At 69.2% G+C, this 57671-nt stretch carries 50 protein-coding genes and 3 tRNA genes (1 of these 53 running past the window's edge); 29 read left to right on the top strand and 24 right to left on the bottom strand.

What is annotated here, in order from left to right:
- The 14 genes from glf to BHQ18_RS25145 all read left to right on the top strand — a co-directional run.
- A protein-coding gene (gene glf, locus BHQ18_RS25210; protein ID WP_069416387.1) for a UDP-galactopyranose mutase crosses the window boundary here: on the top strand, positions 1-1135 show its 3' portion. The gene continues 104 nt to the left of window position 1, outside the view; 1135 of the gene's 1239 nt are visible here — the last part of the coding sequence; the start codon falls outside the window, past its left edge; its stop codon occupies positions 1133-1135.
- The gene (locus BHQ18_RS25205; protein ID WP_069416386.1) at positions 1132-3084 is read left to right on the top strand and encodes a glycosyltransferase; all 1953 of its coding nucleotides are present in this window, start codon (positions 1132-1134) and stop codon (positions 3082-3084) included. Before glf ends, BHQ18_RS25205 begins: the two co-directional genes overlap by 4 nt.
- Positions 3077-3601, top strand: a complete 525-nt coding sequence (locus tag BHQ18_RS25200) for a phosphatase PAP2 family protein (protein WP_069416385.1) — start codon at positions 3077-3079, stop codon at positions 3599-3601. The genes BHQ18_RS25205 and BHQ18_RS25200 overlap by 8 nt, the downstream gene beginning before the upstream one ends.
- A gap of 38 nt (positions 3602-3639) precedes the next feature.
- Positions 3640-4551, top strand: coding sequence for a decaprenyl-phosphate phosphoribosyltransferase (locus BHQ18_RS25195; RefSeq protein WP_069416384.1), 912 nt, complete (start codon positions 3640-3642; stop codon positions 4549-4551).
- A complete protein-coding gene (zomB, locus tag BHQ18_RS25190) occupies positions 4529-6589 on the top strand; it encodes a terminal beta-(1->2)-arabinofuranosyltransferase (protein ID WP_069416383.1) in 2061 nt (686 codons plus the stop codon). The genes BHQ18_RS25195 and zomB overlap by 23 nt, the downstream gene beginning before the upstream one ends.
- A 67-nt stretch (positions 6590-6656) precedes the next feature.
- Positions 6657-7661 (top strand): alpha/beta hydrolase, encoded by a 1005-nt coding sequence (locus BHQ18_RS25185; protein WP_234794310.1) that lies wholly within the window; start codon positions 6657-6659, stop codon positions 7659-7661.
- A gap of 120 nt (positions 7662-7781) precedes the next feature.
- Positions 7782-8819 carry an esterase family protein gene (locus BHQ18_RS25180; protein ID WP_069416382.1) on the top strand — a complete coding sequence of 346 codons (1038 nt, stop codon included), beginning with the start codon at positions 7782-7784 and terminating at the stop codon, positions 8817-8819.
- A 188-nt stretch (positions 8820-9007) separates the two neighbouring features.
- Positions 9008-9895: an alpha/beta hydrolase-fold protein gene (locus BHQ18_RS25175; protein ID WP_069416381.1), complete on the top strand. Its 888-nt coding sequence runs from the start codon at positions 9008-9010 to the stop codon at positions 9893-9895.
- Between the two features lie 56 nt (positions 9896-9951).
- Entirely contained in the window at positions 9952-10437 is a 486-nt protein-coding gene (locus BHQ18_RS25170) for a DUF732 domain-containing protein (protein WP_069416380.1), read from the top strand.
- A gap of 18 nt (positions 10438-10455) precedes the next feature.
- A complete protein-coding gene (culp6, locus tag BHQ18_RS25165; protein WP_069416379.1) occupies positions 10456-11463 on the top strand; it encodes a carboxylesterase Culp6 in 1008 nt (335 codons plus the stop codon).
- 169 nt (positions 11464-11632) lie between these two features.
- Positions 11633-13522 (top strand): long-chain-fatty-acid--AMP ligase FadD32, encoded by a 1890-nt coding sequence (gene fadD32 / locus BHQ18_RS25160; RefSeq protein WP_069416378.1) that lies wholly within the window; start codon positions 11633-11635, stop codon positions 13520-13522.
- 12 nt (positions 13523-13534) lie between these two features.
- Positions 13535-19030 carry a polyketide synthase Pks13 gene (gene pks13, locus BHQ18_RS25155; RefSeq protein ID WP_131815740.1) on the top strand — a complete coding sequence of 1832 codons (5496 nt, stop codon included), beginning with the start codon at positions 13535-13537 and terminating at the stop codon, positions 19028-19030.
- Between the two features lie 20 nt (positions 19031-19050).
- Positions 19051-20601 (top strand): acyl-CoA carboxylase subunit beta, encoded by a 1551-nt coding sequence (locus BHQ18_RS25150; RefSeq protein WP_109789408.1) that lies wholly within the window; start codon positions 19051-19053, stop codon positions 20599-20601.
- 64 nt (positions 20602-20665) lie between these two features.
- A complete protein-coding gene (locus tag BHQ18_RS25145) occupies positions 20666-21964 on the top strand; it encodes a serine/threonine-protein kinase (protein ID WP_069416375.1) in 1299 nt (432 codons plus the stop codon).
- Here BHQ18_RS25145 and BHQ18_RS25140 read toward each other — a convergent pair.
- The 9 genes from BHQ18_RS25140 to pdxR form a co-directional block, all read right to left on the bottom strand.
- The gene (locus BHQ18_RS25140; protein ID WP_234794312.1) at positions 21961-23103 is read right to left on the bottom strand and encodes a transporter substrate-binding domain-containing protein; all 1143 of its coding nucleotides are present in this window, start codon (positions 23101-23103) and stop codon (positions 21961-21963) included. The genes BHQ18_RS25145 and BHQ18_RS25140 overlap by 4 nt on opposite strands.
- Before the next feature lie 85 nt (positions 23104-23188).
- Positions 23189-26395: an arabinosyltransferase domain-containing protein gene (locus tag BHQ18_RS25135; RefSeq protein WP_069416402.1), complete on the bottom strand. Its 3207-nt coding sequence runs from the start codon at positions 26393-26395 to the stop codon at positions 23189-23191.
- Entirely contained in the window at positions 26392-29670 is a 3279-nt protein-coding gene (locus BHQ18_RS25130; protein WP_069416374.1) for an arabinosyltransferase domain-containing protein, read from the bottom strand. Before BHQ18_RS25130 ends, BHQ18_RS25135 begins: the two co-directional genes overlap by 4 nt.
- Positions 29671-29748: 78 nt before the next feature.
- Entirely contained in the window at positions 29749-32979 is a 3231-nt protein-coding gene (locus BHQ18_RS25125) for an arabinosyltransferase domain-containing protein (RefSeq protein ID WP_069416373.1), read from the bottom strand.
- An 11-nt stretch (positions 32980-32990) separates the two neighbouring features.
- On the bottom strand, positions 32991-34859 hold the full coding sequence (locus BHQ18_RS25120; protein WP_069416372.1) for a galactan 5-O-arabinofuranosyltransferase: 1869 nt from the start codon (positions 34857-34859) through the stop codon (positions 32991-32993).
- Positions 34859-35641, bottom strand: a complete 783-nt coding sequence (locus tag BHQ18_RS25115; protein ID WP_069416371.1) for a decaprenylphospho-beta-D-erythro-pentofuranosid-2-ulose 2-reductase — start codon at positions 35639-35641, stop codon at positions 34859-34861. The genes BHQ18_RS25120 and BHQ18_RS25115 overlap by 1 nt, the downstream gene beginning before the upstream one ends.
- Positions 35642-37042: a decaprenylphosphoryl-beta-D-ribose oxidase gene (locus BHQ18_RS25110; protein WP_069416370.1), complete on the bottom strand. Its 1401-nt coding sequence runs from the start codon at positions 37040-37042 to the stop codon at positions 35642-35644.
- 39 nt (positions 37043-37081) lie between these two features.
- The gene (locus BHQ18_RS25105) at positions 37082-37477 is read right to left on the bottom strand and encodes a GtrA family protein (protein ID WP_069416369.1); all 396 of its coding nucleotides are present in this window, start codon (positions 37475-37477) and stop codon (positions 37082-37084) included.
- 43 nt (positions 37478-37520) lie between these two features.
- Positions 37521-38933 carry a MocR-like pyridoxine biosynthesis transcription factor PdxR gene (gene pdxR, locus BHQ18_RS25100; protein ID WP_069416368.1) on the bottom strand — a complete coding sequence of 471 codons (1413 nt, stop codon included), beginning with the start codon at positions 38931-38933 and terminating at the stop codon, positions 37521-37523.
- 49 nt (positions 38934-38982) lie between these two features.
- On the opposite strand from pdxR, the gene BHQ18_RS25095 reads away from it, so the two are divergent.
- From BHQ18_RS25095 to BHQ18_RS25085, 3 genes are read left to right on the top strand one after another with little or no spacing between them, the layout of a single operon-like run.
- Positions 38983-39450, top strand: a complete 468-nt coding sequence (locus BHQ18_RS25095) for a carboxymuconolactone decarboxylase family protein (protein ID WP_069416367.1) — start codon at positions 38983-38985, stop codon at positions 39448-39450.
- Positions 39447-39656 (top strand): hypothetical protein, encoded by a 210-nt coding sequence (locus tag BHQ18_RS30965; RefSeq protein ID WP_069416366.1) that lies wholly within the window; start codon positions 39447-39449, stop codon positions 39654-39656. The genes BHQ18_RS25095 and BHQ18_RS30965 overlap by 4 nt, the downstream gene beginning before the upstream one ends.
- A gap of 38 nt (positions 39657-39694) precedes the next feature.
- Entirely contained in the window at positions 39695-40426 is a 732-nt protein-coding gene (locus BHQ18_RS25085; RefSeq protein ID WP_069416365.1) for a phosphotransferase family protein, read from the top strand.
- Here the strand turns inward: BHQ18_RS25085 and BHQ18_RS25080 are convergent.
- The 5 genes from BHQ18_RS25080 to BHQ18_RS25060 form a co-directional block, all read right to left on the bottom strand.
- Positions 40423-40743 carry a TFIIB-type zinc ribbon-containing protein gene (locus BHQ18_RS25080; protein ID WP_069416364.1) on the bottom strand — a complete coding sequence of 107 codons (321 nt, stop codon included), beginning with the start codon at positions 40741-40743 and terminating at the stop codon, positions 40423-40425. The two genes, BHQ18_RS25085 and BHQ18_RS25080, sit on opposite strands and share 4 nt — an antisense overlap.
- A gap of 103 nt (positions 40744-40846) precedes the next feature.
- A complete protein-coding gene (gene wzm, locus BHQ18_RS25075) occupies positions 40847-41677 on the bottom strand; it encodes a galactan export ABC transporter permease subunit Wzm/RfbD (protein WP_069416363.1) in 831 nt (276 codons plus the stop codon).
- Entirely contained in the window at positions 41674-42597 is a 924-nt protein-coding gene (gene glfT1, locus BHQ18_RS25070) for a galactofuranosyltransferase GlfT1 (RefSeq protein WP_069416401.1), read from the bottom strand. Before glfT1 ends, wzm begins: the two co-directional genes overlap by 4 nt.
- A gap of 20 nt (positions 42598-42617) precedes the next feature.
- A complete protein-coding gene (gene wzt, locus BHQ18_RS25065; RefSeq protein WP_069416362.1) occupies positions 42618-43409 on the bottom strand; it encodes a galactan export ABC transporter ATP-binding subunit Wzt/RfbE in 792 nt (263 codons plus the stop codon).
- A 10-nt stretch (positions 43410-43419) separates the two neighbouring features.
- Positions 43420-43926: a bacterial proteasome activator family protein gene (locus BHQ18_RS25060; protein WP_069416361.1), complete on the bottom strand. Its 507-nt coding sequence runs from the start codon at positions 43924-43926 to the stop codon at positions 43420-43422.
- Positions 43927-44209: 283 nt separating this feature from the next.
- Here BHQ18_RS25060 and BHQ18_RS25055 point away from each other — a divergent pair, with 283 nt between their 5' ends.
- A complete protein-coding gene (locus BHQ18_RS25055) occupies positions 44210-45406 on the top strand; it encodes a cysteine desulfurase-like protein (RefSeq protein ID WP_069416360.1) in 1197 nt (398 codons plus the stop codon).
- Positions 45407-45412: 6 nt separating this feature from the next.
- Here the strand turns inward: BHQ18_RS25055 and BHQ18_RS25050 are convergent, their stop codons facing one another.
- Positions 45413-46387, bottom strand: coding sequence for an NAD(P)H-quinone oxidoreductase (locus tag BHQ18_RS25050; protein WP_069416359.1), 975 nt, complete (start codon positions 46385-46387; stop codon positions 45413-45415).
- Between the two features lie 78 nt (positions 46388-46465).
- On the opposite strand from BHQ18_RS25050, the gene BHQ18_RS25045 reads away from it, so the two are divergent.
- From BHQ18_RS25045 to BHQ18_RS25035, 3 genes are all read left to right on the top strand, one after another.
- Positions 46466-46978, top strand: coding sequence for a MarR family winged helix-turn-helix transcriptional regulator (locus BHQ18_RS25045; protein WP_069416358.1), 513 nt, complete (start codon positions 46466-46468; stop codon positions 46976-46978).
- A gap of 31 nt (positions 46979-47009) precedes the next feature.
- A tRNA-Ser gene (locus BHQ18_RS25040) sits at positions 47010-47096 on the top strand.
- 73 nt (positions 47097-47169) lie between these two features.
- Complete coding sequence (locus BHQ18_RS25035; RefSeq protein ID WP_069416357.1) at positions 47170-47586, top strand: hypothetical protein; 417 nt, start codon at positions 47170-47172, stop codon at positions 47584-47586.
- Here the strand turns inward: BHQ18_RS25035 and BHQ18_RS25030 are convergent.
- The 4 genes from BHQ18_RS25030 to BHQ18_RS25015 all read right to left on the bottom strand — a co-directional run bounded on the left by BHQ18_RS25030 (position 47577) and on the right by BHQ18_RS25015 (position 50616).
- A complete protein-coding gene (locus BHQ18_RS25030) occupies positions 47577-48077 on the bottom strand; it encodes an isoprenylcysteine carboxyl methyltransferase family protein (protein WP_069416356.1) in 501 nt (166 codons plus the stop codon). The two genes, BHQ18_RS25035 and BHQ18_RS25030, sit on opposite strands and share 10 nt — an antisense overlap.
- Before the next feature lie 9 nt (positions 48078-48086).
- The gene (locus BHQ18_RS25025; RefSeq protein WP_205866190.1) at positions 48087-49193 is read right to left on the bottom strand and encodes a type III polyketide synthase; all 1107 of its coding nucleotides are present in this window, start codon (positions 49191-49193) and stop codon (positions 48087-48089) included.
- A 148-nt stretch (positions 49194-49341) separates the two neighbouring features.
- Positions 49342-50157, bottom strand: coding sequence for a crotonase/enoyl-CoA hydratase family protein (locus tag BHQ18_RS25020; protein ID WP_069416355.1), 816 nt, complete (start codon positions 50155-50157; stop codon positions 49342-49344).
- An 18-nt stretch (positions 50158-50175) separates the two neighbouring features.
- Positions 50176-50616, bottom strand: coding sequence for a hypothetical protein (locus BHQ18_RS25015; RefSeq protein ID WP_069416354.1), 441 nt, complete (start codon positions 50614-50616; stop codon positions 50176-50178).
- 40 nt (positions 50617-50656) lie between these two features.
- On the opposite strand from BHQ18_RS25015, the gene BHQ18_RS25010 reads away from it, so the two are divergent.
- Positions 50657-51238 (top strand): TIGR03086 family metal-binding protein, encoded by a 582-nt coding sequence (locus tag BHQ18_RS25010; RefSeq protein ID WP_069416353.1) that lies wholly within the window; start codon positions 50657-50659, stop codon positions 51236-51238.
- Here BHQ18_RS25010 and BHQ18_RS25005 read toward each other — a convergent pair.
- The gene (locus tag BHQ18_RS25005; protein ID WP_069416352.1) at positions 51235-51705 is read right to left on the bottom strand and encodes a DUF4334 domain-containing protein; all 471 of its coding nucleotides are present in this window, start codon (positions 51703-51705) and stop codon (positions 51235-51237) included. The two genes, BHQ18_RS25010 and BHQ18_RS25005, sit on opposite strands and share 4 nt — an antisense overlap.
- The gene (gene hisC, locus BHQ18_RS25000) at positions 51702-52757 is read right to left on the bottom strand and encodes a histidinol-phosphate transaminase (protein WP_069416351.1); all 1056 of its coding nucleotides are present in this window, start codon (positions 52755-52757) and stop codon (positions 51702-51704) included. Before hisC ends, BHQ18_RS25005 begins: the two co-directional genes overlap by 4 nt.
- Before the next feature lie 84 nt (positions 52758-52841).
- Between hisC and BHQ18_RS24995 the strand changes: the two genes are divergently transcribed.
- Both BHQ18_RS24995 and BHQ18_RS24990 read left to right on the top strand, forming a co-directional pair.
- A tRNA-Ser gene (locus tag BHQ18_RS24995) sits at positions 52842-52930 on the top strand.
- A 38-nt stretch (positions 52931-52968) separates the two neighbouring features.
- Positions 52969-53041 (top strand) — tRNA-Arg (locus BHQ18_RS24990).
- Between the two features lie 280 nt (positions 53042-53321).
- On the opposite strand, the gene BHQ18_RS30335 is transcribed toward BHQ18_RS24990, so the two are convergent.
- On the bottom strand, positions 53322-53852 hold the full coding sequence (locus BHQ18_RS30335; protein ID WP_131815739.1) for a DUF732 domain-containing protein: 531 nt from the start codon (positions 53850-53852) through the stop codon (positions 53322-53324).
- On the opposite strand from BHQ18_RS30335, the gene BHQ18_RS24975 reads away from it, so the two are divergent.
- The 3 genes from BHQ18_RS24975 to BHQ18_RS24965 are packed head-to-tail and all read left to right on the top strand — an operon-like array spanning position 53845 to position 55056.
- Positions 53845-54132, top strand: coding sequence for a hypothetical protein (locus BHQ18_RS24975; RefSeq protein ID WP_069416399.1), 288 nt, complete (start codon positions 53845-53847; stop codon positions 54130-54132). The genes BHQ18_RS30335 and BHQ18_RS24975 overlap by 8 nt on opposite strands.
- Positions 54133-54146: 14 nt before the next feature.
- Positions 54147-54650 carry a metallophosphoesterase family protein gene (locus tag BHQ18_RS24970; RefSeq protein WP_069416348.1) on the top strand — a complete coding sequence of 168 codons (504 nt, stop codon included), beginning with the start codon at positions 54147-54149 and terminating at the stop codon, positions 54648-54650.
- Complete coding sequence (locus BHQ18_RS24965; protein WP_069416347.1) at positions 54643-55056, top strand: MmcQ/YjbR family DNA-binding protein; 414 nt, start codon at positions 54643-54645, stop codon at positions 55054-55056. The genes BHQ18_RS24970 and BHQ18_RS24965 overlap by 8 nt, the downstream gene beginning before the upstream one ends.
- On the opposite strand, the gene BHQ18_RS24960 is transcribed toward BHQ18_RS24965, so the two are convergent.
- Positions 55053-55349, bottom strand: coding sequence for a winged helix-turn-helix transcriptional regulator (locus BHQ18_RS24960; RefSeq protein WP_109789406.1), 297 nt, complete (start codon positions 55347-55349; stop codon positions 55053-55055). The genes BHQ18_RS24965 and BHQ18_RS24960 overlap by 4 nt on opposite strands.
- 131 nt (positions 55350-55480) lie before the next feature.
- On the opposite strand from BHQ18_RS24960, the gene BHQ18_RS24955 reads away from it, so the two are divergent.
- Positions 55481-56338, top strand: coding sequence for an NAD(P)-dependent oxidoreductase (locus BHQ18_RS24955; protein ID WP_084294359.1), 858 nt, complete (start codon positions 55481-55483; stop codon positions 56336-56338).
- 52 nt (positions 56339-56390) lie between these two features.
- Positions 56391-56600, top strand: a complete 210-nt coding sequence (locus BHQ18_RS29700) for an NAD(P)-binding domain-containing protein (protein ID WP_308204749.1) — start codon at positions 56391-56393, stop codon at positions 56598-56600.
- 180 nt (positions 56601-56780) lie between these two features.
- On the opposite strand, the gene istB is transcribed toward BHQ18_RS29700, so the two are convergent.
- Complete coding sequence (gene istB / locus BHQ18_RS24950; protein WP_069416344.1) at positions 56781-57584, bottom strand: IS21-like element helper ATPase IstB; 804 nt, start codon at positions 57582-57584, stop codon at positions 56781-56783.
- Positions 57585-57671 lie beyond the last annotated feature (87 nt).

Raw genomic sequence — 57671 nt, 5'->3', positions numbered from 1 at the left:
GGCCACGCAGCTCGACAAGCGTGTCCTGGTCGTCGAACGCCGTCCGCACATCGGCGGCAACGCGTACTCCGAGCCCGAACCCGAGACCGGCATCGAGGTGCACAAATACGGGGCGCACCTGTTCCATACGTCCAATCAGCGGGTGTGGGACTACGTGCGACAGTTCACCGAGTTCACCGGCTACCAGCACCGCGTCTTCGCGATGCACGCCGGACAGGCCTACCAGTTCCCGATGGGTCTGGGCCTGGTGTCGCAGTTCTTCGGCAAGTACTTCACCCCCGACGAGGCCCGACAGCTGATCAAGGAGCAGGCCGCCGAGATCAAGACCGAGGACGCGCAGAACCTCGAGGAGAAGGCCATCTCGCTGATCGGGCGTCCGCTCTACGAGGCGTTCGTCAAGGGGTACACGGCCAAACAGTGGCAGACCGACCCCAAGGACCTGCCCGCCGCCAACATCGCCCGGCTGCCGGTGCGGTACACGTTCGACAACCGCTATTTCAACGACACCTACGAGGGCCTGCCGGTCGACGGGTACACCCGCTGGCTGGAGAACATGGCCGCCGATGAGCGCATCGAGGTCCGGCTGGACACCGACTGGTTCGAGGTGCGCGACGGGCTGCGCGCGGAGAGCCCGGCCGCGCCGGTGGTCTACACCGGCCCGCTGGACCGCTACTTCGACTACGCCGAGGGTCGACTCGGTTGGCGCACACTCGATTTCGAGATGGAGGTGCTCGACACCGGCGATTTCCAGGGCACCCCGGTGATGAACTACAACGATCTCGACGTCCCCTACACCCGGATCCACGAGTTCCGCCACTTCCACCCGGAACGCAAGTACCCGACCGACAAGACGGTCATCATGCGCGAGTTCTCCCGGTTCGCCGACGCCGACGACGAGCCCTACTACCCGATCAACACCGAGGCCGACCGGGCGCTGGTGGCCGCCTACCGCGCCCGGGCCAAAGTTGAAACAGCCTCGGCCGCAGTGCTCTTCGGTGGACGCCTGGGCACCTACCAGTACCTGGACATGCACATGGCCATCGCCAGCGCGTTGAGCATGTACGACAACACGCTCGCGCCGCACCTGCGCGACGGTGCGCCGCTGGCCGACCCCCCAGAAAGCAGTACCGCATGAGCGACATCCCGTCCGGCGCGCTCGACGCCGCGGAATCCAAGGCGGTCAGCCTGCTGGCGCGCATCATCCTGCCGCGCCCCGGCGAACCGCATGACGTCCGCAAGCTCTACATCGAGGAAGCCGACACCAACGCCAGGCGCGCGCACGCGCCCAGCCGAACCGAACTCGAGATCGGCGCCGAATCCGAGGTGTCGTTCGCGACGTACTTCAACGCCTTCCCCGCCAGCTACTGGCGGCGCTGGTCCACGCTGGACACCGTGGTGCTGCGGGTCGAGCTGACCGGCAGCGCGCGGGTGGACGTCTACCGCTCCAAGGCCACCGGCGCGCGGATCACCGTCGGCGGTGCACCCGTGGTCAGCGAACGCGAGGGGGAGCCCGCGTCGGTCGAGTTCGAACTCGACCTGACCCCGTTCGAGGACGGCGGCTGGATCTGGTTCGACATCGCCACCGACGCCAAATCGACGCTGCACCATGCCGGTTGGTACGCCCCGGTGCCCGCACCGGGCCGGGCCAACGTCACGGTCGGCATCCCGACGTTCAACCGGCCCGCCGACTGTGTCAGCGCACTGGCCGCGCTGACGTCGGATCCGTTGGTGGACCAGGTGATCGGCGCGGTGATCGTCTCCGACCAGGGCACCAGGAAAGCCAAGGACCACCCCGGTTTCGACGAGGCCGCCGCGGCGCTGGGCAACCGGCTGTCCATCCACAACCAACCCAACCTCGGCGGGTCCGGCGGCTACAGCCGGGTGATGTACGAGGCGCTGAAAAACACCGACTGTGAACAGATCCTGTTCATGGACGACGACATCCGCATCGAGCCCGACTCGATCCTGCGGGCGCTGGCGATGAACCGGTTCGCCAAGAAGCCGACCCTGGTCGGCGGTCAGATGCTCAACCTGCAGGAGCCGTCGCACCTGCACGTGATGGGCGAGATGGTCGACTCCGAGAACTTCATGTGGACCAATGCGGTCAACACCGAATACGACCACAACTTCGCGAAGTACAAGCTCAGCGACGAGGAGCAGGAACGCAGCCGGCTGCTGCACCGCCGCATCGACGTCGACTACAACGGCTGGTGGATGTGCATGATCCCGCGGCAGGTCGCCGAGGAGCTCGGCCAGCCGCTGCCGCTGTTCATCAAGTGGGACGACGCCGATTACGGGCTGCGCGCCGGTGAGCACGGCTACCCCACCGTCACGCTGCCCGGCGCTGCGATCTGGCACATGGCCTGGAGCGACAAGGACGACGCGATCGACTGGCAGGCGTACTTCCACCTGCGCAACCGGCTGGTCGTCGCCGCGCTGCACTGGGACGGCAACGTCCGCGGCCTGATCGCCAGCCACTTCAAGGCGACGATGAAACACCTTCTGTGCCTTGAATACTCGACGGTCGCCATCCAGAACCGGGCGATGGACGATTTCCTGGCCGGACCCGAGCACCTGTTCTCGATCCTGGAGTCGGCGCTGCCGGAGGTGCGGGCCATGCGCCAGGAGTACTCCGACGCGGTGGTGCTGCCCAGTGCGACCGTGCTACCGGAACCGTCGGACAAGCGCTGGCGCAAGAAGGTCAAGATCCCCACCAACGCACCCGCAATCTCGTGGCGCCTGGCCCGCGGGGTGCTCCACCAACTCAAGGCGCACGACCCCGAGCACCATCGCCGCCCGCAGATCAACGTCGCCACCCAGGACGCCCGCTGGTTCTCGCTGTGCCGGGTCGACGGGGTCACGGTGACCACCGCCGACGGCCGCGGGGTGGTCTACCGCCAGCGCGACCGCGAGCAGATGTTCGAGCTGCTGCGCGAATCGCTCAAACGCCAAGCGCTGCTGGCGCGCAAGTTCAACCGGATGCGCAAGGTCTACCGCGAGGCGCTGCCGATGCTGACCAGCACGCAGCGGTGGGAGTCGGTGCTCAACTCCACCGACACCGTGGAGTCGGCACGCCATGGCTGAACAGCCGCGCGGCGAAGAGGCCGCGTTGGTCGCCGTGCAGTCCGCCCTCGCCGGCCGGCCCGGCGTGGTGGCGGCCGCGCGGGCGATGTCGCACTTCGGTGAGCACAGCCTGGGCTGGGTGGCGGTCTCGATGCTGGGCGCGGTGCTCGCGCCGCGACGCCGGCGCGCCTGGCTGGCCGCCGGGGCCGGGGCGTTCTGCGCGCACGCCGCCGCGGTGCTGATCAAACGTGTTGTCCGGCGCGAACGTCCGCACCATCCGGCGATCGCGGTCAACGTCGGCACACCGAGCCGGTTGAGTTTCCCCTCCGCGCACGCGACGTCCACCACGGCCGCTGCGGTGCTGATGGCCAGGGCGACCGGCCTGCCGCTGCCCGCCGTGCTGGTGCCGCCGATGGCGTTGTCGCGCCTGGTGCTCGGCGTGCACTACCCGAGTGACGTCCTCACCGGTGTCGCGGTCGGCGCCGCGGTGGCCAAGGCCGTCGGTACCGTCGCCGACCGCACCGGAGGGGACCGATGAGCATCTCCAGTGACAGCAGCGCAGGAAGCGTACGGCCAATGAGCGAACCGGCACCGGTCAAGGGACCGCCGAAGAACGTCGTCAGCGGGTTGGTCAAGGCGATCCGCCCGCGGCAGTGGGTCAAGAACCTGCTCGTGCTCGCCGCGCCGATCGCGGCGCTCGGCGGCGACGTGGACTACGACTACGGCGAGGTCGGGGTCAAGATCCTGATCGCGTTCGTGTCCTTCTCGCTGGCGGCGTCGTCGATCTATCTGGTCAACGACGCCCGCGACGTCGAGGCCGACCGCGCGCACCCGACCAAACGGTTCCGGCCGATCGCCGCGGGCGTGGTGCCCGAGTGGCTGGCCTACATCGCGTCGTCGGTGCTCGTCGTTGCGGCACTGGGCATCTCGATGCTGGCCTCGACGAACCTGACCATCGTGATCGCGGTCTACATCGCGATGCAGCTGGCGTACTGCTTCGGGCTCAAACACCAGGCCGTGCTCGACATCTGCATCGTGTCCTCGGCGTACCTGATCCGCGCCATCGCGGGCGGCGCGGCCGCGGGAATCCCGCTGTCGCAGTGGTTCCTGCTCGTGATGACGTTCGGGTCTCTGTTCATGGTGGCTGGTAAGCGCTACGCCGAACTGCAGCTCGCCGAGCGCACCGGCGCCAAGATCCGCAAGTCGCTGGAGAGCTACACCGCGTCCTATCTGCGGTTCGTCTGGACGCTGTCGGCGACCGCGATGGTGCTGTGCTACGGGTTGTGGGCCTTCGAGCGCGACGGCGCGACGGCGTCCTGGTACGCGGTCTCGATCGTCCCGATCACCATCGCGATCCTGCGCTACGCGGTCGACGTCGACGGCGGACTGGCCGGTGAGCCCGAAGAGATCGCGTTGAAGGACCGGGTTCTGCAGCTGCTGCTGCTGGCGTGGATCGGGACCATCGGTGCCGCCGTCTTCCTCAGCTGACACGGCGGTCCGGTCCACCGCGTGGACCGGTGAGCTCAACCGTCGCCTGGCCCGATGGCCGGCGTTCCGCTACGACACCACGGTCCGGCTGAGCCTGTGGGCCAGCGTGATCGTGGTCGCGGCGCTGTTCGGGTGGGGCGCCTGGCAGCGGCGCTGGATCGCCGACGACGGCCTGATCGTGCTGCGCACGATCCGAAACCTGTTGGCGGGCAACGGACCGGTGTTCAACGCCGGCGAGCGGGTGGAGGCCAACACTTCCACCGTGTGGACATACCTGGTGTACCTGGGTGCGCTGGTCGGGGGATCCGTGCGCCTGGAGTACGTGGTGCTCACGCTGGCTCTGGTGCTCAGCGTGCTGGGCGTGGTGTTCGCGATGCTGGGCACCGGCCGGCTCTATGCGCCGAGCCTGCGCGGGCGCCGCGCGCTGATGCTGCCCGCCGGTGCGCTGGTCTACATCGCCGTGCCGCCGGCCCGCGACTTCGCCACCTCCGGGCTCGAAAACGGTTTGGTGCTGGCCTATCTCGGGCTGCTGTGGTGGATGATGGTGTGCTGGGCGCAGCAACCGCGCGCCTACCAGCCGGCCGATCCGCGCGGCGGTGCGCCGACGATCCGCAGGCAACCCGCCGGGCCGCAGACCGCACCGCGACGGCGACCCGGCGCCTTCGACATCGCGCTGGCGTTCCTGGCCGGCCTCAGCGTGCTGGTGCGCCCGGAACTGGCCCTGCTCGGCGGTCTGGCGCTGGTGATGATGCTCGTCGCGGCGCGCGACTGGCGCAGCCGCGCGGTGCTGCTGGTCGCGGGCGGACTGCTGCCGGTGGCGTACCAGATATTCCGGATGGGCTACTACGGCTTGATCTTTCCGGCCACCGCCGTCGCCAAGGACGCCTCCGGCGCGAAGTGGTCACAGGGGTTCGTGTACCTGGCCAACTTCAACCAGCCCTACCTGCTGTGGGCGCCGGCGATCCTGCTGGCCGGGCTCGGCGCGGTGGTGTGGGTGACCCGCGGGCGCAGCGGGTCCGGCGGTGCCGCCGCATCCGGTCGCAGACGGTTGGTGCGGATGGTGCAGAGCCCGGCCGCGGTGGTGATCTTCTTCCTGATCAGCGGATTGCTGCAGGGGGTGTACTGGATCCGGCAGGGCGGCGACTTCATGCACGGCCGGGTGCTGCTGACCCCGCTGTTCTGCATGCTGCTGCCGGTGTCGGTGATCCCGGTGGTGCTGCCCGATACCACCCGAATGGCCCGCGGCGCAGGCTATCTGTTCGTCGGCGCCACCGGCCTGCTGTGGCTGGCCGTCGCGGGTTGGGCGCTGTGGGCGGCCAACTCGGGCGGGATGGGCAAGGACGCCACCCGGGTGACCTACAGCGGCATCGTCGACGAGCGACGCTTCTACGCGCAGGCCACCGGGCATGCGCATCCGCTGACCGCCGCCGACTACCTGGACTATCCGCGGATGCGCGCGGTTCTCGAGGCGTTGGAGAACACCCCCGACGGTGCGCTGCTGTTGCCGTCGGGCAACTACGACCAGTGGGACGTGGTGCCCGCGCTCCCGCCGCCGCCGGACGCACCGGAGGACTACAAGGGCCCGCACACAGTGTTTTTCACCAACCTCGGCATGCTGGGCATGAACGTCGGGCTCGATGTGCGGGTGATCGACCAGATCGGGCTGGCCAATCCGCTGGCCGCGCACACCGCCCGGCTCGAGGACGGCCGCATCGGCCACGACAAGAACCTGTTCCCGGACTGGGCTATCGCCGAGGGACCGTTCCTCAAGGAGCCGCCGTTCATCCCCGGCTACATCGACGAGGAGTGGATCCGGCAGGCGCAGGCCGCGCTGGAATGTCCGGCCACCGACGCGATGCTCAACGCGGTGCGCGGGCCGATGGGGCCGCGGCGGTTCCTGTCGAACCTGGTGCACGCCTACGAGTTCACCCAGTACCGCATCGACCGGGTGCCGCTCTACGAGCTGGCCCGCTGCGGGCTCGAAGTTCCCGAGCCCAAGGAGGCGCCGTATACCGGGATGCCGGCGACCGGCCCGTAACGCGGGGGCAGCCTCGCACCGATAGATCAGTCGCGGGCCGCTGTCCGCGCTGATGTCCGACTCGACGATGAATGGATCACCTGTGCGAACCTGGCTTCGCCGCGCGCTGGCGGCGGTCGCCGCGGCGGTGCTGCTGCCGGGACTGGGCGTGATGCTCGGCGCCCCGCAGGCCGGCGCGTTCTCCCGCGAGGGGCTGCCGGTGGAGTACCTCGACGTGTACTCCCCGTCGATGGGCCGCAGCATCCGGGTGCAGTACCAGCCCGGTGGTCAACCTGCCTCCCAGAATCAAACCAAAGCGGTCTATTTACTCGACGGTCTGCGCGCCCGCGACGACTACAACGGCTGGGACATCGAGACCGCGGCGTTCGAGTGGTTCTTCGACTCGGGGGTGGCCACCGTGATGCCGGTGGGCGGACAGTCCAGCTTCTACGCCGACTGGTACTCGCCGTCGAGTTTCAACAGCCAGCGCTACACCTATAAATGGGAGACGTTCCTGACCGAGGAACTGCCCGCCTGGCTGTCCACCGAAAAGCAGGTGTCGCGCACCGGAAACGCCGTGGTCGGAGTGTCGATGTCGGGCAGCGCCGCGCTGGCGCTGGCCGCGCACCATCCGGCGCAGTTCGGCTACGCGGCCTCGCTCTCGGGCTATCTGAACCCGTCGGCGCCCTACATGCAGGGCGCGATCCGGGTCGCGATGCTCGACGCCGGCGGCTACAACGTCGACAACATGTGGGGTCCACCGTGGGATCCCGCATGGAAACGCAACGATCCGATCCGCCAGGTCGACAGGTTGGTGGCCAACGGCACCCGGCTGTGGATCTACTGCGCTCCGGGCGGTGCCACACCGCTCGACGTGAACGCCGACCCCAACCTGGCGCTGGCCGCCAGCAGCCTGGAAACCCTGGCGTTGAAGAGCAACAAGGACTTCCAGTCGGCCTATCTCGCGGCCGGTGGAAACAACGCCACGTTCGACTTCCCGCCCGCGGGAAATCACGCGTGGCCGTACTGGGGTGCGCAGTTGCAAGCCCTGAAACCGGACCTGATCGCATCGCTCCAAGGCGGAGCGGCGTGACCAGGAACGACACACTTCGAATGGGAAGATCACAACAAGGTGTGGTTGACTGCACGGGTTACGCGGCTTGCCCGAGGGGCTGTTCCGCGTGCGGCATACGACAGATGGGATAGAAGAAGCATGAAGTTCGTTGGCAAGATCCGGGGTGCCTGGATCCGCCGGCTCGCAGGCGCGGCGATGGTCGCCGCCGTGCTGCCCGGCTTGATCAGCGCCATCGGAGGCTCGGCGACTGCGGGGGCTTTCTCTCGTCCGGGTCTGCCGGTCGAGTACCTCATGGTGCCGTCCGCCGGGATGGGCCGTGACATCAAAGTTCAGTTCCAGAACGGCGGCCCGAACGCACCGGGCGTCTATCTGCTCGACGGTCTTCGTGCACGCGACGACTTCAACGGCTGGGACATCGAGACCGCTGCGTTCGAGTGGTACCTGGACTCCGGGCTGGCAGTGATCATGCCGGTCGGCGGTCAGTCCAGCTTCTACTCCGACTGGTACGAGCCGGCCTGCGGTAAGGCCGGTTGCTCCACCTACAAGTGGGAGACGTTCCTGACCCAGGAGCTGCCCGCCTATCTGGCCGCCAACAAGGGCGTGAACCCGAACCGCAACGCCGCGGTCGGTCTGTCGATGGCCGGTTCGGCCGCGATGACCCTGGCGATCTACTACCCGCAGCAGTTCCAGTACGCGGCGTCGCTGTCGGGCTTCCTGAACCTGTCCGAGGGCTGGTGGCCGATGCTGGTCGGGCTGTCCATGGGTGACGCCGGCGGCTACAAGTCCGAGGCCATGTGGGGTCCGTCGAGCGACCCGGCGTGGAAGCGCAACGACCCGATGGTCAACATCGACCGCCTGGTCGCCAACGGCACCCGCATCTGGGTGTTCTGCGGCAACGGCAAGCCCGCCGAGATCAACGGCCGGGTCGCAGGTGACAACTTCAACGCGAAGTTCCTCGAGAGCTTCACGCTGCGCACCAACGAGACGTTCCAGGAGCAGTACCTCGCCGCGGGTGGCAAGAACGGCGTGTTCAACTTCCCGCAGGGTGGTACGCACGACTGGCCGTACTGGGGTCAGCAGCTGCAGCAGATGAAGCCGGACATCCAGCGCGTGCTGGGTGCCACGCCGCAGCCGTCGACGCCGATCGCCACGGAGGCGGCCGCGACCGGTAACTGACCGGTCCGTCACCAGACACATCGCTGAACGGCGGTGACCCTTCGGGGTCACCGCCGTCAGTGTTTCTGTGGACGTTTCCGGGGGCCTTTCGGATACCGGCCCGGACCCTTTCGTGCTCCCGGGGCCGACGTGTGTGATTGACTACCTCGCGCGGGGATAAGGCAAGCCGAACGTGAGGTGGGCAGTCGATGCGTGGGTTCTTTCGGGCGATCTTGACGATGGCGCTGGCCGCCGGCTTGTGGACCGCGGGCACGGTGACGGCGGCGACGGCGCACGCCGACGTCGAGATGCTGATGGTGCCGTCGGCGGCGATGGGCCGCGACATCCCGGTGGCCTTCCAGGGCGGCGGTCCGCACGCCGTGGTCCTGCTCGACGCGTTCAACGCGGCACCCGACGTCAGCAACTGGGTCACCGCGGGCAACGCGATGAACACACTTGCCGGCAAGGGCATCTCGGTGGCGGCGCCGGCCGGCGGGGCGTGGAGCATGTACACCAACTGGGAGGCCGACGGCAGCAAGCAGTGGGAGACGTTCCTGGCCGATGAGCTGCCCAACTGGCTGGCCGCCAACAAGGGCCTGGCCCCGACCGGGCACGGGATCGTCGGCGCCGCCCAGGGCGGTTACGGCGCGATGGCGATGGCCACCTTCCACCCCGACCGGTACCGCTTCGCCGGCTCACTGTCGGGATTCCTGGCCCCCGAGCGCACCGGTGTCGACGGAGCCATCACCGCGGGTCTGGCGCAGTTCGGCGGCGTCGACACCCGCAACATGTGGGGCCTGCCACAGCTGGGCCGCTGGAAGTGGCATTCGCCCAATGTCCACGTGCAATTGCTGGCCGACAACAACACCCGGCTGTGGGTGTGGAGCGCACCGGTCGGCGGCTGCACCGACCCGGCCGCGATGATCGGCTACTGCGACATCGCCCAGGGCACCAACCGGGAGTTCTACCAGCACTACCGCGGCGTCGGCGGGCACAACGGGCACTTCGACTTCCCGACCAGCGGCACCCACGACTGGGGTTCGTGGAGCGGGCAACTCGCCGCGATGGCCGACGAACTCGCCACCACCATCAAGTAGCCGGCGAGCACGCCTCGCTACCGGGGGTCGGCGACGGCAGCCGGTACCTTGGAGGCGTGCAACGCTCGGTACGAACCACACCCCCGGGGTCGCTGCGGGGACTGCTGGTGGGTTCGCTGGTCACCGGGTCCGCCGCGTTGCTGACCGCGTGCTCGGGCGCCGACATGATGTCCACCATCGGACTGCCGACATCGCAGGCCGCGCCCGCGCACGGCGAGTCCAGCGCCGCCGCGCCCGGCCCGCCGCCGGCCGGGCCCCGGTCCAATGCGCTCGTCGTCACCGACCGCCAGCGCAGCTTCCTCGACGGGCTCGCCGAGGCGGGGGTGCGGCCGTCGAGTGACCTGCTGGCCCTGTCGATCGGGTCGTACGTCTGCCAGGCGCAGGCCGCCCAGCACACCGACCAGGAACTCTGGGACTCGGTGTACCCGATGGTGCGCGGCGACGCCGACGACCGGATGTCCGGTCTGACGCCGCCGGCCGCCGTGGACGTCGACGCCGAGACGTCCGACTACATTCGCATCGCAACCGACCGACTCTGCTAGCAGGAGCCGCATCCACCCATGGCAACAACCAATCGGCGGAAACGCCACCGCATCCTCGCGCTCGTGGCCGCCGGGGCGATGGCACTCGTCGTGGTGCTGCTCGTCGTCGTCGTGGTCGTCATCCTGCGCAAACCCGACGGGCCGTCGACCGCCGTGCCGCCGTCGGCGGTGCCGCCCACCGACATCAGCCCGGGTAAGAAGCCGCGCCCGGAGTTCCAGGACGCCAGTTGCCCGGACGTGCAGCTGATCTCGGTGCCGGGCACCTGGGAGTCCGCACCGCAGATGGACCCGTTCAACCCCACCCAGTTCCCCATCGCGCTGCTGCTCAACGTCACCAACCCGGTGCGCGCGGAGTTCGGCCAGGACCGCCTCGAGGTCTTCACCGTTCCCTACACCGCGCAGTTCCACAATCCGTTCGCCCAGGACGGCCAGATGACCTACAACGACAGCCGCGCCGAAGGCACCCGCGCGACGGTGCAGGCGATGACCGACATGAACAACCGCTGCCCGCTGACCAGTTACGTGCTGGTCGGCTTCTCGCAGGGCGCGGTGATCGCCGGCGACATCGCCAGCGACATCGGCAACGGGCGCGGCCCGGTCGACGAGGACCTGGTGCTGGGCGTGACGCTGATCGCCGACGGCCGCAGGCAGGAGGGGGTCGGCAACGACATCGGCCCCAACCCGCCCGGGCAGGGCGCCGAGATCACGCTGCGCGACGTCCCGATGCTCGACGGCATGGGGTTGGCGATGACCGGGCCGCGGCCGGGCGGTTTCGGGGCGCTCGACGAGCGCGTCAACGAGATCTGCGCACCCGGCGACCTGATCTGCTCGGCGCCGCCGCAGGCGTTCAACATCATGAACCTGCCGAAGACCATCGACATCCTGATCGGCGGTGCCGGACAACCGATCCACGCGATGTACGCCACCCCGCAGTTCTGGAATGTCGACGGGGCTTCGGCGACGCAGTGGACGCTGGGCTGGGCGCGTGAGGTGATCGATAACGCGCCGCAGCCGAAACATGGCTGACCCGTAACCATCCAGATTTGGACTGCGTTCGGCGGTCACTTAACATTAAGAAATAACTAAGAGCAGTGGGTGAAGGCCGACCGGTAGGATCGTCGGGTTCGGGGGGAGCGCGTCGGGGATCATGTTCGAGTCGGCATCGAGAAGCGAGTGCCGTTGACAGGAGAGTGCGATGGGGTTCCATAACCCGTTCATCAAGGACGGTCTGATCAAGTTCCCGGACAACGGAAGCCTGGTCAAACACGTCGAACGATGGGCGAAGGTGCGTGGAGACAAGCTCGCCTACCGCTTCATCGACTTCTCCACCGAGCGCGACGGGGTGGCCCGCGATCTGCGCTGGGCCGACTTCGGCGCCCGCAACCGCGCGGTCGGCGCGCGCCTGCAGCAGGTCACCCAGCCCGGCGACCGGGTCGCGATCCTCTGCCCGCAGAACCTCGAGTACCTCGTCGCGTTCTTCGGCACCCTGTACTCCGGGCGCATCGCGGTGCCGCTGTTCGACCCGAACGAGCCCGGCCACGTCGGCCGCCTGCACGCGGTCCTCGACGACTGCGAGCCGTCGGCGATCCTGACCACCACCGCCGCGGCCGAGGGTGTGCGCAAGTTCTTCCGCACCCGCCCGGCCAACCAGCGTCCGCGCGTGATCGCCGTCGACGCCGTTCCCGACGAGGTCGGCGCCACCTGGGAGCAGGTCGACGTCGACGTCGAGACCATCGCCTATTTGCAGTACACCTCGGGCTCGACGCGCATCCCGACCGGTGTGCAGATCACCCACCTGAACCTGGCCACCAACGTCGTGCAGGTGATCGAGGCGCTCGACGGTGAAGAGGGCGACCGCGGTGTGTCGTGGCTGCCGTTCTTCCACGACATGGGCCTGATCACCGTGCTGCTGTCGCCGATGCTCGGCCACTACATCACCTTCATGACCCCGGCGGCGTTCGTCCGCCGCCCCGGTCGGTGGATCCGTGAACTCGCGCGCAAGGAAGGCGACACCGGCGGCACCATCTCGGTGGCCCCGAACTTCGCGTTCGACCACGCCGCCGCCCGCGGTGTGCCCAAGGACGGCGAGCCGCCGATGGACCTGTCCAACGTCAAGTGCATCCTCAACGGCAGCGAGCCGATCTCGGCGGCCACCGTGCGCCGCTTCAACGAGGCGTTCGGCCCGTTCGGGTTCAAGCCGCAGGCGATCAAGCCGTCCTACGGGCTGGCCGAGGCGACGCTGTTCGTGTCGACCACCCCGATGGACGCCGAACCGCGGATCACCTCGGTGGACCGCGACGAGCTCAACGCCGGCCGCTTCGTGCCGGTGCCCGACGATTCGCCGAAGGCGGTGCCGCAGGCCGGCGCCGGCAAGATCGGTGTCGCCGAGTGGGCGGTGATCGTCGACCACGACACCGCCACCGAACTGCCCGACGGCCAGATCGGCGAGATCTGGATCAGCGGCCAGAACATGGGCACCGGCTACTGGGGTAAAGAGGAAGCCACCCGCGAGACGTTCCAGAACATCCTCAAGTCGCGGACCAACCCGTCGCACGCCGAAGGCGCGGCCGACGACGCGACCTGGGTGCGCACCGGTGACCTCGGCGCCTACCACGACGGCGAGCTCTACATCACCGGCCGCACCAAGGACCTGGTCATCATCGACGGCCGCAACCACTACCCGCAGGACCTGGAGTACTCCGCGCAGGAGGCCACCAAGGCGCTGCGCACCGGCTTCGTCGCCGCGTTCTCGGTGCCGGCCAACCAGCTGCCCGACGACGTCTTCGAAAACGCCCACTCCGGTCTCAAGCGCGACCCGTCGGACACCTCCGAGCAGCTGGTGATCGTCGGCGAGCGCGCGCCCGGCGCCCACAAGCTCGACATGGGCCCGATCGCCGACGACATCCGCGCCGCGATCGCGGTGCGCCACGGCGTCACCGTGCGCGACGTGTTGTTGACCCCCGCCGGCGCGATCCCGCGGACCTCCAGCGGCAAGATCGGTAGGCGCGCCTGCCGTTCGGCCTACCTCGACGGCAGTCTGCGCAGCGGGAAGATCGCGAACGCGTTCCCCGACGAGACAGACTAGAACTCCCTGGATATGGCTGATACACAAGACGATTCGCAGCACCCCGAGCTCCCGTCCGGCGACGAGATAGAACTCGCACCCGAGAAACCCGCGCCCAAGGTCGACATGTCGGTCGCGGAGATGCGCGAGTGGTTGCGCAACTGGATCGCCAACGCCACCGGTCAGTCACCCGACGCCATCAACGAGTCCACCGCAATGGTCGAACTCGGGCTGTCGTCGCGTGACGCGGTCGCGATGGCCAGCGATATCGAGGACCTCACCGGTGTGACGCTGACCGCCACCGTCGCGTTCCGGCACCCCACCATCGAGTCGCTGGCGACCGTGATCATCGAGGGCGAGCCCGAACTCGAACTCGGGGAGGCCGACGAAGACGAGGCGTGGGCCCGCGACGTGGACGAGGACACCGCCAACATCGCGATCGTCGGTATCGCCACCCGTTTCCCCGGCGACATGAACACCGCCGACGAGACCTGGCAGGCGCTGCTGGAGGGCCGCGACGCGATCACCGACCTGCCCGAGGGCCGGTGGGAGGAGTTCCTCGCCGAACCCCGCATCGCCGAACGGGTCGCCAAGGCGCACACCCGCGGCGGCTACCTGACCGACATCAAGGGATTCGACTCCGAGTTCTTCGCGCTGTCGAAGATGGAAGCCGACAACATCGACCCGCAGCAGCGGATGGCGCTCGAATTGACCTGGGAGGCACTCGAACACGCGCACATCCCGGCGTCGAGCCTGCGCGGCGAGAGGGTCGGCGTCTACATCGGCGCCTCCAACAACGACTACCAGTTCCTGGCCGTGTCGGACCCGACGGTGGCGCACCCGTACGCGATCACCGGCACCAGCAGTTCGATCATCGCGAACCGGGTGTCCTACTTCTACGACTTCCGCGGCCCGTCCATGGCGATCGACACCGCGTGCTCGAGCTCGCTGGTCGCCGCGCATCAGGGCGTGGCGGCGCTGCGCGCCGGCGAGGCCGACGTCGCGGTGGTCGGCGGGGTCAACGCGATGATCACCCCGCTGGTCACGATCGGTTTCGACGAGGTCGGTGGCGTGCTCGCGCCAGACGGCCGGATCAAGTCCTTCTCCCAGGACGCCGACGGCTACGCGCGCTCCGAGGGTGGCGGCATGCTGGTGCTCAAGCGCCTCGCCGACGCCCGCCGCGACGGCGACGAGATCTTCGCCGTCATCGCCGGCAGCGCGGTCAACCACGACGGCCGCTCCAACGGCATGCTCGCGCCCAACCCGGACGCGCAGGCCGAGGTGCTGCGCAAGGCCTACAAGGACGCCGGCATCAACCCGCGCAACGTCGACTACATCGAGGCGCACGGCACCGGCACCATCCTCGGTGACCCGATCGAGGCAGACGCGCTGGGCCGGGTCGTCGGCCGCGGCCGGCCCGCGGACAAGCCCGCGCTGCTGGGCGCGGTGAAATCCAATGTGGGTCACCTGGAGTCGGCGGCCGGTGCGGCCAGCCTGGCGAAGATCGCGCTGGCGCTCAAGAACGACAAGATCCCGCCGTCGATCAACTACACCGGGCCCAACCCGTACATCGACTTCGACGCGATCCGCCTCAAGGTCGCCGACACCGTCACCGACTGGCCGCGCTACAGCGGCCACGCGATCGCCGGGGTCTCCGGATTCGGTTTCGGCGGCGCGAACGCGCATCTGGTGCTGCGTGAGGTGCTGGACAGCGACCTGGTCGAACCCGAACCCGCCGACGACGTCGAAAAGGACGCGCCCGCCCCATCTTCACAGGCCGCCGCCTCCTACGTCGGCGGGGTGCGGATGGACGAGTACGGCGAGTTTCTCGACGATGAGGACGACGACGGTCTCGACCGCCCGCCCGCCGCACTGCATGACGAACCCGAGCTGCCGGGCCTGACCGACGAGGCGCTGCGCCTGCTGGAGATCGCCCGCGAGGAGCTGGAGTCCGGCGAGCAGCCGACACCGGTTGTGCCGCTGGCCGTTTCGGGCTTCCTGACGTCGCGCAAAAAGGCCACCGCGGCCGAGTTGGCCGACTGGATCGACAGCCCCGAAGGTCGGGCGTCGTCGCTGGAGTCGATCGGGCGGGCGCTGTCGCGGCGTAACCACGGCCGCTCGCGGGCGGTGGTGCTGGCCCACGACCACGACGAGGCGGTTAAGGGGCTGCGCGCGGTCGCCGAGGGCAAGCAGAACCCGAACGTGTTCTCCGCCGACGGTCCGGTCTCCAACGGACCGGTGTGGGTGCTGGCCGGTTTCGGCGCGCAGCACCGCAAGATGGCCAAGAGCCTGTACCTGCGCAACCAGGTCTTCGCCGAGTGGATCAACAAGGTCGACGCCTACGTGCAGGACGAGCGCGGCTATTCGATCGTCGAACTGATCCTCGACGATTCGCAGGACTACGGCATCGAGACCACCCAGATCACGATCTTCGCGATCCAGGTCGCGCTCGGTGAGCTGCTCAAGCACCACGGCGCGAAACCCGCTGCGGTGGTGGGGCAGTCGCTCGGCGAGGCCGCCGCGGCGTACTTCGCCGGAGGCCTGTCGCTGGAGGACGCGACCCGCACCATCTGCTCGCGCTCGCACCTGATGGGTGAGGGCGAGGCGATGCTGTTCGGCGAGTGGATCCGGTTGATGGCGCTGGTCGAGTACTCGGCCGACGAGATCGAGACCGTCTTCGCCGACTTCAAGGACCTCGAGGTGTGCGTGTACGCCGCCCCGACGCAGACCGTCATCGGCGGCCCGCCCGAACAGGTCGACGCGATCATCGAGCGCGCCGAGTCCGAGGGCAAGTTCGCCCGCAAGTTCCAGACCAAGGGCGCCAGCCACACCTCGCAGATGGATCCGCTGCTGGGCGAGTTGGCCGCCGAACTCGTCGGCATCGAGGCGCACCCGATCACCATCGGCTACTTCTCGACCGTGCACGAGGGCCGCTACCTGCGCCCCGGCGAGACGATCCACGACGTCGACTACTGGAAGAAGGGGCTGCGGCACAGCGTCTACTTCACCCACGGCATCCGCAACGCCGTCGACAACGGGCACACCACGTTCCTCGAGCTGGCACCGAACCCGGTGGCGCTCATGCAGGTTGGGCTCACCACCGCGGCGGCCGGTCTGCACGACGCGCAGCTGATCGCGACGCTGGCCCGCAAGCAGGACGAGGTCGACTCGATGACGGCCGCGATGGCGCAGCTGTACGTGCACGGCCACGACCTCGACTTCCGGACCCTCTTCGACAAGGGCGAGTACGCCAACATCCCGCCGACCCGGTTCAAGCGCAAGCCGCACTGGCTCGACGCCCGGTTCACCGGCGACAGCTCGATCGTGATGCCGGGCAACCACGTCGCCACCCCGGACGGCAGGCACGTCTGGGAGTTCGAGCCCAAGGGCGAGCCCGACCTGGCGGCGCTGGTGAAAGCCGCGGCCGCGCAGGTGCTTCCGGACGCCAAGCTGGTGGCCTCCGAGCAGCGCGCGGTGCCCGGTGATGGTGCGCGGCTGGTCACCACGCTGACCCGCCATCCAGGCGGCGCCAGCGTGCAGGTGCACGCCCGCATCGACGAGTCGTTCACGCTGGTGTACGACGCGGTGGTCAGCCGCAACGGCGCGGCAGGCGCACTGCCGGTCGCCGTGGCGACCGGAGCGACTGTCGCCGAAGAGGTTTCGGGCACTCCCGCCGAGCCCGAAGAGGACGACGCGGAGATCCTGCAGGACAACCTGACCGCCGGCGCCGGCCTGGCCGCGGGCTTCGCCAAGTGGTCGCCCGATTCGGGGGAGACCATCCACGACCGGCTCGGCGCGATCGTCGGGGGGGCCATGGGTTACGAACCCGAGGACCTGCCGTGGGAGGTGCCGCTGATCGAGCTCGGCCTGGACTCGCTGATGGCGGTGCGGATCAAGAACCGCGTCGAGTACGACTTCGACCTGCCGCCGATTCAGCTGACCGCGGTGCGCGACGCGAACCTGTACGCGGTGGAGAAGCTGATCGAGTACGCGATCGAGCACCGCGACGAGGTCGACCAGCTCGCCGAGGCGCAGAAGGGCAAGACCGCCGAGGAGATCGCCGCCGAGCAGGCCGAGCTGATGGGCGGGGCGAGTACCGTGGCCGAGCTCGAGGAGAAGCTGGCCGAGGCCGGGCACCCGCTGGGCACCCAGGACGACGACAAGGCCGACAACAAGAGGGGCCGGGCCGAGGTCCTCAGCGGCGCCAGCCCGGGCACCGTCGGCGCCCCGGCCCCCGATCCGCAGGCCGAGCCGTCCACCCAGTCCAGCGAAATCCCGGCGCCGCCGACCGACCCGTCGGGACCGGTCCCGCCGCCGCCCACCGATCCGAGCGGACCGGGCAAGCCGTCGCAGTCCACGGTCGCGGCTGCCGCCAAGGTCCTCACCCAGGAGGCGGTCACCGAGGCGCTGGGTTCCGACGTCCCGCCGCGCGACGCCGCTGAGCGCGTCACGTTCGCGACCTGGGCGATCGTCACCGGCAAGTCGCCGGGCGGCATCTTCAACGAGCTGCCCGCCATCGACGACGCGACCGCGACCAAGATCGCCGACCGGCTGACCGAACGCGTCGACGAAGGCACGGTCACCGTCGAGGACGTCCGCTCCGCGAAGACCATCGAGGAGTTGTCGACCACGGTGCGCGAGTACCTCGAGGGCGGCAAGATCGACGGCTTCGTGCGGACGATCCGTGCCCCGCAGGAAGGTTCGGACCGGATCCCGGTGTTCGTGTTCCACGCCGCGGGCGGATCGACGGTGGTCTACGAGCCGCTGCTCAAGCGGCTGCCCGCCGACACCCCGATGTACGGCATCGAACGCGTCGAGGGGTCGATCGAGGACCGCGCCCGCGAGTACGTGCCGAAGCTGCTGGAGCTCAACGGCTGGGCGAGCGAAGCGACGGGGGAAAAGCGGCACCGGCCGTTCATCCTGGCCGGCTGGTCGCTGGGCGGTGTGCTGGCGTACGCGTGCGCGATCGGGCTGAAGCAGGCCGGCGCCGACGTGCGGTTCGTCGGGCTGATCGACGCGGTGCGCCCGGGCGAGGAGATCCCGCAGACGCAGGAGGAGACCCGCGCACGCTGGGACCGCTACGCCCGGTTCGCCGAGCGCACGTTCAACGTCGAGGTGCCCGAGATCCCGTACGAGGAGCTCGAGAAGCTCGACGACGAGGGTCAGGTGAGGTTCGTCCTGGACGTCGTGAGCCAGAGCGGGGTGCAGATCCCCGGCGGCATCATCGAGCACCAGCGCACGTCGTACCTGGATCAGCGGGCTATCGACACCGCCGAGATCAAGCCGTACGACGGCAAGGTGACGCTGTACATGGCCGACCGCTACCACGACGACGCGATCTACTTCGAGCCGCGCTACGCGACGCGCCAGCCCGACGGCGGCTGGGGGCAGTTCGTCTCCGAGCTCGAGGTGGTGCCGATCGGGGGTGAGCACATCCAGGCGATCGACGAGCCGTACATTGCGAAGGTCGGCGCGCACATGAGCGAGGCCATCACCCGGATCGAGTCTGAGGAGAAGCGGGCGAAGTGACGACTGAATCGCTGCCACCCATCCGCACCCGCACGACCGCGGAACTCCTCGCCGAACTCCGCGAGAAGCTGGAGCTGGCGAAGGAGCCGGGCGGCGAGAAGGCCGTCGCCAAGCGCGAGAAGAAGGGTATCCCGAGCGCGCGGGCCCGCATCCACGCGCTGGTGGACCCCGGCAGTTTCCTGGAGATCGGCGCGCTGGCCAAGACGCCGGGCGACCCGAACGCGTTGTACGGCGACGGCGTGGTGACCGGTCACGCGCGGATCAACGGCCGCCCGGTCGGCGTGTTCAGCCACGACCAGACGGTGTTCCAGGGTTCGGTCGGCGAGATGTTCGGCCGCAAGGTCGCCAAGCTGATGGAGTGGGTGGCGATGGTCGGCTGCCCGATCATCGGCATCAACGATTCGGCGGGCGCGCGGATCCAGGACGCGGTGACGTCGCTGGCGTGGTACGCCGAGCTGGGCCGTCGTCACGAACTGCTGCGCGGTCTGGTGCCGGAGATCTCGATCATCCTCGGCAAGTGCGCGGGCGGTGCGGTGTACTCGCCGATCCAGACCGATCTGGTGGTGGCCGTGCGCGATCAGGGCTACATGTTCGTCACCGGCCCCGACGTCATCAAGGACGTCACGGGTGAGGACGTGTCGCTCGACGAACTCGGCGGCGCCGACGCCCAGGCCCGCTACGGCAACATCCACCAGGTGGTGGAGAGCGAGGCCGCGGCGTTCCAGTACGTGCGCGACTACCTGGAGTTCCTGCCCGCCAACACCTTCGACGATCCGCCGATCGTCAACCCGGGTCTGGAACCGGAGCTCACGCCGCATGACTACGAGCTCGACACGATCGTGCCGGACAGCGACAACATGGCCTACGACATGCACGAGATCCTGCTGCGGATCTTCGACGACGGCGACGTGTTCGACGTCGCCGAGCAGCAGGGCCCGGCGATCATCACCGCGTTCGCGCGGGTCGACGGCCGACCGGTCGGTGTGGTCGCCAACCAGCCGATGCACCTGTCCGGGGCGATCGACAACGAGGCGTCCGACAAGGCGGCCCGGTTCATCCGGTTCTGCGACTCCTACAACCTGCCTTTGGTTTTCGTGGTGGACACCCCGGGCTTCATGCCGGGTGTGCAGCAGGAGAAGGGCGGCATCATCAAGCGCGGCGGGCGGTTCCTCAACGCCGTCGTCGAGGCCGACGTGCCGAAGGTGACGATCACGATCCGCAAGTCCTACGGCGGCGCGTACGCGGTGATGGGGTCCAAGCAGCTGTCGGCGGATCTGAACTTCGCGTGGCCGACCGCGCGCATCGCGGTGATCGGCGCCGAGGGGGCGGCGCAGTTGCTGGTCAAGCGGTTCCCCGACCCGACGGCGCCCGAGGTGCAGAAGATCCGGGCGGACTTCATCGAGGGCTACAACCTCAATATGGCCACGCCGTGGATCGCCGCCGAGCGCGGGTTCATCGACGCGGTGATCCAGCCGCACGAGACCAGGCTGCTGCTGCGCAAGTCGTTGAACCTGCTGCGGGACAAGCAGATCAGCCGCGTCCAACGCAAACACGGCCTGACCCCGATCTAACCCCTTCGCGCGTGGTCCCACACGCAGCCTGGGGATCCGCTGCGGTAGCCGTTACACTGCGGCAATGCCGCTAGCCGAGGGTCAGGAGATCGCGGGCTACACCGTCCTGCGATCGCTGGGCACGGGCGGTATGGGTGAGGTGTATCTGGCCCGGCATCCGCGGCTTCCGCGCCAGGACGCGCTGAAGGTGTTGTCGGCGACGGTGTGTGCGGACCCCGAGTACCGCGAGCGGTTCAACCGGGAAGCCGACATCGCCGCATCGCTGTGGCATCCGCACATCGTCGAGGTGCACGACCGCGGCGAGGTCGACGGTCAACTGTGGATCGCGATGGACTACGTCGAAGGCACCGACGCCGCGCAGTGGGCGCAGCGTTACCCCGACGGTATGCCGCCCGAGCAGGTGATCGCGATCGTCACCGCGGTCGCCGAAGCGCTCGACTACGCCCACCAGCGCAACCTGACCCATCGCGACGTCAAACCGGCCAATATCCTGATCGCCAACCCGAGAACCGGCGATGAGCGGATCATGTTGGCCGACTTCGGAATTGCCCGGCGAGGTGACGACGCGAGCGGCCTGACGGGGACGAACATGACGGTCGGCACCGTCGCGTACGCCGCCCCCGAACAACTCAAGGGTGAGCGGATCGACGGCCGTGCCGACCAGTACGCGTTGGCGGCCACGGCTTTTCAGCTTCTGACCGGAACGCCGCCGTTCCAGCACTCCAACCCGGCGGTGGTGATCAGCCAGCACCTGACCGCGGCACCGCCGGCGATCGGTGCCCGTCGGCCGGAATTGTCCAGTCTCGGAACGGTTTTCGACAAGGCGCTGGCCAAGGAGCCGAGCGAGCGTTACGCCCGGTGCATCGACTTCGCGCGCGCGTTGGCGCAGCGCCTCGGCGTCGCAGGCCAGGATATCGGCGCGTCGGAACCGACGATGCTGGCAGCCGCGACGGCCGGGCCGCGGCATGCGAAAAAGCGCTCGCCCAAGCGGCGGTGGATCACCGTGTCGGCGGCGGCTGTGCTTGCGGTGATGGCGGTCGCGGCGACGGCGTTCGTCGTCGGTGAGCGCGCCCGTGACCGCACCACCCCGTCCGAGGCGGCGGCGCTGCCCGTCGTCGTGATCGGCGCGAACTGCGCGACGTTGGGCGCCGCGGGCATCACCGAGGGCGGCGACCCGGCCTACTGCGCGAAGTTGACCAGCACCGGCGCCAGCCTGTGGTCGAAGTATCCCGGCGAGATCGCCGCGCCCACCGTCGCGGCCGGTGCGGAGGCCGAGCATCCGGTGTTGGTGTGCGTGCAGCAGACCGGCCAGAGCCGGTTGGAGTGCCACAACGACATCCTGCAGAGCAACACCGGCAGCTAGTTCAGATCGCCCGCGGTGGTCGCGACCTCGTCGCCGAACCACTTCTCCTTGATGAAGTTGTAGGTGCCGTCCTCGTGCATCCGGAACAGGGCCTGGTTGATGGGTTTTCGCAGCGGGCTGTCGATCCGGGTGACGAATCCCTGGTCCTCTTCGTGGAAGACGGGCCCGGCCATCACGGCCACGCCTTCGCCGCGGTGGGCGACGTAGTAGCGCAGCACGGGGGCGTCGAAGACCACTGCGTCGTAACCCTCTTCGCGCAGCAGGTGGTAGGAGTCCTCGATGGTCGGCGTCTCGGTGTGCTCGATGCCCATGCCGCGCAGGAACTCCGCGGCGGTGGTGTCGGTGACGGTGGCGACCCGCTTGTCGTACAGGTCGGCCGGACCGGTGATCTTGGCGTCGAGCTTGGCGACGGTCAACGTGGCGCTGAGGTTGGCCGAGTAGTACGCGACGAACACGATGCCGGCGAAACCCCACAGCACCGCCAGCGCCTTGGTCACCGTCCGGGTGGCCGAGGCGCTGTTCTTGCCGACCAGCGACCCGATGCCCCAGCCGAACGCCTGGAAGATGCCGGGGAAGTAGGCGCGCGCGACGACCGGTTCGGCGCTGCGCCGCTCGACCAGCCAGAAGATGTGGGCGGGCACGACGCTGACGACGACGGCGGCGCTGAGCCAGATCAGCATCGTGCGGGACAGCAGGAGGTCCAGGTACCCGCCGAGACCGGGGACGGTGGGCCGGGTGTCGTGCACGGGCACGATGATCTGCAGGCCGGCGTCGAGCGTGGGGTGGGTGAAGTCGAAGGACTGTTCCCGCTCCGCCGTCAGCGAGATGCCGCCGACCGCCACCTCGGCCCGGCCGTCGGCGACGGCGGCCAACTGTCCGCGCACATCGTGGGTGTCGACGTATTCGGTGGACCAGTTCAGCCGCTTGGCAATCTCCTCCCACACGTCGATGCTGAACCCGGTCAGGCCCTCGCTGCCGGTCGGCATGACGAACGGTTCGAGCGGGTGGACGGCGACGGAGATGGACCGCGGGTCAGACGGCGGCTCCGGCTCGGACTGGGCGACGGCGTGCGGCGAGGTGAGCAGTGCGACGGGCAGCAGCAGCCAGAGAGCCGCCACCACCAGCATGTACCGGCGCACACCCAGCAAGACGGTCGACCTCGTTTCCGTTCGAGTCCGACGTGACGATACCTCGTACCCCCTGTTCGGCGAGCCTGCGTGCACCCTAGGGCTTGATGCGGATGTGTCCCGGGCTGTACAGGCCGCTGTGGGTCTGCGTGCCGAACTCCAGCTCCGCCGGCTGCGCGTCCCGCGAGTCCGGCGTCGGCTCGAACCGGCGCAGCGAGCCCCAGTCACGGCCCCAGTCCTGCGACAGGTACGTCGCCATCACGTGCGCCCGCAGCAGCAGGTCGGAGATCCCCAGCAGTCCGCCGTTGAGCCCGTCCTGCCAGGTGTCGGTGTCCTTGCGCTTGGCGTTGTAATCCGGCGTGATGCGGAACTTCGGCACGTCGGTGACGCCGTTGGCGTGCAGCATGGGCTGCTGACACGGGAAGGCCAGTCCGACCGCCCAGTCCATCAGGACCGGCTGTTCGGAACCGACGTACTCCTGCACCGAACGCAGTTCCGGCACCCGCGGCGGCGTCACCGCCACCCAGTCGCCGGGGGTCAGCGAACGATCCTCGGCCACAACGCGAACCGCGACCGCATCGGCCGGGATGTCCGAACGCGGGAAGCGCAGGTTGCGCCACGACGGAATCGGACCCAGGTCGTAGGGCACCAGGCGGCCGCCCGGTAACAGTGCCCCGTCGGGACCCCGTCGCGCGTACTCCAGTTCGACGGTCTGACCCTCGGTGCGCCCGTTGAACACGCTGTCGCCGGTGATGGTGCCCGCGGCGGTCACCACCACCAGCGGGTGGGCGTCGTCGGCGGGCGGGAGCTCGTACCACGCCGACGCCAGCGTGCTCTCCTGTTGCGGCCCTTCGGTATAGCTGCCCGCCACCGGAACCCGCGCCGGGTCCAGGCCGTACGGCAGCGGCACCGTCGAACCGTTCACCCCCGGCCGCGACAGCTCGGTCGGCTGGTCCCAGTCGTAGTCGGTACCCGGCATCGGCAGGTTCATCCGGATCGCCTCGGCGACAATCTTTTCCGGCACACCGTTCGGGGTGAAGCCGACCGGGTCGACGCCACCCAGCGGGCCCAGCGGCCCGTAGTCGCCCGGTAGCGGCGTCATGAAGCCGTCGTTGGCGTCGGGTTCGACGAGCACGTCGTCGGCCAGCATGCAGCCGCCCGCGAACGCCCGCAGGTTGGCCCATCCGTTCGAGTAGGTCGGGTACTGGCGCACCACGCCGATCAGCATCGACCCGACGAACACCAGCACCATGAACCCGGCCGTGACCGGCACCGGCGCCGTCGTCAACGCTCGCGCGATGCGCCCCTCGCCGCGATCCCGCGACGAGAAGTGCAGCCACGTCGCCCACACCGCGGCGATCGCGAACAACACGAAGAAGACTGTGCTGACGGTGATTCCGCCGATCGCGGGCATGTCGTTGTTGAACGGCACACCGAAGCTCGAGACATACCACCAGCCGTTGGTGGTGGCGAAGCACAGCGCCAGCACGAACAGCACCGCGGCCAGGAACGCCATCCGGTTGCGGGACCACTTGAGCACCGCGGGCGAGGCCAGCACCGTCACCAGTGCCGCCATCGCCGCACCCACCGCGGCGAACAGGCCGAAGTGGTGCACCCACTTCGTCGGGGTGAACATCAGGAAGAACACGGTGCCCAGGATGATGCCCATCAACCGCCACGCCGGCCCGCGCGCGACTCCGGGCACCCGGCCGCGTCGCAGCATGATGAACATCGACACGAACAGCGACAGCGCGGTGATCAGGAATCCGAACCGCCGCGACAGCGACCCGTCGACGGTCGGCAGGATCAGGTAGTAGTAGCGCAGGTTCTCGGTGTACCACTCCTGGTTCGGACCGATGTCGGTGCGGATCCTGGTGGCCTCCAACACCGTTGCGATGGTCTGGTCGGCGAAGACGACGGGCAGGATCACCGTGCCCGCGGCCAGCAGCGGCAGCAGCAGCGGCCACACCCCGACGACGCGCCTGCGCCGCACCAGGATTCGCAGCAGCGGACGCCCGCCGGCCACCAGTGCGGCCACCGCGATCAGCCCGGTCGGCTGGATCCCCAGCGTGAACGCCGCGGTGATGATCGCGAACGCCGCGGGGGTGAGCCGGCCCGAGGTGATCGCCCGCTCGATCAGCACGTAGGTGATCAGCGCTCCGGTGGCGATCTGCCCCTCGGGGCGCAGCCCGTTGTTGAACGGCATCCACGCCGCCAGCAGCACCAGGCCGGCCGCCCACAGCGCGGGCCTGCTCGCCGCCACCGCCGGTCCCAGCCGCGGCAGCACTTCGCGAGACAGCAACAGCCAGCACAGGATTCCGCAGATCAGGTCGGGCAGGCGCATCCAGATGCTGGAGTCGCTGACGCTGGTCATCATCGCCAGCACGTTGTAGTACCAGCCGAACGGGTCTTCCGGGCTGCCGAACCACCGGAAGTAGTTCGACATGTACCCGGCGTGCCCGGCGACCCGGGCCATGCCGAGGATGTAGCCGTCGTCCGATGAGTTCGCCCCGATGACGTGCCAGACCGCGAACCCGCCGATCACCGCGACGTCGGTCGACGTGAAGGTGCGCCACCGCTGCGGGATCCACCGGCGCATCCGCCGCCCGTCCATCCGGTCCAGCCGCCACAGCGCCAACAGCGCGATCGCCGTGGACAGGATCGCCAGCAGCATCGCCGCCAGCTTGAGCGGGGTCGGCTCGGTGGTGAACCGGGTGTCGATGTCCGCGGACAGGCTCAGCCCCGGCGGCGCGGGCCCGGTCAGGTCGGTGAAGACCCCGACGATCGTCGGGCGCAGGTTCGGGTCCGGGAAGCCGCTGTACTGCGGTGAGCCGTCGGCTTTGGTCAGCCCGACGAACGTCGCGAACGTGCCGTCTTCGGACGAGGTGATCTCGATGCGTTCACACTCGGGTCCCGCGACCCGCGCGCGCGGCACGCTGGCCACCACCACATTGCGGTCGGTGATGTCGACGCGCTCCGGCCCGACGGTGACGAAAAGCGCCTGCAGCGCAGCCTGTTTGCCGTCTTTGGGTGCGGTGCCCAGGATCAGCCCGCCGCGCGGCGGCATCGACCGGACCACCTCGCACGGCACGGTCACCGACATCGTCACCGGCGTCTGGCTGATCAGCGGGGCGGTGACGTTGTCGAGCCGCCCGTTCTGCGGCCAGTTCAGCGTCGCGGTGGTCTGTTCGACCGGCAGCAGCGGGGTCGCGACCGACAGCAGGAACCCGAGCAGGCCGGCGATCGTGGCCACCCAGCGGGCGATCCGCACGTCGTCGCGGCGGGAGTCGGTGGTCACGGTCATGGCAGCGCCCGGATCGGTCCGTTGCGGCTCCACCCGAACACCCGCGCCGTGCCCTGCTCGATCACCGCGTCGGGCGCCTGCGAGGCGGGCACCACCCGGTCATAGCGTTCGATCGAACCCCAGTCGCGGTACCAGTCGCCGCGCAGATACGTCGGCACGGTCGCGGTCCGCAGCAGCGCCTGGATGAACAGGAACGGACCTCCGTCCTGGGCCGATTGCCACTGGTTCGACGACACGACCACCTGCTTGAGATTCGGAAGGATGCGGTACTCGGGCAGTTCGGCGACGCCGAGGCGTTCGGCGAACGGCCGCTGGCACGGGAAGTTCGCGGCGGTCGCGATGTCCATCAGCACCGGGGTCTGCGACCCGAGGAACTCCTGGGCGGTCTGCAGCACCGGCACCCGCGGCGGGGTGAATGCGAACCACTGGTCCTCCGACAGGTTCGGGTCGTCGGCGACGATGCGGGCGACGTTTGCCTCCGGCGGGGCCCATTCGAGCGGGAAACGCAGGTTGCGCCAGGCCTTCTGCGGGCCGGGACCGATGTCGATCGGTTGCACCTCGGCCAGCGGCGTGTAGCCGCCGTCGGGACCGCGCACGCCCCACTGCAGTTTCAGCGACTGCCCGTAGTTGAACGAGCCGTCTTCCTCGTAGAACCAGATCGCCCCCGCCGCCGCGACGGTCACCAGCGGCCGGTCCGGGGTGCGGGGCGGCAGCTGGTACCACGCGGAGGTGACCTGGGCGGCGACGGTATTCTCGTCGTAGCTGCCCATCACCGGAACACGTTGCGGGTCAAGGCCGAACGGCAGGAACACCCGCGACCCGTTGACCCCCTCCGGGCCGTATCCGCCTCCGGTGCCCGCGGCGAAACCGATCCCGACGTTCGGCTCGTTGGGTGAGCCGTCGGAGTTCACGGTGCCCGGGTTGGCGGTGACCGGCTCGGGCGGTTCGAGGGTGTCGCTGACGCCGTTGGGGGTGAAGCCGACCGGGTCCTCCCCGCCGAGCGGGCCGTACTCGCCGAACCGTTGACCCGGAACGGGTTGCAGCAGACCGGCATTGGTGTCGGGTTCGACGAGCACGTCGTCGGCCATGGCGCAGCTGGCCTCGGAAAGCCCCGATCTCAGCGCCGACACGTTCGCCTTGGCGGTGGTGTAGACGGGGTAGCGCTGCACGGCGCCCTTGGCCATCGAGCCGACCTCGAGCACCACCATGATCGTCGCCACCACCAGAAGCGGTGTCGACGCCAGCACCCGGTTGCGCCGGGTGTCGGCGACCTGGGTGTGCCCGGCGTAGTCGATCCGGAAGTGCAGCCAGCCCGCGAGCAGCCCCGATGCGATGGCCAGCACCAGGAAGATGCCGGTCACCGGGATACCGGCGATCACGGGCTGCTTGTCGAACCACGGCACCCCGTAGTTGCCGACGTAGAACCAGCCGTTGATCCCCGATGTCGCCCAGGCCAGCACGAACAGCAGCGCGGTCACGTACAGCGCGAGGTTGCGGCGGCTGTGCAGACCGACCCGCGCGAACGCGAACGCCGTCACCGCGCCCAGCGCGCCGGCCAGCCCGGCGAACGCGCCGAACTGCACCGCCCACTTGGTCGGGGTGAACGTCAGCAGCAGCAGGCCGACGGCCGTAGACCCGATCAGCCGCCACACCGGCCCGCGGGCCATGCCGGCGACCCCGCCGCGGCGCAGCAGCACGGCCAGCATGCCGAACAGGCACAGCATCAGCACCAGCACCGCGAACCGCCGGGTCAGCGACGAGTCGACGCTGTCCTCGACGGTCAGGAAGTAGTAGCGCAGGAAGTCCTGGTACCAGGCGATCGTCGGGCCCACCACGTACTTGATGCGCGCCGACTCGGCGACGGTCGCCAGGGTCTGGTCGCGGAACACGACCACGAAGATCACCGACAGCGACGCCAGCAGCGCGGCCACCGGGGCCAGCACCCCGTCGACCGGGCGCCGCGCCCGGATGGTGCCCACGATCGCGCGGGCCCCGACCAGCAGCGGGGCCACCGCGATCAGGCCCTGGGGCGCCAGCGTCACCGCGAACACCGCCACCACGACGGCCACCGCCGCCGGCCACACCCGCCGGGTGGCGACGGCGTTCTCGACCAGCACCCACACCGCGACCGCTCCGAACGCGATCAGCGGCTCCGGACGCAGGCCGTTGTTGAACGGCAGCCACGCCGCCAGGAACACCGCCGCGCCGGTCCACACGGTCACCCGGTTGGCCGCCAGCCGGCCGCCGAGGCGCGGCAGCACGCAGCGGCTCACGATCAGCCACGCGCCGATTGCAGCGGCCGTGGCGGGCAGGCGCATCCAGACGCTGGCGGTGCTCACCGACGCCAGCGCCGAGAGCACCGACTGGTACCAGTCGAACGGGGCCTCGGTGGCGCCGAAGAAGCGGTAGTAGTTGGCGGTGTAGCCGGCGTCGGCCGACACCCGCGCGATGGTCAGGTTGTACCCGTCGTCCGAGGACAGCGCGCCGATCATGTGCCACAGGCCCAGCGTGCCGACGACGCCGATGTCGGCCGCCCAGTGCCAGAAGCCGACGCGCCACCAGCGCCGTCCCGCCCGGGGTGCCCGCCGGCCCGCGGCGCGGTCGATCAGCGCGAGCGCCACCACCGACGCCAGCACGCACAGCACGCCGAGCACCATCGCCGCGAGCTTGAGCGTCGTCGGTGAGGTGATGAACCGGGTGTCGACGTCGATACGCGCCGACAGTCCGTCCTGCGGGGCGACCCGCAGGTCGGTGAAGACGCCCGCCACCTGCGGCTTCTTCTCCGGGGCCAGGGTGCCGACGGCGCCGGGGATGCCGATGAAGTCGGCGCCGACCGCTCCCGGGTCGGCCCATACGTGCAGCGTGCTGCAGGCGCCCGATTCGACGGCCGGCCTCGGTGCGACGGCGGCCACCGAGTCGCGGAAGGCCACCACCACGACGTCGGAGGTGGCCCGCACGAACAGTCCGTTGCGGGTGGCGTCGATCCCGCCCGGCGGCACCGTCGACAGCACCAGTCCGCCGTCTTCGGGCAGCGTGGCCACCGCCTGGCACGGGATCGACACGTCGAGCGCTTGCGGGGCGCCGGACACCAGCGGCGCCGTGATGTCGGTGACGAAGCCGTCCTCATTCGGCGCCTGGGGCCACAGGATCGTCGCGGTGGTCTGCTGGACCGGCAGCAGCGGGACCAGCCCGCACAGCAGCACACCGGCGAGGCCCGCGACGACGGCGATCAGTCGGGCGACCCGGCGGGTCCGCTCATCCTCGTCGCTCGGCACGAGGGTCGATGGTAGGCGACGCCGATGAGTGCGCCCGCCACGCGGGACCGTGCCGGTGTCGCAAAGCGGCCGGACCGGTCAGGACAGCCGCAGCGGCGCCGGGCTCCACAGCCCGCTGCGGGTCGCGGTGCCCAGGTCCAGACGGGCCGCGGTGGCGTCGGGGTACCACGGGGTGAGCTGCTGCAGCGAACCCCAGTCGCGGAACCAGTCGTCCTTGAGATAGGTCGACACCGTCGTCGCGCGCACCAGCAGTTCGGTGATGCCCAGCGGCCCGCCGCCGAGGTAGTCCATCACCGGCGAGTTCGCCTCGGCGCCGAACCGGTCGGGCAGGATCCGCCACTTCGGCACCTCGATGACGCCGTTCTGGTGCCCGTAGGGCCGCTGGCACGGGAACGCCAGGCCGACCAGCCAGTCCAGGAACACCGGGTCCTCGGAGCCGACGACGTCCTGCAGGGTGCGCAGGTCGGGGATGCGCGGCGGGGTGATCGCGATCCAGTGCTGCGGGTCGAGGTCGTCGTCGGTGGCGACCAGCCGGACCTGGGTGGCCTCGCCGGGGATCGCCGCCAGCGGCGCGCGCAGGTTGCGCCAGGCCGGTGAGGCGCCGACGTCGCCGAACCCGAGGCCGCCGCCGGGTTCGTCGGCCGCGGCCTGTTCGTCGGTGGCCCACTGCAGGACCACCTCACCGGAGTCGAACCGGCCGGCCGCGGAGACGACGAGCAGCGGACCGGCCGCGTCCCGGTCGGCGGGCAGCCGGTACCAGGCCGACCGCAACTGCGCGGGCTGCTGGGTGCCGGCCCGCCAACTGCCCATCACCGGGGTGGTGCGCGGGTCGAGGTTGTATGGCAGTCGGGCCCGGGAGCCGTTGACCCCGGCGCCGGCGGTGGTGCCGCCCTCGGTGCCGCCGTTGCCGGCCTGGTCCTCGTCGTTGTTGTCGGTGTCGGCGAAGTTGGTCGACGTGCCCTCTCCGCTGACGGTCTGATCGGCGGAGACGTCGGCGGGAATCCCGTTGGGCCCGAAGCCCTGTGCGACGCCCGCGCCGAGGGCCTCGCCGACGGGTGTGTCGACCGGGACGAGCATGCCGACGTTCGGGTCCTGTTCGACCAGAACGTCTTCGGCCATACCGCAGGTCTTCCCGGTGAGCGCCTCGAGGTTGGAGCGGCCCACACTCCAGGCCGGGTACTGGCCGATCATCGCCACGGTCAGCGACACCACCTCGAAGGTCACCACCAGCCAGGTGGCGACGGCCAGCGGCGCCTGCACGATCCGCTGCCAGCGCCGCGGCGGGCCGGGCGGTGAGACGTCGCGTCCGGAGAAGTGGAACCAGGCGGCGGCCAGCAGCGTCAGGACCGTCAGGCCCAGCAGGATCGTCGAGAAGCCGAACTTCCACTCCGGCATGGCATTCGACCACGGCACACCGAAGTTGGAGACGTACCACCAGCCGTTGACGGTGGCGAACGACAGCGCCATGGTGAACAGCACGGTGGCGGCGAACACCGACCGGTTGCGGCGCGAGCGCATCGCGGCCGCGGTGACCGCTACGGCAGCCAGCGCGCCCAGCGAACCGGCCAGCCCGGCGAACACCCCGAAGTGGTGGGTCCACTTGGTGGGGGTGAACATCATCGCCAAAAACGAGATCACGGTGATGCCGACGATGCGGCGGCTGGGGCCCAGCGCGGTACCCGGAATCTTGAACTTGCGCAACGCCATCGCGACCGCGGCCGCCAGCGCCAGCAGCAGTGTCAGCACCGCGAAGCGCCGCGCCACCGAGCCGTCGGGGCTCAGCGTGAACAGCCGCTCGTAGCGGATGTGCTCGTCGAACCAGCTCAGGCTCGGGCCGACGGCGGACTTGAATCCGCTGGCCTGCAGTTCGGCGGCCAGCGTCTGGTCGCGGAAGATCAGGATGATCGTCACGGTCGACGCGGCCAGGATCGGCGCCAGCAGCGCCAGGTAGCCGAATCGCGAGACATGCGCGGCCACAATGGTTTTCAGTGGTCCGACGGCGACAAGCAGCGCCCCGACGGCGGCGATTCCGGTCGGGCCGGAGAACAGCGTCAGCGCGCCGATGATGACCGCGATCGCCACCGGCAGCAGCCGGCTGGTGGCCACGCCGCGCTCCACCGAGCACCAGGTCAGCAGGATGCCCAGCGCGATGATCGGCTCGGGCCGCAGCCCGTTGTTCAGCGGCAGCCAGAACGCCAGGAACAGACCGGCCGCCGTCCACGCCGCCGCCGGGGTGGTCTTGACCGCGTGCCCCAGCCTCGGGATCACCTCGCGGCTGATCAGCCACCAGCACGTCAACGCCATCAGCAGGGTGGGCAGCCGCATCCACACGCTGTGGGTGCTGACGTGCGCCCACAGCGCCAGCAGGTCGTAGTACCAGCCGAACGGCGCCTCCGGGGTGCCGAACCAGCGGTAGTAGTTGGCCATGTAGCCGGCCTGCTCGGAGACCCGGGCCATGGTCAGGATGTAGCCGTCGTCGGCGGTGTTGGCGCCGACGAAGTGCCACCACACCAGCACCGCGGTGACCACCCCGTCCAGCGGGCGCAGCGTCCACCAGCGCGGCGGCAGGAACCGCTTGACGCGGCGGCCGTCGGCGGTGTCGAGCACGTGCAGGGCGCCCAGCGCGACGACCGTCATCGCCACCCCGATGATCATCGCGAGCGTCTTGAGCAGCGTGGGCGAGGTGCTGTAGCGGGAGTCGAGGGTGGCCGAGAACTCCAGGCCCGGCGGCGCGCGCCCGGACAGGTCGGTGAACACGCCGACGATCTGCGGCCGGAAGTCGTAGCCGCCGCGCTCGCCGCGCAGCGGTTGCCCGGGCTCCGGGTCGTCGGCGCCCTGGGTCAGCCCGACGAACTCGCCGGTCACCTTGTCGGCGTGGGCGGTGAACGTGAGCCGCTCGCACTGCGGGCTGAGCACCTCGGCCAGCGGTGCGCTGATCACCGGGGTGTTGCGCACGATGACCAGCAGGTCGTTGTTGACCCGCTCGATCAGCAGGCCGCGGTCGACGGCCTTGGGCGCCTGCTTGGGCACCGTGGAGAGCAGCACGGTGCGCCCGCGGGTGTCCGGTGCGGCCAGCGGTGCGGCCGCGCTGCACGGAATGCTGATCTCCAGATCGGTCGCGACGTAGCCGATCAGCGGGGCGTCGACGCTTTCCAGCAGGCCGTTCTGCGGCCAGTTCAGCTCGGCGGTGGTCTGCGTGACGGGCAACAGCGGGACCGCGACGGCCAGCAGCGCGCCCAGCAGTCCCGCGACGATGGCGATCAGCCGCGCGGTCTTATGGTTTGACCCGACCCCGGCTTGTGCGACCACGGGGTGCGATCTTAATTGGGCTTGCGGATGGCAAGCACGAACGGGCCGATACTGGACACCTCGAAGTGGGGTTCGTCGAACAGCGCCTCGTCCAGCGCGACGTGGTAGCGCCGCACGTTGGGCTGGTTCGGGTACACGTCGGAGGCCAGCCGCAGCGTGTAGGTGTCGTCGGCGCCGCGGCGCATCAGGAACACCGTCGGCGCCTCCCAGGCCAGGTTGTCCAGCGCTTCGACGAACCGGTCGGCCTCGGTCAGCGTGGCCCAGCTCTCGATCGCGTCGGCACGCTTCTCGAACTGGGCGAGCGGGTTGGCGTAGTGCGACGTGAGCCCCTGGAAACCGTAGTACGGGTAGTACGACAGGAAGCTGTAGTCGGCGGTCAGGACGACGGTCTCGTTGCGGGGCCGGCCCGTCACCTCGAGGATCCTGGCGTCGATCTCGCGGTAGTAGCGCTCGGCGCCCGGGGGCCGGCGGTCCGCGCGCTGCCCGTCGCCGTCGGTGTCGGTGTAGGCGACGACGATGTCCGAGCGCAGCACGTCGGGGATGTCCTGGCTGTAGGTCAGCGCGCCGACGGCGCCCAGCGTCGCCGCGACCGCCACCACCTTCTGCGCGTTCTCCGGCCGCACCCGGGCCGCCACCGCGCGGGTGACGTCGATGAAGCCGAACGCACCCGCGGCGGTCAGCAGGATCGTCAGCGTCGGGTTCAGACGGAACGACAGCAGCGTCGTACCCAGCAGCGTGGTCAGCATCGACAGCAGCGACCAGGCGTAGACGGCCAGCACCGCGATCGCCAGGGCCCCGGCCCGCGTCGAGGACCGCGCCCGCCAGACCAGCCACAGCGTGCCCAGCATGCACAACGCGCCGAGCAGCGTGGGATGCAGCATCGGGAACTCCAGCTGTGCCCCGTCGGTCGGCAGGTAGTGCTGCGCGGTGCCGGAGTCGGCGGGTTCGCCGCGGGCGGCGGCCAGCAGCCACGGGCCCAGCCCGACCAGCCACATGGCGATCGAGATCGCGGCGATGACGGCCAGCCGCAGCAGCGGGCCGATGTGTCGGCGCGTGACGGCCAGCAGCACCGCCATGATTGCCAGCGTGAACGCGGCGTACGCCAGCAGCAGCGTGTAGGACAGCGCGGCGACGCCGAGGAACAACCCGGTCCCGATGACCGCGGCCCAGCCACCGTTGCGGTCAGCGCCGCGCAGACCCGACCACGCCAGCACGAAGATCGGCGGCAGCAGCACGGCGATGATCGCGGCGTACGGTTCGGCCGGCGAGTAGGCCAGTGTCGCCGCGGTGGTGGCCGTCGACACCACCAGCGCGTACTCGAAGCGGATCATCGCCGCCCACAACACGAACGCGACCGCCACCGCGGCCGTGATCGAGATGACGGCCCACGGTTTGAACATCTCCCAGGCGGGGGTGCCGGTCAGCGCGGCCAGCCGCCCGCCGACCCAGAACCAGCCGGGCGGGTAGAACGGCGGCAGGCCCATGTAGGTCATGTCGCGCAGCGCCGGCGAATCGGTCAGCCGGGTCAGGTACTCGGTGCGGAACTGCTGGTCGACCGAGATGCCGTACAGGTAGAGCTTCGTCGCCCCGAGTGGCATGGCGATGGTCACCACCGCGAACGCCGACAGGAACACCGTCGCGCCCAGTTCGGCGAGCCGCCGCCTCCCGCGCCGCCACAGCAGCCCGCTGGCCAGAACGCCGATCAGACAGGCGACCTGGCCGACGGTGGTCAGCGCGTGCAGCTGATTCGACGAGTTGTAGGCGGGCCACTCGACCCGCGCGATCGCGGCCAGCGACACCACCGCCACGACAACCGCCACCGCCCCGGCGGCCGCCATCTGCCCGGCGATTCTCGTCGGCAGGGCCAGCGAGCCTGGCATCAAATCGGGAGCTTGCGGAAGATCGGGCGCGGGATGTGGCGCAGCACCATCATCACGTAGCGGAAGGTGCCCGGCGCCCAGACCAGTTCCTTGCCCTTGGCCGCGGAGGTGACCGCCAACTCGGCGACGTAGTCCTTGTCGACGGTGAACGGCGCCTCCTTGGTGCCGGTCGCCTTCCAGTGCTCGATCGTCGTGGTGGTACGGACCTGGCCGGGCCGGATGACCAGCACTCGAACACCGTGCTCGCGCAACGCTTCTCCGAGCCCGAGGTAGAAGCCGTCCAGTCCGGCCTTGGTGGAGCCGTAGACGAAGTTGGAGCGACGCACCCGTTCACCGGCGGCCGAGCTCATCGCGATGATCTGCCCGAAGCCCTGCGCGCGCATCTTCTCGCCGAGCAGCACGCCGACCGAAACGGCTGCGGTGTAGTTGATCTCGGCGATCTGTACCGCCTTGGACTGGTCCTGCCACAGCTCCTCGGCGTTACCCAGCAGGCCGAAGGCCACGATTGCGACGTCGATATCGCCACCGGCGGCCGCCTTCTCGATCACCGCGGGATGGCTGGCGGTGTCCAGGCCGTCGAAGTCGACCCACTCGACGGATCTGGCGCCTGCGGCTGTCATCTCCGCGATCGCGTCGTCCTTGCGGGGATGGCCCGGCAGGTCGGCCAGCACGACGCGGGCCTTCGCGTTGCGCAGATAGCGCGCGCAGATCGCCAGCCCGATCTCCGAGGTGCCGCCGAGCAGCAGGATGGTCTGCGGATTACCCACGGCGTCAAGAACCATTTACAGCAACTCCAAGCGTCGGGCCATGTCGGATGCGAAGACACCGTTCGGGTCGGCCTTGCGGCGCACGGCGATCCATTCGTCGATACGGGGATACATCTGGTGGAAGCGCTCGGCGGTCACCCGGGAGTCCTTGGCGGTGTAGACCCGGCCGCCGAACTCCATCACCCGCTCGTCGAGTTCGTTGAGGAACTCGTTGACCCCGGGCCGGTTGGGGAAATCCATCGCGACGTTCCACCCGGCCATCGGAAAGCTCAGCGGCGCACGGTTACCGGGGCCGAACAGCTTGAACACGTTGAGCGCCGAGTAGTGGCCCCTGGTCTGGATCCAGCGGATGATCGCCTTGAACTCCTCGAGCGCGTCGGGCGGGACCAGGAACTGGTGCTGCGCGAAACCGGCTGGGCCGTAAGCGTTGTTCCAGCCGCTGACCAGGTCGAGCATGTGGTAGAACTGCGACAGGTTCATGATCTTGCCGCTGTAGGTTCCGCCGAGCCGGTAGTACACCTCACCGATCGCCATGAACGACAGCTTGTTCATGGCGCTGACCGGGAAGATGTTCGGCACCGTGAGTAGTTGCGGCGCATCGAATTTCAGCGGGTCCCTGGCCAGCTTGGGCGGCAGCTGGTCCAGTGTCGCGAGGCTGCCGCGGCTGATCGAGGCGCGTCCGAGTTTGGGCGGCGGGCTGATCAGGTCGAACCACGCGCTGGAGTAGGTGTAGCGGTCCTCGCTGCCGTCGAGGTGCACCGCGACGGTCTCGTCGAGGTCGCGGGTGGCCACACCGTCGGCGATGAAGTAGGCGGTCTCGGTGCGGGTCATCGCGATCCGGGCGCGCAGCACGACGCCGGTCAGGCCGTTGCCGCCGACCGTGGCCCAGAACAGCTCGGCGTCGGGGCCGTCGGGGGTGAGTGTGCGCACCTCGCCGTCGGCCATCAGCAGGTCCATCGACAGCACGTGGTTGCCGAAGCTGCCGGCGCTGTGGTGGTTCTTGCCGTGGATGTCCGAGGCGATCGCGCCGCCGACGGTGACCTGCCGGGTGCCGGGCAGCACCGGCACCCACAGACCGAAAGGCAGTGCCGCCTTCATCAACTGGTCGAGGCTGACGCCGGCGTCGACGTCGGCCACCGCGGTCTCGGCGCTGATCGAGTGGATCCGGTGCAGCGCGGTCATGTCGATGACCAAGCCGCCGCCGTTGCACGCCTGGTCGCCGTAGGACCGGCCGAGGCCGCGGGCGAGCACGCCGCGCTGCAGGTAGGTGGGGCTCGAGGCGCTGCGGTCGGCGGCCTCGCGGACCGCTCGGGCGATCAGTTCGACGTCCGGTGTGCTCAGCACCTGGGCGACCGACGGTGCGGTACGCCCGAAGCCGGTCAGCGCACGCGAAGTCGTCGGCAGGTTCTCGGACATCGTGACGAGGGTACCGTGCGTCCGGTGGCGCCCCGAGCGTCAGCGCAGGCGGAAGATGACCGCGCGCTGGACGACGAAGTTGATCACCGTCGCGGTGCCCTGCGCGATCACGAACGCGACCGGGACCCGCCACGGCTTCTCGTCCCAGGCGACGTAGAACACATAGTTGATGCCGACCTGCACGGCGTAGGTGACCGCGTACAGCACACACACCGCGACGAACCGTGCCTTGCTCGGCGGGGCCTGGAAGGTCCACCGACGGTTGATCAGGTAGGCGGTGGTGGTCCCGGCGATGAAGCTCAGCGTCTTGGCCACGTTGACGTGCAGGCCGGCCGCGAGCATCGCGACGTAGAGCCCGAAGTCGACGACGGCCGACAGGCCCCCGGTGACGACGAACCGCCACACCTGGGTGCCCAGGCTCAGGCTGGGCGACATGGGGGGCTCGGCCACCCGGGCAGCTTACGTGCCCCCGAAGCAGCTACAGCCCGCTGGCGGCCAGAACACCGCACAGCGCCTCGACCGCGGCGTTGAACGCGTGCTCGGCCGGGGTGCCGAAACCGACGATCACCCCGTCGGGTTGCGGCACCTCGGGCCCGGCCAGCGGATGCCGCATCAACGAAAGCCCCTGCAGCGCAACACCTGCCTCACCGGCGCGCTGCACCACCTCGGGTTCGGCGCCGTCCGGCAGGGTCAACAGCATGTTCAGCCCCGCGTTCAGGCCGCCGATCCCGATGTCGAAGTGCCCCAACGCCTCGACCAGCGTGTCGCGGCGCCGCCGGTACCGCAGCCGCATCCGCCGGATGTGCTTGTCGTAGCCGCCACCGGCGATGAAGTCCGCCATGGTCAGCTGGGCGATCGCGTTGACGTAGAACTGGTCACCGCCGCCTGCCGCGATCACCGGCTCGACGAGGTTGGCGGGCAACACCATCCAGCCCAGCCGCAGCACCGGCGACAGGCTCTTGCTGGCCGATCCGAGGTAGGCCACCCGGTCGGGGGACAGGGCCTGCAGCGCGCCGATCGGTTGGCGGTCGTAGCGGAACTCCCCGTCGTAGTCGTCGTCGATGATGTAGCCGTCGGTGCGCTGCGCCCAGTCCACGACCGCGGTGCGGCGTGACGGGTGCAGCGACATGCCCAGCGGGCTGTGGTGGGCGGGGGTGAGCAGCGCCGCGGGTACGTCGAGCCGATCGAGATCGTCGACCACCGCGCCGTGCTCGTCGACGCCGATCGGCGTCGTCGTCATCCCCGACGCGGCGATGGCATCGCGAAAGATGAACAGCCCGTAGGCTTCCACCGCGATCGGGCGGGTCGCGCCGAACACCCGGGCCAGCATCTCCACGCCGTGCCGGGTGCCCGCGCAGATCACGACCGCGTCGGGGGAAGTGCGTACGCCGCGGGCCCGCCCGAGGTACTCGGCGACGGCCTCGCGCAGTTCGGGCCGCCCGCGCGGGTCACCCATGCGCAGCGCCTCGGTCGGCGCATTGGTCAGTGCGCGACGCGTCGAGGCAACCCACTCGTTGCGGGGGAACTCGGCGACGTCGGGCGAACCGGGCATCAGGTTGTGCCGCGGCACCGTTCGTACGCCGCGCGACCGGGCGGGCACTGCGGGACCGCCGTTGTTGACCACCCAGGTGCCTGCGCCCTGCCGGGAGGCGAGCCAGCCTTCGGCGACCAGTTCGGCGTACGCCTCGGCGACGGTGTTGCGGGCCAATCCGAGATCGGCGGCCAGGCTGCGCGACGGCGGCAGCACCGTGCCGGTCGCGAGCCGGCCGCTGCGGACGGCATCGCGCAACGCGGTGAGCAGCAGTTCCCGGGCGCCGCGCGCGCCGGGTGTGATGCGCTCCCGCAGATCGAGATGCAGGTCGCGGCTGCCCGTATTGGCCCATGAAGCCATGGGCTGATTGAACCATGCGGATGGGACATTGCGCAGTAGCGTCGAAGACATGACCCAGACACTGGAAGCCGTCGACCGGCTGAAGATCTACAAGACCTCGCCTGAACTGCTGGACGCGATGCTGGCACTGAGCACGGCGGCGGCCAAGGACGTCGAGGTCGAACTCGGCGAGCTGATCAAGATCCGCGCTTCGCAGATCAACCACTGCGCGTTCTGCCTCGACATGCACCTGCGCGACGCCCGCAAGCACGGCATCAGCGAGCAGAAGCTCGACCTGATCGCCGCATGGCGGGAGGCCGGCACGCTGTTCACCGAGCGTGAGCGGGCGGCGCTGGCGCTGACCGAGTCGATCACCGACCTGCACGACGGGCACGTCCCCGACGACGTGTACGCCGGAGCCGCCGCGGTGTTCACCGACCGCGAACTCGGGCAGGTGATCGCGATGGCCGTCACCATCAACGCCTGGAACCGCATCAACGTCGCGATCCGGCAGGCCCCGAGGGCGGCCCTGAAATGACCACCGAAATGACCACCGAGATGACCGGGGTCCGGCGGATCACGCTGCCGCAGGTGTCTCCGGAGGTCTACAAGGCGGTGGTGGCGCTGGACGCCGCGGCGTCCAAGGACCTCGATCCCGAACTCGCCGAGCTGATCAAGAACGGGAACTGGGCCAGGTCATCTCGATGGCCCTCACGATCAACGCCTGGAACCGAATCGGCGTGACCACCCGACTGCAGCCGTCGCGTCGCTAGGTTTCAGGTGTGCAGACCCGGTCCGGTGCAGAGATCGTCATCGACGGCGATGTCGTCCACAAACTGCACCGACCGGGTATCAACCCGCGTGATCTGACGGTCCGGCTGGGCGTCGCCGCCCGGTCGGACTGCCTGCTCTCACCGCTGCAGCCCGCGCCGGTGCGCATCGGCGAACGCTGGCGGACCCTCTGGCCCCTCGTCGAAGTGGTTGAGCCGCAACCGGATTCGTTGCCCTGGGCCGAGGCCGGCCGGCTGCTTGCCCGGCTGCACCGGGAGCCGCGGCCGTCGCGCATGGGGGTGCACGGAGGGCCGCAGCGCCTGCGCCGGGCCGTCCGGACCACCGGCGACCCGGTGGTGCGGCGGGCGGCCGCGGGCCTGCCCGACGCGGTGTGGCGGGCCGGTTCGCCGGGCCGCCCGGCGACGCTGGTGCACGGCGACTTCCACCTCGGACAGCTCGGCCGCGCCGACGGCCGGTGGCTGCTGATCGACGTCGACGACCTCGGCGTCGGCGACCCCGCGTGGGATCTGGGGCGCCCCGCCGGGTTCTGGGCCGCCGGGCTGATTCCCGACGACGACTGGCACCGCTTCCTCGACGCGTACCGCGGCGCCGACGGTCCCGCAGTCGGCGACGGCGACCCGTGGCCGGTGCTCGAGCCGTTCGCCCGCGCGGCCGTCGTGCAGGCCGCCGCCCATCATCCCGACGACGAACTGCTGCTGGCCGCCTGCGCGCGGATGGTCTAGCTGGAGAAGAACAGCCGGCCGAACCCCTGCTTGCGGTAGTACTTGTTGCCGCGGTGCCCCCAGCCCGGGCCGTACCCGTAGCCCTGCTGCGCGGGCGGTGGCGGCGGCGGCGCGGCCTGCACGAACCGGTTCTCCATCTGGGTGAGCGATTCGAGCTCACCGAAGTCCAGGAAGATCCCCCGGCAGGTGTCGCACTGTTCGAGGTGGATGCCGTTGCGCTCGTAGGTGCGCATCGAGCCGGCGCACTTCGGGCAGGTCAGGGTGCCGGCCGGACTCGACGGTGTCGACGACGGCGGCTGATATGGCGGGATGCTCATAGCCGCATAACGCTACGCCCGGGCGCCCCAGTTCCGCCGAGTGGCCAGTTATCCGTCGCCGAGCCGCCGAAACCGCGGGTTAAGTGGCCGCTCGGCGCGACCGTCAGACCCAGTAGGCGACGCGGGCGCGGTACTGGCGCATCGCGAACGCCGCGAGGATCCACCCGATCACGGTCAGCACGATCACCACCACCCAGTGCCGCAGTTCCTGGTCGGCGCCCAGCAGCGGGGCCCGCACGATGTCGAGGTAGTGCAGCAGCGGGTTGAGCTCGACGACCTTGGCGTACTGGGCCGCGCCCTGCTGCTGCAGGGTCGACTCGTTCCAGATGATCGGCGTCATGAAGAACAGCAACTGCACCAGGCTGACCAGAAGCGGGCTGATGTCGCGGTAGCGGGTGGCCAGGATGCCGAAGCACAACGCGACCCACACGCAGTTGAGCACGATCAGCGCCAGCGCCGGGATCACCGCGAGGTCGGTCCACGTCCACGGCTTCGGGAAGATGATCGCGATGATCACGAAGATGATGATGTTGTGCGCGAACAGCAGCATCTGCCGCCACACCAGCCGGTAGACGTGCACCGACAGCGGGGTCGGCAGCTGTTTGATCAGACCCTCGTTGGCGACGAACACGTCGGCGCCTTCCAGGATCGACGCGTTGATCAGGTTCCACACGATCAGCCCGAGCGTGACGTACGGAAGGTGTTCGGACAGTTCCAGTTTGAACAGCTTGGAATACAGCAGCCCCATCGCCACCGCGGTCGCGCCGGTGGCGATCGTGATCCAGAACGGCCCGAGCACGGAGCGCCGGTAGCGCTGCTTGATGTCCTGCCAGCCCAGATGCAGCCACAGTTCGCGCCTGCCGAACCCCGCGACCAGATCACCCCAGGCGCGGCTCATGGTCTTCGACTGCGCGGCGGCGTCAGTGAACGTCATCGATGATTCCCGTCAACCCGGTACTCAAACCTGCCGAACCTTTCCCTACGGCCCATGCGCCGCAACCGGATCCACTCCATCAGGGCGGCCGGATCGCGCCGCGACACCAGGAAGAACCAGCCGAAGCGCGCCCACTCCTGAAACTGCAGTCGCCGCAGCCCCGGCTGGGACAGCAGATAGCCGCGGTTGCGGTAGGTATAAAAGCGTTTGCGTTCGTCGTCGGGGTACTGCGTGTGCATCCGCCCGCCGAGGATGGGTTTGAACTCGTCGCCGCCCTGCGGGTGCAGGTACACCGCGTCCAGGCAGGTGCCGAACGGCAGCCCCGAACGCGCCAGCCTGCGGTGCAGTTCGGTCTCGTCGCCGCGCACGAACAGTCGCAGGTCGGGCACGCCGATCACCTCCAGCGTCGCGGCGGCGAACAGGGCGCCGTTGAACAGCGACGCGATCCCGGGCAGCAGGTCCTGCGCGGTGTCGGTACGCAGTTCCGAGACCCGCCGCCGCCATGCGACGCCGCGGCGCAGCGGGAAGGCCAGCCGCCCGGGGTCGTCCATGTCGCAGACCATCGGCGACACCTCGGCCAGGCCGTGCCGGGCGGCGCAGGCCAGCAGCGTGCCCAGCACCTCGGAGTCGGCGGGTCGGCCGTCGTCGTCGGCCAGCCACACCCAGTCCGCGCCCAGCGCCAGCGCATGCAGCATGCCGAGCGCGAAACCGCCTGCACCGCCGAGGTTTCGGCGTGAGCCCAGGTAGGTCGTCGGGATCGGTTGGCCGGCCACCAGCTCGGCGACGCGTGGATCGTCGTCGTTGTCGACGACGATCAGGTGGTCGGGGGCGCGGCTCTGCGCCGACACCGTCTCCAGCGACTTGGCCAGCTCATCGGGACGCCGGTGGGTGACCACCACCGCGCAGACGGTGTCCGTCACGCCGACGCCGGTCGAATCGGTCATCCTGACCGGGTCTCTTCGAGGACCTCGCGGACGTGGCGGGCGGCGTCCTCGCCTTCATACGCGCGCACGACGTCCTCGATGCCGCCCGACATCTTGATGGTGCCGTGGTCGATCCACATCGCGGTGTTGCACAGCCGGGCCAGGAACTCGTTGGAGTGGCTGGCGAACACCAGGATCCCGGACCGCTCGACCAGTTTGGCCAGCCGCGACTGCGCCTTCTTGAGGAACTCGGCGTCCACCGCGCCGATCCCTTCGTCGAGCAACAGGATCTCGGGGTCGATGCTGGTGACCACGCCCATCGCCAGGCGCACCCGCATACCGGTCGAGTAGGTGCGCAGCGGCATCGACAGGTAGTCGCCGAGCTCGGTGAACTCGGCGATCTCGTCGATCTTGGCGAGCATCTGCTTGCGGGTCTGCCCGAGGAACAGCCCGCGGATGATGATGTTCTCGAAACCGGAGATCTCCGGGTCCATTCCGACACCCAGGTCGAACACCGGTGCCACCCGCCCGGTGACGGTCGCGACGCCGCGGGTGGGTTCGTAGATGCCCGAGAGCAGGCGCAGCAGTGTCGACTTGCCCGCGCCGTTGTGGCCGACCAGCCCGACCCGGTCGCCGAGTTCGAGGTTCATGGTGATGTCGCGCAGCGCCTCGATCACCACGACGTTGGAGTCGTTGCGGCCGATCGCGCCGCCCGCCTTGCCGAGGAAGGCCTTCTTCAGCGAGCGCGACTTGGCGTCGAAGATCGGGAACTCCACCCACGCGTTGCGCGTCTCGATGCGGGGGACCAACGCAGGCCCTTTACAGGTACTGCCCGGTTCCCGGATGTGACGGGCCACCGCGGGCCGCCATCCCGGGCGGCAGCGCACCCTGTCCGCGCATCTGCTCGAGCTGCTGGCGCGCGGCCATCTGCTGGGCGAACAGGGCGGTCTGGATTCCGTGGAACAGGCCCTCGAGCCAGCCCACCAGCTGGGCCTGGGCGATGCGCAGCTCGGCGTCCGAGGGCACCCCCTCTTCGGTGAACGGCAGCGTGAGCCGCTCGAGCTCCTCGCGCAGTTCCGGTGCGAGCCCGTCCTCCAGTTCGGAGATCGACGTGCGGTGGATCTCGCGTAGCCGGTTGCGGCTGGCGTCGTCCAGCGGCGCGGCCCGCACCTCCTCGAGCAGCTGTTTGATCATGGTGCCGATGCGCATCACCTTGGCGGGCTGCTCGACGAGGTCGGTCAGCGACTTGTTGTCGGAGTCCTGGCCGTCCTGACCGTCCTGGTCGGCGTCACGGCTGATGATCTCGATGTTGTCGTCGTCGGTCATATGTCCGGTGTTCCCTCTGGTTTCCATCTAACCCGGCCTGTTCGGACCGGGCCCGGCCCACGGCCGCAAACCATCTAGCGACACTAGTCCGTGACGGTAACCCACCTGGTCGCCGCCACCGCGGGAGCGTCAGCAACGGCCGCGAGATCAGCACTCCGATCCCGAAGCTCACTGGACTAGTATGGCTGCCCAGTGGACCCCGTCAGGACTGGCGGGTCGCGCCGACGTTCGGCCAGGGCCGGATCGGTTTGTGCTTTTCACGGACGCTCGAAGGTGGGCAGGCATGGCGTACGACGTCGCCCGGGTGCGAGGGTTGCACCCGTCGCTGGGCGACGGCTGGGTACGGTTCGACGCCCAGAACGGAATGCTGCTGCCCGACACCGTGGGCCGGGCCGTGTCGACGGCGTTCCGCGCGTCGATGCCGACGCCGGTCGGCCCGCATCCGTCGGCGCAGCGCAGCGCCGCCGTGCTCGCGGCCGCCCGCCAGGCGGTGGCCGACCTCGTCAACGCCGACCCGCGCGGGGTGGTGCTCGGCGCCGACCGGTCGATCCTGCTGACGTCGCTGGCCGACGCGTCGTCGTCGCGGGTCGGGCTGGGCTACGAGGTCGTGGTGACCCGCCTCGACGACGAGGCCAACATCGCGCCCTGGCTGCGGGCGGCCAATCGGTATGGCGCCAAGGTGAAATGGGCCGAGGTCGACATCGAGACCGGCGAGCTGCCGGCCTGGCAGTGGGAGAGCCTGATCACCCGGCCCACCCGGCTGGTGGCGATCACGTCGGCGTCCTCGACGCTGGGCACGATGACCGATCTGCGGGCGGTCACCAAGCTCGCTCACGACCAGGGGGCGCTGGTGGTGGTCGACCATTCGGCGGCCGCGCCTTATCAGCTGATCGACCTCGACGAGACCGACGCCGACGTGGTGGCGGTCAACGCGCTGGCCTGGGGTGGGCCCCCGATCGGCGCGCTGGTCTTTAGGGACCCGGCGGTGATCGAGACGTTCGGCGCGGTGTCGCTGAACCCGTACGCGACGGGCCCGGCGCGCCTGGAGGTCGGCGCGCACCAGTTCGGTCTGCTCGCCGGCGTGGTCGCCAGCATCGAGTACCTGGCCTCGCTGGACGAGGCGGCAGGCGGTTCCCGGCGCGAGCGCCTGGCGGTGTCGATGCAGTCGGCGGCCTCGTACATGAACCGGCTGTTCGACTACCTGCTGGTGTCGCTGCGCTCGCTGTCGACGGTCATGGTGATCGGCACACCCGAGGCCCGTATCCCGGTGCTCAGCTTCGCCGTGAGCGACGTGCCCGCCGACCGCGTCGTGCAACGGTTGGCCGACAACGGGATCCTGGCGATCTCCAATGCCAGCTCGCGGGTGCTCGACGTGATCGGCGTCAACGACATCGGCGGCGCGGTGACCGTCGGCCTGGCGCACTACACCACCACCGCCGAGGTCGACCAGCTGGTGCGCGCGCTCGCCTCGCTCGGCTGACTTCGCTCAATCACTCACGCGCAGAAGCACTTTGCCCGACACCTCGCCGGACTGCAGCAGTTCGTGCGCCGCACCTGCCTGCTCGACGCCGAACTCGGCGCCGATGATCGGGCGCACCTGCCCGCTCTGCACCATCGGCCACACGTTGTCGCGCACCGCGGCGACGATCTCGCTCTTGCTGCCGCGGCCGGTGACCGGGCGTGCCCGCAGCGCGGTGGCGATCACGCCCGCGCGTTTGGCGAGCAGTTTGCCGATGTTGAGTTCGCCCTTGACGCCGCCCTGCATCCCGATGATGACCACCCGCCCGTCGGCGGCCAGCGCGTCGATGTTGCGGTCCAGGTAGGCCGCTCCGATGATGTCGAGGATCACGTCGGCGCCGCCCTCGGCGGAGACGCGTTCGACGAAGTCGTCGTCGTGGTAGTTGATCAGCACCTCGGCGCCCAGTTCGGCGCACAGGTCGAGTTTGTTGGCCGAGCCGGCGGTCACCGCAACCCGGGCTCCGAGCGCGCGACCGACCTGGACGGCGTGCGTGCCGATGCCGCTCCCGCCGCCGTGGACCAGCAGCAACTGACCGGCGGTCAGCCCGGCGGTCATCACCACGTTCGACCACACGGTGCAGGCCACCTCGGGCAGTCCCGCCGCCTCGTGCAGGCTCACGCTGTCCGGCACCGGCAGCACCTGCCCGGCGGGCACCGCGACGTACTCGGCGTAGCCGCCGCCGGCCAGCAACGCGCAGACCGGTTGGTCGACCGTCCACCCGGTGACGCCGGGCCCGACGGCGGCCACCGTGCCCGACACCTCGAGCCCGAGGATGTCGCTGGCGCCCGGCGGGGGTGGGTACTTGCCGGCGGCCTGCAGCAGGTCGGCCCGGTTGATGCCGGCGCTGGTCACCTTGATGAGGAGTTCGCCGTCGGCGGGTGAGACGTCGGGAACCTCGGTCCAGGTCAGTCCGGTTTCCGCGCTGGCCACAATCGCTTGCATTCAAACAACGCTACTATCCTGCGAAAACAGTCGGACGTTTCCCTTACCAGCAATCCCGTCGGTGTTTACTATGTCGACATGGAGGGGATGATCGCGGGGCGTACGGCCAGTGATATGCCGGGGTTGGATATCGCTGAGCAACGGTCTTGGCAAAATTTTCTGGATTCGGCGCTGCGGCTCTACGCGACGCTGAATCGGGCGCTGGTGGACGCGCACCACCTGACGCTGAACGATGTGCGGTTGCTCGACATGTTGGACAAGTCGCCGACCGGGTCCGCGCGGATGGGGGATCTCGCGGAGGCGTTGATGTCGCTGCCCAGCCGGGTCACCCGGCAGATCCGGCGCCTGGAGTTGCAGGGTCTGGTCCGTCGCGGCGCCAGCCCGGACGACGGGCGCGGCGTGCTGGCCAGCATCACCGACGACGGCCGGACCGCGGTGCGCGAGGCGATGGCCACCTACGGCGAGGGTGTGCGCGCGCACTTCCTCGGCCGATTGTCGCGACCGCAGGTGGCGGCGATGGGCGAGAACTGCCGCCGGATCAGCACCGCGCTCAAGACCGGCCCGAACAACGCCAAGCTCGGCCGCGTCTGAGTCCGCCGGGCCGGCCGCTACGCTTGTCGGCGGTGGCGTGGCAGAGCGGCCTAATGCACTCGCCTTGAAAGCGAGAGACGGCTAACACCGTCCGGGGGTTCAAATCCCTCCGCCACCGCCGTTCATTGGCACCCGATCGCGGCGCCGGATTGGCTCCTGACTTCCGGTGCGCCGCGAACTAGCGTGACGCCATGACTACGACGCCGACGCGCACGCCGACCCGGTTCGTCGAGGTGACGCTGATCGTTTTCGGGCTGTACGCCCTGGCCATCGGGTTGTTCATGCTGTTCGCCCCCGGCGCGTTCTTCGACACGCTCGGCAATTTCGGCGTGCGCAACGACCACTACATCTTCGACAACGCGACCTTCGAGATTCCGCAGGGCCTGCTGCTGCTGGCTGCGGTGCGACGCCCGAGTTGGCGGGTGCCGGCGTTGGCGTTCGCGACCGTGCACTGGGCGCTGCACTCGGTCAGCCACATCGTCGACCCGCACCACGGCGCCGGCGACTGGATCGGCTGGCTGGAGGCCGGCGGGCTGGTGTTCACCACAGCGATCCTGGCAATGGCATTGCGCGCCAGCATCATCGACGCCAAGGCGCGTCAGGCGTAGCCGAGCGCGGCGTTCTCCGCCCGGATCCGCACGTTGAGCACCAGCGCGTTGGCGATGCTGAACACGACCGCGGTCAACCACGCCGAATGCACCAGCGGCAGCGCGGCGACCTCGACCGCCACCGCGGTGTAATTCGGATGGTGCAGAACGCGATACGGGCCGCGTCGCACCAGCGGCGCACCCGGGATCACGATCAGCCGCGGGTTCCAGTGTTTGCCGAGCAGCGAAACGCACCACCACCGGACCGCGGTGCTCGCGCACACCAGCGCCACCATCGGCCAGCCGAGCAGCGGGATGAACGGCCGGTGCGCGGTGGCCACCTCGACCACGCAGGACACCAGCAGCAGCGTGTGCATCGCCACCATCACCGGGTAGTGCCCCTGGCCGAATTCCCTGCCGCCGTTGGCAATCGACCATCGGGTGTGGCGGCGCGAGACCACCAGCTCGATCAGCCGCTCGACGCCGACCGCGAGGATGAACAGGTAGTACATGGTCGTCTCCTACCAGCTCAGCAGCAGCATCTCGAAGCTGAATCCCGGCCCCATCGCCAGCAGTACGCCGAGCGACCCCGGTTCGGGCGGCGCCGCGAGCGTGCGGTCGAGAACGTCGAGAACCGAGGCAGACGAGAAGTTCCCGTTCTCACGCAACGAGTTCCGGCTGTGCGCGTTGGCCTCCGGCGGCAGGCCCACCGCCCGGTCGACGGCGTCGATGACCTTGGGGCCGCCGGGATGGCAGATCCAGGTGGAGATGTCACCGACGGTGAGCCCGTGGTCGGCGAGGAAGCGGTCGACCTCGTCGCCGAGGTGGTCGTCGGCCATGTGCGGGACGTCGCGCGACATCACCAATCCGAACCCGGCCGAGCTGACGTTCCAACCCATGACGTCGACGGTGTCGGGGAACAGTCGGCTGCGGGTGGCCAGCACCGCGGGCCCGTGCGGAATCGTCGGCGCCGCGGGCACCCGGTCGGCGCCGGTGACGACGACGGCGGCCGCCCCGTCCCCGAACAGACAGGCCCCGATCAGCGCCGGGATCGACGTGTCGTCGCGCTGCAGGGTCAGCGAGCACAGTTCGACCGACAGCAGCACCGCGACGTCGGATGGGAAGCCGCGCAGGTAGTCGTGCACCCGGGCCATCCCGGCGGCGCCGGCCACACAGCCCAGGCCGAACAGCGGGATGCGCTTGATGTCCTGGCGGAACCCGATCCGCGACGCCAACCGCGCGTCGACGGTCGGCACCGCGACACCGGTGCTCGACACCATCACGATGGCGTCCACCTCGTGCGGCGCGACATGCGCGGCCTCCAGCGCTGAGCGCACGGCCCGCTCACCCAGGTCCACGGCCACCTGCAGGTAGGTGTCGTTGGCCTCGGTGAAACCACTCAGCTCCGGATAGCGCGACAGGGGCAGCGCCAGGCTGCGGGTCTGCACCCCGCTGGTGCGGGCGAAGCGCAGGAACTCCGGGCCGCCGACGCTGGCCAGCGTCGAGGCCACCTCGTCCTGTTCGTAGCGGTGTGCGGTGAAGGCGACGGCGGTGCCCCCGATCCGGGGTGCACCGGTCCACTGGCCGGGGTGCTGATCGATGGATGGGAAATGTGTTGTGTCTGTCATGAACAGGGCACGGCGCGCGGCGCAGCCCCGTTCACCGAAGTGACACAACGCACATCAGAACGCCGAAATCCGTTGTGCTGAACCAGTTTTCACTACACCGCGGGTCTGGACAGGCGCTGTGTCGCGGTTGGGAGTTTCCTGTAAACCGTTACTCGCCGGTGAATTTCGGTGGCCGCTTCTCGAACATCGCGGTCACCGCCTCGCCGAGGTCCTTCGACGGCAGGAACGCCGAGTTCCACGCCGCGACATAGCGCAGGCTCTCCGAGACGCGGGCGGTGCGCTGTTGATCGAGAACGTCCTTGATGCCGTGCACGGTCAGCGGCGGGTTGGCCGCGATCTCGGCGGCGGTGGCGTGGGCCGCGGCGAGCGACGCGTCGGCGTCGTCGTACACGTCGTTGACCAGCCCGATCTTCTCGGCGCGCGCCGCGTCGATGTCCTTGCCGGTCAGGGTCAGCTCGCGCAGGTGCCCGTCGGACAGGATCAGCGGCAGCCGGGCCAGCGAGCCCACGTCGGCGACGATCGCCAGCTTGACCTCGCGCACCGAGAACTTGGCGTCGGTGCTGGCGTAGCGGATGTCGACCGCGCTGATCAGGTCGACGCCGCCGCCGATGCACCAGCCGTGCACCGAGGCGATGGTCGGGGTGCGGCAGTCGGCGACCGCGTTGATGGCGCCCTGCATCTTCAGCAGCGTGGTGTGGAACCCGTGCCGGCCCTTGGCGCCGGCGTCCAGGCCGGGCAGGGTGGCACCCATCGCGGCCAGGTCCAGCCCGTAGCTGAAGTTGCGGCCCGAACCGGTCAGCACGATCGCGCGGACCTCGGGGTCGGCGTCGAGCGTGCCGAACACCTCCGGCAGCTCGGCCCAGAACGCGGGGCCCATCGCGTTGCCCTTGCCCGGGCCGATCAACGTCACACGGGCGACGTGCTCGGAGATGTCGACGGTGACGGATTCATAGGTGTCGGCCATGGCGCACAGGCTAGCGACTCACCGTCCGGGGATTCCGATGACCACCTCATTGACTTCCGCATTGGGCATGAACTGGCACATCGCGTCGGCCATCAGCAGCGCCACCATCTCGGCCTCCTGACCGGACCGGCCGCCCTGGTTGGTGATGATCACCCGGATCACGGCCAGCTTGGTGGCGTCGTCGAGCCCGGTGTACTCGCTGCAGGACATCGTGGCCGCGTTCGGCGGCGCAGGCACCTCGGGCACGTCGGGGCCGGGCAGCCCGGGAATCCGGATGTCCGGGATCGGGATGTTGGGCAGTCCCGGCAGCGTCGGCGACGACGGCTGGCGCGACGGTGCCGAGGTCAGCGGCGGGCCCGGTTCGGTGGTCATCGCGACGGAGCCCTCGGTGGTCTGCTGGCAGGCGCTCACACCGAACACGATCAGCGCCGCGGCCGCCACCCGCACGTGCGTCTTCATCCCGGCAACGATATGCGCATGCACGACGTAGCGTGGCTTCATGCCCGATGACTTGCGCGCCGGACCCGACTCACCCCCGACCGACGAGCTGCGCAGCGCCGAGAAGTCGTTCGCGGTGCTGCAGCACGTCCTGCACGGCATCGCCGCCGACGATGTGCACAAACAGACGCCGTGCCGGGAGTTCGACATCGCCGGGCTGACCGAGCACCTGATGAACTCGATCACCGGGCTCGGCGGGATCGCGGGCGCGCAGTTCGGTGACCGCGACCGTGACGCCCCGATCGAGCAGCAGGTGGTGCTCGCGGGCCGTGCCGCGCTGGACGCCTGGCGCCGGCGCGGGCTCGACGGCACGGTGAACTTCTTCGGCAACGAGGTGCCCGCCAAGGTGATCCCCGGGGTGCTGTCGATGGAGTTCCTGGTGCACGCCTGGGATTACGCCGCCGCGCTCGGCCGCGACGTGGACGCCCCGGAGTCGCTGTCGGACTACGTGCTCGGGCTGGCGCAGAAGATCATCACGCCGGAGGGCCGGGCCAGGGCCGGGTTCGACGACCCGGTCGACGTCGGCGCCGACGCCGGCGCGCTGGAACGCCTCATCGCCTACACCGGCCGGCGGGTCTGTTAGACCCGTTCGAGGTAGAAGTACAGGTGCCGGCCGGCATCGAGGGCGCCCTTGCCGTTCATGATGCCGACGACGGTGGTGTCGTCGACGACCTTGAAGTGGTCGTGCACCGGCGCGCCGTCGTAGACCATCGTCGCGGTCACCTCGCCGCGGAACTCCTCCATCCACAGGCTGGCCTCGCCCTTCATCGCCTCGGTGTTGGAGAACCTGTTGCCGTCGGCGTCCAGACAGACCAGCGGTTTGGCATCGGTGGCCGAGACGAATGTCTTGCCGAACCAGTTGAGCCGCTCCATGAAGCCGTTGGCCTTGTGGCCGGTGTGGAACTCGCCGCCCTTCCACTGGCCGATCATGAACTCGATCGAGGCGGGCGCCAGCGTGGCCCAGAACGCGTCGAGTTCGGCGTCGGCGATCGGTTCGGTGCGCTGGGTCAGCTCGGTGAACGTCTCGCGGGCGGTGCAGGCGGAGGTCATCGGTGTCCAATCCAGCGTCGGGCGAAGTCGAGGAACGCGTCGTTCTCGTGGGCGGCGGCGACGGTGACGCGCACGCCGTCGTCGCCGTAGGGGCGCACGATGATGCGGTTGTCGGCCGAGGCCTCGGCGAACTCCTGCGCGCGTCCGGGCAGCGGCAGCCACACGAAGTTGGCCTGCGAGTCGGGCACGTCGTAGCCGGCCTCCCGCAGTGCGGTGGTGACGCGGTCGCGTTCGGCGACCACGGCGTCGGTGCGTTCGAGGAGTTCGTCGGCGGCGTCCAGCGAGGCGATCGCGGCGGCCTGGGAGACGGTGGTGGCGGTGAACGGCACGTAGACCTTGCCCAGAGCGGTGATGATGTCGGGGTCGCCGACCGCGTATCCGATGCGCAGTCCGGCCAGCCCGTAGGCCTTCGAAAAGGTGCGCAGCACAACGACGTTCGGGTACGCGCGGACCAGGCCGAAGCTGTCGGGCAGCAGTGGGTCGCGGATGTACTCGACGTACGCCTCGTCCAGAGCGATCAGGATGTGCGGCGGCACGGCGGCGACGAAGCGGGCCAGCGCGTCGGGGTCGACGACGGTGCTGGTCGGGTTGTTGGGGTTGCAGACGAAGATCAGCCGGGTGCGGTCGGTGATCGCGGCGAGCATCGCGTCGAGGTCGTGGGTGTGGTCTTTGAGCGGGACGGCGACCGGCGTGGCGCCGGCGGTGCGGACCTGCAGCGGGTAGATCTCGAAGCTGCGCCAGCCGAACAGCACTTCGTCGCCGACGGTGGAGGTGATCTGGATCAACTGCTGGCACAGGCTGACCGATCCGCAGCCGACCGAGATGTGCTCGGGCGCGAAGTTCACATGTTTGGCCAGCCGCTCCTTGAGCTCGATGTAGCCGTTGTCGGGGTAGCGGTTGACCGATTCGACGGCCTCGGCGATCGCCGCGCGGACGGTGGGCAGCGGGCCGTGCACCGTCTCGTTGCTGGCGATCTTGATTGCGCCGGGGACCGTCCTGCCGGGGGTGTAGGCGGGCAGGTCGGCCAGTTCGGGGCGCAGCCGGGCAGTCACCGCACCAGTTTATGGGTCGGCTCGACGCGCTTTGCCTCGCGCCATAACGCATGTGTACGCTGTCGCTTCGGCGGTAATCGTCGAGGAGGCGTGCCAGAGCGGCCGAATGGGGCTCACTGCTAATGAGTTGTCGCCCTCAAAGGCGACCGGAGGTTCAAATCCTCTCGCCTCCGCCGCGGCTGTCCGCAGCCGACAACTGAAGATTGGCCATGCGCCCGTAGCTCAACGGATAGAGCATCTGACTACGGATCAGAAGGTTGGGAGTTCGAGTCTCTCCGGGCGCGCTCAGACCGACGACGTGAAGTTTCGGTGCCCTTAGGCGCACGGGTTCAGCCCACCCGAGTTAGAAGACTCTACGAGATATTGAAGTCATCGCCGAAATGGAAGTCCCCGTCTTTGATGGCTGCGTCCACGCAGATGCCGCCGTCCGGCCGCAGGGCGGGCCATGCGAGCCGGACCAAGCCCTCAGCTTCAACTAGGCATCTCGACTCGGCGAAGGAGTGCTGCCCGATCCTCGGGATACCGTTCGGGCTGCCTGTCTGCCCCGCGCGGGGCAATCCCGATTTAGGTGAACGTCCGGATCACGTCGGGGCAGTACGCCTTGGCGGCCTCACCGGCGAAGGTGGTCGCGACCTGGCGGGGAATGCCGCCGGTCACCAGACCGGAGATCGCCCAGGCAAAATTCTTCGTCGATTTCTTCATCTGCTTGCAAAAGCCCTTGGCCATGCCTTTGGCGATATCGGAATCTCCGAATTGCACACCCGCGGCGTGCAGTGCGGCGATGAAAGCGTCGTCGGCGGCGTCGGCGCGCGCGGTGGCGGCATTCATCGGGGCCAGGGCGATCAGTAGGCCGACGACCGCGGCCACCATCATCCGGACCGGCAACGTCGAAATTCGGGAAATCCGCATCGCCCAACTGTGCCCTGTTATGGACGCGATGTCCAAATTTCCGCAATATCGCCAGCGATCCAGAAATTCGCCCAGCAAATCGATCTTGACGGCCGGGCAGCACCGCGACGACCGGTTCGGTTTCGACTCCCGCCCGCGGGCTATCCCACCGGGCGGCCCTGAGCAACCGGGAGGCGCGATGGTCACCGAACCGGAACGAGACGTGCAAGCCGCCGAAGAGCGGGCGCGCGAGGCGCGTGACCGTGCCGCGCGGGCCGGGCTCTCCGCGGCCGAGAGTTTCGAGCGATCCGCCCGGCTGCACGAAGAACTGGCCGGACTGCAGCAGGACACAGCCAGCCGGGGCATACCGGCCCCCGAGGTGAACCTCGAGTCCTCGGCCCGGCACCGCGAGGCCGCGCAGGAGGACCGCACGCTGGCGCATCGGAAGCGGGAGGAGTCCGAGGCCGACCTCAACGGGCCGGTTTGACTAGATTGGGAACAGTGCGGCTGCTGTTGATCGCCGATACCCACGTTCCCAAGCGCGCCAAAGACCTGCCCGCACCCGTGTGGGAGGAAGTGTCGAAGGCCGACGTCGTCGTGCACGCCGGCGACTGGGTCGAACCGTCGTTGCTCGACGAACTCGAGGCGCGCGCCAAACGGCTGGTCGCCTGCTGGGGCAACAACGACGGAGCCGAACTGCGCCGGCGCCTTCCCGAACGCGCCGACATCACACTCGGCGGCCTGCGCTTCACCGTCGTGCACGAGACCGGCGCGGCGACCGGCCGCGAAGCCCGGATGGCCAAGGCCTATCCCGACACCGACGTCCTGATCTTCGGGCACAGCCACATCCCGTGGGACACCCACACGAAAACCGGGCTGCGCCTGCTCAACCCGGGCTCGCCGACCGACCGGCGCCGCCAGCCCTACTGCACGTACATGACGGCCACCGTGCGCGGCGGCGCCCTCTCCGAGGTGGTGCTGCACACGCTGGAGCGCCGTGCGTGACCGGCCGGCGCGGGTCGACGACGTGCACGCGATCGCAGCGTCCATGCCGCACGTCAAACGCATCGAGGGCCCCAAGGGCAATCCGATCTATCAGGTCGGTGGAAAGTCGTTCGTGTACTTCCGCACACCCCAACGTGACGCCGAGGACCCCGAGACCGGCGAGCGGTACACCGACGTGATCATGATCTGGGTCGAATCCGAGAGCGACAAGCTCGCGCTGACCCAGGATCCGAAGGCGCCGTTCTTCACCACGCACAAGTTCGACGGCCATCCGTCGGTTCTCATCCGGGCCAGCCGGTTATCCGAGATCGGCCGCGCAGAGTTGACCGAGCTCATCCAGGACGCCTGGCTGTCGCAGGCCTCACGGCGCCGCGCCGACACCTGGCTGGCCGAACATCAGCGCTAACCGGCCTCCGCCGCGCAGATCAGGTCGATGTGCCGAGTCGCCCACTCGCCCAACGGGTTCAACGCCTCGAGCAGTTCCTCGCCGGCCTCGGTCATCGAGTACTCCACCCGCGGCGGGACCTCGTGGTAGCTCTCCCGGTGCACGACACCGTGGCGCTGCAGTTCCTTGAGGTGCTGGGTCAGCATCTTCTGCGAGATCCCGTCCAGGCTGCGGTGCAGCGCGTTGAACCGCTTGGGCCCGCCCTGCAACTCCCACAGGATCAGCGGCTTCCACTTTCCGTCGACCACGGCCATCGCGGCATCCAGGCCGCAGGTGAATCTGCCAAGTGAAGTCACAGGTCACCTCCATTAGTTTCGAAAAGGTAAGTATCGCACTTTTTAGTGGGTACTTGTCGGAAAGTGTGCGCCGCTCCCACGATGATGCCATGACAACTTTCATCGGCCTCGGGGAAATGGGTTCGGCGCTGGCCCGCGCCTCGCTGGCAGCCGGCCACCGCGTGACCGTGTGGAACCGAAGCCTCGCCAAGACAACGGCTCTCGTCGACCACGGCGCGGATCTGGCCGCCTCGGTGGCCGACGCCGCCGAGGCGTCCGACGTGCTGATCGTCTGCCTGTTCGACCACCGCTCGGTGCACGACGTGCTCGATCCGGTGGTCGACCGGCTCGCCGGCCGTGAGGTGATCAACCTGACCACCACCTCGCCCGACGGCGCCCGGGAGCTCGCGCGGTGGGCCGCCGACCACGACGCGACCTACCTCGACGGTGGGATCATGGCGATACCGGAGATGGTCGGTACCGCGCAGTCGAAGGTCCTCTACAGCGGATCCCAGCGGGTGTTCGACCAGAACCGCCCATTGCTCGAAACCTGGGGTTCCGCAGAGTATTTCGGCGACGATGCCGGGATGGCGTCGCTGTACGACCTGGCCCTGCTCGCGAGCATGTACGCCATGTTCGCCGGGTTCTTCCACGGCGCGGCGATGGTCGGCGCGGCCGGTGTGCCTGCCAAGGAGTTCGCGGTGCGGGCGGCCGACTGGCTGCGCGCAATGGCGCCCGCCGTCATCGACTACGCCGACGTCATCGACGGCGGGGACTATGCGGTGCCCGGCCAGCAGAGCCTGGAGTTCTCCGACATCAGCGACATCGTCGCCGCCAGCGGCGCCCACGGCGTGAGCACCGAACTGGTCGACGTCGTGCAGCGGCTGATCCACCGGCAGATCGACGCGGGTCACGGCGCCGAGGGCTTCGCCCGGGTCATCGAAAGCCTCAAGGCGGTCGCGGCATGACCACCGTCACCGTGCTGGGCCTGGGGCCGATGGGCCGCGCCTGACCGCTGCCGTGCTCGACGCCCGATACCGCACTACGGTGTGGAACCGCACCGAAGCGAAAGCCCGCGAGGTGCTCGACCGCGGGGCGGTCTGGGCGCCGAGTTCGGCCGGGGCCGTCGCCGCCTCTGACGTCACGCTGATTTGGCCAGTAAGAAACCCGTCGGCAACGGATCCGCCGCCGTCGACGTCCGTTTCGGATGAGGTGGCAAGTGTCACGTAGAGATCTCGCAGCGCAAACGGGCACAACCAACGAATAGAGGGAAGCCGAGACTCGGGAGCACGATCCCAGAGTTCGACGTCGACATCTTTTCCGACGAGGTGTTGCGGATGTCGACGGCGGCTGAAACTTGACCCCCTGGCGGCAGGTGAAAATTGACCCCCTGCCCGGGGTGGTTGGTGATTATTCCTCAGCATTGGTGGCCGCGGTAGGTGTGCGGCCGAGGTCTCGGTCTTTGAGTCGGTAGCTGTCTCCCTTGAGCGTGATGACTTCGGCGTGGTGGACGAGGCGGTCGATCATGGCGGCGGCGACGACGTCGTCGCCGAATACTTCGCCCCAGCGGCCGAAGGCTTTGTTGGAGGTCACGATCAGGCTGGCGCGTTCGTAGCGGGCTGAGACCAGTTGGAAGAACAGGTTGGCAGCTTCGGGTTCGAAGGGGATGTAGCCGACTTCATCGATGACGATGAGTGGGTAGCGCCCGAGTCGGGTCAGTTCGGCGTGGATGCGTCCGGCCTGGTGGGCTTCGGCTAACCGGGCGACCCATTCGGCGGCGGTCGCGAACAGGACGCGGTGGGCGGCCTGACACGCTCGCATCGCTAGTCCGATGGCCAGGTGGGTCTTTCCGGTGCCGGGTGGACCCAGGAACACGACGTTGTCGCGGGCGGTGACGAAGTCCAGCGTCCCGAGGTGGGCGATGATGTCGCGTTTGAGTCCGCGGGCGTGATCGAAGTCGAACTCCTCCAACGACTTGCGGGCCGGGAAGCGGGCTGCGCGGATGCGTCCCTCACCGCCGTGGGATTCGCGGGCGGAGACCTCGCGTTGCAGACAGGCCGCCAGGTATTCCTCGTGGGTCCAGTTCTCGGCGCGGGCGCGTTCAGCGAGCCGGGCGATCGAGTCACGCAGGGTGGGTGCCTTCAGGGCGCGGGTCAGATAGGCCAGCTCGGCGCTGACATCGCGGCCGGGCGTGCTGGTTTTGGTGGTGGCCATCAGGCGGCTCCGCCGTCGAGATCGACTCCGAACGCGGCGTCGTAGGCCGTCAGGTCCCGCACCGCCACCTCGGTTTCGGCTGGTGGC

It is taken from the genome of Mycolicibacterium flavescens (assembly GCF_001722335.1).
Classification (GTDB): Bacteria; Actinomycetota; Actinomycetes; order Mycobacteriales; family Mycobacteriaceae; genus Mycobacterium; species Mycobacterium flavescens.
The sequence above is the reverse complement of the archived record's forward strand: the minus strand, read 5'-3'. Positions and strand labels throughout refer to the sequence as shown.

Excerpts from the sequence above, each read along its gene's own strand:
- BHQ18_RS25205 (WP_069416386.1), top strand. The coding sequence starts at position 1,132 with ATGAGCGACATCCCGTCCGGCGCGCTCGACGCCGCGGAATCCAAGGCG.
- BHQ18_RS25200 (WP_069416385.1), top strand. The coding sequence starts at position 3,077 with ATGGCTGAACAGCCGCGCGGCGAAGAGGCCGCGTTGGTCGCCGTGCAG.
- BHQ18_RS25195 (WP_069416384.1), top strand. The coding sequence starts at position 3,640 with ATGAGCGAACCGGCACCGGTCAAGGGACCGCCGAAGAACGTCGTCAGC.
- BHQ18_RS25185 (WP_234794310.1), top strand. The coding sequence starts at position 6,657 with ATGAATGGATCACCTGTGCGAACCTGGCTTCGCCGCGCGCTGGCGGCG.
- BHQ18_RS25180 (WP_069416382.1), top strand. The coding sequence starts at position 7,782 with ATGAAGTTCGTTGGCAAGATCCGGGGTGCCTGGATCCGCCGGCTCGCA.
- BHQ18_RS25175 (WP_069416381.1), top strand. The coding sequence starts at position 9,008 with ATGCGTGGGTTCTTTCGGGCGATCTTGACGATGGCGCTGGCCGCCGGC.
- culp6 (WP_069416379.1), top strand. The coding sequence starts at position 10,456 with ATGGCAACAACCAATCGGCGGAAACGCCACCGCATCCTCGCGCTCGTG.
- fadD32 (WP_069416378.1), top strand. The coding sequence starts at position 11,633 with ATGGGGTTCCATAACCCGTTCATCAAGGACGGTCTGATCAAGTTCCCG.
- pks13 (WP_131815740.1), top strand. The coding sequence starts at position 13,535 with ATGGCTGATACACAAGACGATTCGCAGCACCCCGAGCTCCCGTCCGGC.
- BHQ18_RS25145 (WP_069416375.1), top strand. The coding sequence starts at position 20,666 with ATGCCGCTAGCCGAGGGTCAGGAGATCGCGGGCTACACCGTCCTGCGA.
- BHQ18_RS25135 (WP_069416402.1), bottom strand. The coding sequence starts at position 26,395 with ATGACCGTGACCACCGACTCCCGCCGCGACGACGTGCGGATCGCCCGC.
- BHQ18_RS25120 (WP_069416372.1), bottom strand. The coding sequence starts at position 34,859 with ATGCCAGGCTCGCTGGCCCTGCCGACGAGAATCGCCGGGCAGATGGCG.
- BHQ18_RS25115 (WP_069416371.1), bottom strand. The coding sequence starts at position 35,641 with ATGGTTCTTGACGCCGTGGGTAATCCGCAGACCATCCTGCTGCTCGGC.
- BHQ18_RS25110 (WP_069416370.1), bottom strand. The coding sequence starts at position 37,042 with ATGTCCGAGAACCTGCCGACGACTTCGCGTGCGCTGACCGGCTTCGGG.
- BHQ18_RS25105 (WP_069416369.1), bottom strand. The coding sequence starts at position 37,477 with ATGTCGCCCAGCCTGAGCCTGGGCACCCAGGTGTGGCGGTTCGTCGTC.
- pdxR (WP_069416368.1), bottom strand. The coding sequence starts at position 38,933 with ATGGCTTCATGGGCCAATACGGGCAGCCGCGACCTGCATCTCGATCTG.
- BHQ18_RS25095 (WP_069416367.1), top strand. The coding sequence starts at position 38,983 with ATGACCCAGACACTGGAAGCCGTCGACCGGCTGAAGATCTACAAGACC.
- BHQ18_RS30965 (WP_069416366.1), top strand. The coding sequence starts at position 39,447 with ATGACCACCGAAATGACCACCGAGATGACCGGGGTCCGGCGGATCACG.
- BHQ18_RS25080 (WP_069416364.1), bottom strand. The coding sequence starts at position 40,743 with ATGAGCATCCCGCCATATCAGCCGCCGTCGTCGACACCGTCGAGTCCG.
- wzm (WP_069416363.1), bottom strand. The coding sequence starts at position 41,677 with ATGACGTTCACTGACGCCGCCGCGCAGTCGAAGACCATGAGCCGCGCC.
- BHQ18_RS25060 (WP_069416361.1), bottom strand. The coding sequence starts at position 43,926 with ATGACCGACGACGACAACATCGAGATCATCAGCCGTGACGCCGACCAG.
- BHQ18_RS25055 (WP_069416360.1), top strand. The coding sequence starts at position 44,210 with ATGGCGTACGACGTCGCCCGGGTGCGAGGGTTGCACCCGTCGCTGGGC.
- BHQ18_RS25050 (WP_069416359.1), bottom strand. The coding sequence starts at position 46,387 with ATGCAAGCGATTGTGGCCAGCGCGGAAACCGGACTGACCTGGACCGAG.
- BHQ18_RS25045 (WP_069416358.1), top strand. The coding sequence starts at position 46,466 with ATGGAGGGGATGATCGCGGGGCGTACGGCCAGTGATATGCCGGGGTTG.
- BHQ18_RS25035 (WP_069416357.1), top strand. The coding sequence starts at position 47,170 with ATGACTACGACGCCGACGCGCACGCCGACCCGGTTCGTCGAGGTGACG.
- BHQ18_RS25030 (WP_069416356.1), bottom strand. The coding sequence starts at position 48,077 with ATGTACTACCTGTTCATCCTCGCGGTCGGCGTCGAGCGGCTGATCGAG.
- BHQ18_RS25025 (WP_205866190.1), bottom strand. The coding sequence starts at position 49,193 with ATGACAGACACAACACATTTCCCATCCATCGATCAGCACCCCGGCCAG.
- BHQ18_RS25020 (WP_069416355.1), bottom strand. The coding sequence starts at position 50,157 with ATGGCCGACACCTATGAATCCGTCACCGTCGACATCTCCGAGCACGTC.
- BHQ18_RS25015 (WP_069416354.1), bottom strand. The coding sequence starts at position 50,616 with ATGAAGACGCACGTGCGGGTGGCGGCCGCGGCGCTGATCGTGTTCGGT.
- BHQ18_RS25010 (WP_069416353.1), top strand. The coding sequence starts at position 50,657 with ATGCCCGATGACTTGCGCGCCGGACCCGACTCACCCCCGACCGACGAG.
- BHQ18_RS25005 (WP_069416352.1), bottom strand. The coding sequence starts at position 51,705 with ATGACCTCCGCCTGCACCGCCCGCGAGACGTTCACCGAGCTGACCCAG.
- BHQ18_RS24975 (WP_069416399.1), top strand. The coding sequence starts at position 53,845 with ATGGTCACCGAACCGGAACGAGACGTGCAAGCCGCCGAAGAGCGGGCG.
- BHQ18_RS24960 (WP_109789406.1), bottom strand. The coding sequence starts at position 55,349 with ATGGCCGTGGTCGACGGAAAGTGGAAGCCGCTGATCCTGTGGGAGTTG.
- BHQ18_RS24955 (WP_084294359.1), top strand. The coding sequence starts at position 55,481 with ATGACAACTTTCATCGGCCTCGGGGAAATGGGTTCGGCGCTGGCCCGC.
- istB (WP_069416344.1), bottom strand. The coding sequence starts at position 57,584 with ATGGCCACCACCAAAACCAGCACGCCCGGCCGCGATGTCAGCGCCGAG.